The following is a 57671-nucleotide window of genomic DNA, read 5'->3' as shown; positions in this document are numbered from 1 at the left end:
CCATTATGCAAAACTTGAAGGGCAGACCATTGAAGAACGTCCAACATTGGCATCCTTGCCCCCAAGTGCCATGACCACCCCCTTTAAGGGCAACATACCCCCACCTTTGGCACCGAGTCCTTATGGGGATGACATTTTGATCCAACTTATCGATGTGCATGTCAGCTATAATGACAAGGCCATATTAAAGAACATCAATTGGAATATCGGGAGGGGTGAATTCTGGGAACTCAGTGGACCGAACGGTAGCGGAAAGACGACCATACTTTCCATGATCACCGGCGAGAATCCAAAGGGTTACGGCCAAGAACTCTATCTTTTTGGACATAAAAAAGGCAGTGGCGAAAGTATTTGGGACATAAAAAAGAATATCGGCTACTTTACACCCGCCATGACCGATAAATTTACAGGATACCACACCTTGGAACACATGATCATTTCCGGCATCTTGGATTCGATTGGATTGTATGTGCGACCAACGGAAGCCCAATTGAGATTGGCCAAAGAATGGCTGCTCCTAATAGATATGTGGCATTTGAAAGACACCCTTTTCCACGATTTGACCATGGGTCAAAAACGTCTGGTAATGACCATAAGAGCCATGATAAAACACCCCTTATTGTTGATTTTGGATGAACCTACGGCCGGACTGGATGATGAATCGGCCGAATTATTGGTTTCCTTGGTCAATAAAATCGCCAAGGAGAGTATGTCGACGATCATTTTTGTCTCCCATAGGGAGGAGCCTGTGCTAAACCCCCAATACAGGTTTGTATTAAAAAAAGGGATTACAGGCTCAACCGGGACCATAGCACCTGTATGACCGACCCTTAACGACCCCGGATGGTTTACCGATCATCCATTATTGTACAACCACTGTTATTAGGGAAATTCACCTGTAACCATGGCCACGATTCATTCACCGGCCACCAAAGATGGATAACCGAACATTTCCTTGGAAAAAGATATCCCATTAAGGCTTAGACGCTCATACATAATAGTTAATTAACCCATTTTTTTTGAACTTGGTCCTTTTCTATGCTATTTTTGTCGATTCATTTCCCTAAATCTTTAACGTACCTTAAACTTGACCTATCAAAACACCATGAATAACCTAAAGCCTCCCCCTGTAATCTTTCCTCAAGAAACAGAAATATCATACACCCTTTTTATTTAAGTACCGTATTTTCTTTTTGAATACAAACAGACAATCCCAAATTATGCCTATTTCCATACAATTAAAAGCACATAAAGACTTTGTTGAAGCCGAGTTTACCGGAACCCGGGATTCCAATAATGAATTAGAGGAAACGATCCGGGTATGGTCGGAAATACCCCCACTATGCGAAAAACATGGTTTAAATAAAATATTGACAATTACCAATTTGGACAAAAGGCTTAAATTGGATAATTCCTTTCTGCTCGCCGATAAATTAATTGCGATCGGGTTCAAACCCGATTATAAACTTTCCGCTGTGATAACCGATGATAAATTGCGCCTGGAATATGAAGTATTGGCCACGTTCATCCGTAATTTTGGTTATGAATGCGAAATTTTCGCAACAATAAAAGAGGCCAAAAAATGGTTGTTACAATCCTAAGATGATGCTCATCAAAAAAAAAGGCCGCTTTAAAGCGGCCTTTTTTTATAGCATATTATTTATCCTTTTAAGCGTCCCCATCGGTACCGGCCATCTTGTCCTTTAATGTATCGAACATTATCGGGGTTGCAATGAACACCGATGAATAGGTACCTACAATGACACCAATGATCATGGCGAACATAAACCCTCTTAAGGACTCCCCGCCGAAAATGAATATCGCCAACAATACCACCAATGTAGTCAAAGAAGTATTCAAGGTACGCCCCAAAGTACTGTTCACCGCATTGTTGATATTTACACCTCCATGCCAACCACGCTCATTCGTGATTTCACGGATACGGTCAAATACGACCACCGTATCATTCAGGGAGTAACCTATCACCGTTAATATCGCTGCGATAAAAGCTTGGTCGATTTCCATATTGAAGGGCATTATCAATCCCGTTAAGGAGAAAATCCCCAATACGATCATGACATCATGGAATACCGCTGAAACGGCTCCCAATGAAAATTGCCATTTTCTAAAACGCAATAGTATATACAAGAAAACCACGGCCAAGGATCCAATAATGGCCAAAAAGGCATTTTTCTTAATATCATCCGCAATGGTAGGACCTACCTTTACAGATTGCATGATACCTATGGCCTTGCCTTCGCTTCCAAGGGCAAAATCATCTTTCGAAAGTCCGTCTGGAAGGTATTTTTGAAGGGAAGTATATAATTTGGTCTGAATCTCATCATCAACCTCAACACCTTCAACATCCACTTTATAAGGTGTTGTTATTTTTATCTGATTGGCTTCACCGTAGGTCTTTACGTTGGTACCACTACCAAAAACAGTATTCAACTCAGAGGCTATCTCAGAAGGATTGACCTCTTTTTCAAAACGGACCTGATAGGAGCGACCACCGACAAAGTCGACGCCTTGTTGCAATCCTTGACCGAAGAACAACGAGAATACACTGACACCGATCAAAATCAAAGATATGATATAAGCGATTTTTCGCTTGGCCAAGAAATCGATACTCAAGTTTGTGAATAGATTCTTCGTTAAGCCCGTTGAGAAGTCCAACCTTCTTTCTTTACCACTCAAATACCAATCTACCAATAACCTGGTAATGAATATTGCAGTGAACAAGGAAGTTATGATACCTATCAATAAGGTAGTTGCAAATCCTTTAATAGGTCCTGAACCAAAAAGGAACAAGATCAATGCTGTTAAACCCGTAGTGATGTTGGCATCCAGAATCGATGAAAGGGCATTGCCAAAACCATCGGCAACCGCTTGGCTCTTTCCTTTTCCCCTAGCTACCTCTTCCTTGATCCGTTCAAAGATAAGTACGTTGGCATCAACCGCCATACCTATGGTTAAAACGATACCGGCTATACCAGGCAATGTAAGTACCGCGCTTAAGCTGGTCAGTACCCCAAAAATCAAAAGAATGTTCAACAACAAGGCAATATCCGCAAAGATTCCGACCCTACCGTAATAGAACACCATCCAGACCAACACAATGGCCATTGCAATTAGAAACGAGCTAAAACCACTATCAATAGCCTCTTGACCCAAAGAAGGCCCTACCACATTCGATTGGATGATTTCCGCTTTAGCAGGAAGTTTACCTGCGCGTAACACATTGGCAATATCCTTGGTTTCCTCAACGGTAAATGAACCCGTTATCTCGGTGCCACCACCGGAAATACCTCCAACGACCGAACAACCGGGAGCGGTATATACTTTATTATCCAAAACAACCGCAATACCCGTATTGTTAACATTCGCATCGCTGGTCAATTTCTGCCATTCCTTAGCACCCCTTGAGTTCATACTCATTGATACCGCAGGCTTATTGAACTCGTCATAGGTGTCACGCGCATCACTCACCACATCCCCGGTTATCCTTGGAGTACCGTTTCTATTGGACTTCAAAGCATACAAGTCGAGAATCTCAACATCATCAGACGAAGGTCTTTCCCATAAGAATTTGGTATATTGGATATCTGCCGGCAACAAACGCTGAATTTCGGGCATTCTAAGATATTCCCCGACCTTGGCCGTATCCTTGACAGCTGCGCGGAACATGGCATGCGTACCCGGATTGGCCGGAAGCAATATATCGTACAAAGGATTTACCTGACCGGCCATATCCAAAGAATCGGAAGTATCTGACAATAGGGAATCCAATTCAGATTCTTCCTTTACAGGCGCTTCGACCTTTTCGGTCTTAACAATGGCCTTTAGCCTTTCGTTCGCCGCTACGATAAAGTTTCCAAAACTAGGATTGTTCTGTTCGTAAGTTTCCCAGAACTCCAATTGTGCCGTACTTGACAAAAGCTCTTGGGCCCTAGCAATATCGCGTGCCCCAGGTAACTCTACCAAGATCCTACCGGAATTACCTTCCCTTTGGATATTGGGTTGGGTTACCCCAAAACCATCAATACGTTCCCGCAAGACTTCAAATGCAGAAACAATGGATTCATCTATTTTTCTACGGATAATGGGTTTAACCTCATCATCGGTCATTTGAAAGTTTATCTCATCACTCAATGTCTTATTGGCAAAAATATCAGGTGAGGCCAATTTAGTATCCCCTTTGATATTATCGAACGCATCGAAAAAGAGGTCAACATAGGTGTCATCACTACTTTTGGATGCCGTATCTGCATCGGCCAATGCCTTATTGAAAACAGGATCCTTAGAATTATCGGCAAGACCTTTCAAGATATCCTTTACGGATATTTGCAGGGTAACATTGATACCCCCTTTAAGGTCGAGTCCTTTATTCAATTCTTTCTTTTTGGCTTCATTATAAGTGGTATATCCAAGAATCGGATTACCCCCAATGGAGTCTAAGTAACTGATTTCAAGCTCTTCCCGCTTAGAAAGATAATTATCCTCAGCTTCGGATATTTTATTGATTGCATATTCTTCAGCATCGTTTTCAATCTTCCCGGTTATGAAGGTATAGGATAATTGATAAATACTAACTAGCCCGAATAGGAAGGCAAAAAGCTTTATAAGTCCTTTATTTTGCATTGGTTATGAATATTTTATGTGTGCTTTTCTCAACAGCCTGCAAATATATGATTTACCCTAAGAATTGACAATATATTTGTAAGTTATTGCAAAAAACAAAGGCACCCCGATTTATTTGATCGGGATGCCTTTCGTAACATTATATATAACGTTGTCTTAAACGTCTAAAAGTCCGTTGGTTTTTGATACGCCTTCCGCACTTTCCTTCATCTTGGCTTTCTCAGCTTCGGAAAGAGGCACATCAACGATTTTCTCAATACCATTTTTACCCAAAATCACAGGCACGCCGATACAAATATCGGAAAGACCATACTCCCCATCCAACATGGTAGAACATGGGAACATTTTTTTCTGGTCACAGGCGATGGCCTGTACCAGTGCCGATACTGCCGCACCTGGTGCGTACCATGCGCTTGTACCCAATAATTTGGTCAAGGTAGCCCCACCTACTTTGGTATCCTCAATGACTTGTTGAAGACGATCCGCATCGATAAACTCGGATACTTTAATACTATTTCTTGTGGCATGGGATGCCAATGGTACCATTCCGGTGTCACTGTGTCCACCGATCACCATTCCATCAATATCGGAAATAGGGGCTTCCAAAGCTTCTGCCAATCGATATTTAAAACGGGCACTATCCAAGGCACCGCCCATACCGATGATTTTGTTTTTAGGCAATCCGGTAACTTTATGGGCCAAATAGGTCATGGTATCCATAGGGTTACTTACAACGATCAAGATGACATTCGGTGAATGCTCTATAAGGTTCGTAGCAACGGTTTTTACGATTCCGGCATTAATTCCGATCAATTCCTCTCGGGTCATTCCCGGTTTTCTCGGAATACCTGAAGTAATAACGGCGATATCACTACCAGCCGTTTTGGAGTAATCATTGGTGGTTCCAGTAATCTTCGTATCAAATCCGTTCAAAGAAGCTGTTTGCATCAAGTCCATCGCTTTGCCTTCGGCATAGCCTTCCTTAATGTCCAATATCACCACTTCAGAGGCGAAATCCTTAATAGCAATATACTCGGCACAACTTGCACCTACAGCACCTGCACCTACTACGGTAACTTTCATATTATCTTGTTTTTATGTTGAAAATTATAATGTTACAAAAGTACTGAATCAACAGTAAAAAAATATGACAAAAATCAGTTAATATTTTATATCATTTACACCCCCGATACCCGCCATAAAACAAATGTTAACAAAATTTACTTTTCAACGAATTTATTCGAAAATCAGTGCCGTTCATCGATTTTCAACAATACCCGATCCGAGAAGTCCGTTCTCTAATTATTAACCCCGAATCTATAATTACCTACGAATGAAAAAGCTATTTTCTTTTATTGCAATTGTCGGCATCATATTGGCCAGCAATTGCTCTAGAATCCCCGAAAACGATGATCCAGTGATAGGAATTTGGTCAAGTGCATCCATCTCGACCGATAGTGAAACCGCTAAGGTATCGACCCAATATGAATGGATTTTCAATGATGCCTACTTAGGACGGTACCACGTCAAGGAAAATGGTAACATTACCGTTACAACCGATTTCAGTTGGTCGGAAGATGGCGGCGTATACACGATTTGTTACCCCGGATTGGACGATAAATCGGACGATGAGGTCACCATGGATGCGAGTACGGACCAAGCCAGTCTTGTTGATGCAAACGGAAATATCCTCGCCATTAGAGAATAGATACCCTGATCAAAAGTTCCCATGCAAAAAGCCCTGTCGGTCATGACAGGGCTTTTTTTATTTCAATTCATGTATTGGATCATTATCTAAAGCCAAAATTAATACCAAAGGATAAGGTATTGAATTCGGCCAAGGAATAATCGGCATGCAACCTAAAGAAGCCCAATTTCAATTTTGCCCCAATATTGGCGGTAACCCCGCTGGCATCTTTTTCAATGGAAAACGGATCTTCATATGTTTCTTGAAAAGGTCCGGACTGTACTACGTAAGTACCCAACACATCGGTAGTGGATTTACCTGTCAGATACCCTATACCTCCATAAAAATTGATAATGGGCAGTTTGGTAGCGACCACAGCTTGAAACACCCAGGTGTTTACATCAACTTCGAGCCGTTGATCCTCCCCTGCCACAATGTTGGTATTGGTGAAGTCGTAGGATCCATCGAGATGCGTATACCCGATTACCGCTGATATGGCAATGGGCAAAAGCTTATCCGCAGGAAGATGTTTGGTGAACTCATGTTGGATCCCGACCCCGTACATGCCTATTTCATAATCGTCGGTACTTACACTGGGCAAGAACCTCGCTTTTATTTCGGTACCTTTTATAAGTCCTACACTCGCCTGCACGAAACCGGAAGGCACAAAATTGATGCCTTCGGAGGCCAATCCCGTAGGAAGTTCAAATTCTTCCCTGAACAACCCGTTTTCATCCTCGACATACACCATGACATTCTCAATATCACCCAATGAGGTGGATACCGATTTTGAAATACTGCCATCAACGAATTTCAAGTTGTCATAATCGGCCGTATTCAATTCAAAGGCCTTCTTATCGTCCTTATTCTTAAAATTGGCCAGGTTACCGATTATCGAAATCTCAAACCCACCTAAGGGTTTCGCATCTGCCGTATTGTACCAACCGCTGGAAAGGCTATACATAAAACCTTCCGAGGCCGGGGCCAGGTAATCGTTCGTAAATCTTTCGGCATCATCAAGTCCTGCCGCCAATACCTCATTGATATTGGATTGGGCCATAGCTTGCAAACTACAGACCAGTGCCACTAGGGATACTATTCGTTTCATATTGCTAAATTTTCCCTAAAACTAAAAATCCTGACGTAACCGTCAGGATTTTTGTTGTGTAACTACCGTTTCCTATGCATCAATGTTGGCATAAACGGCATTTTTCTCTATAAATTCCCTTCTCGGAGGTACTTCATCCCCCATTAACATGGAGAAGACACGGTCCGATTCAGTAGCATTATCTATATTGATCTGGCGCAGGGTCCTGAATTCGGGATTCATGGTCGTATCCCACAATTGCTCCGCATTCATCTCTCCCAAACCTTTATACCTTTGTATGCCTACACTACCATTAAAACTCTTCGCAATTTCATCGCGTTCTTCATCGGACCACGCATATCGCTTTTTACTTCCTTTTTTGACCAAATACAAAGGAGGGGTCGCAATATAAACATGACCTCCTTCGATCAATTCACGCATATAACGGAAAAAGAAAGTTAAAATCAGGGTTTCAATGTGGCTACCATCAACATCGGCATCACACATGATAACGATTTTGTGGTACCTTAGTTTTTCAAGGTTCAACGCTTTACTGTCCTCCTCGGTTCCGATAGTAACCCCTAAGGCCGTATATATGTTCTTTATTTCCTCATTCTCAAAAACCTTGTGCTGCATGGCTTTCTCAACATTCAAGATTTTACCTCGCAACGGAAGGATAGCCTGGAAATTTCGATCTCTCCCCATTTTGGCCGTACCCCCTGCCGAATCACCCTCGACAAGGTATAGTTCACAGTTTTCAGGATTTTGATCTGAACAATCCGATAGTTTACCGGGCAAACCACCTCCTGACATGACATTCTTACGTTGCACCATTTCACGGGCCTTAGATGCTGCATGCCTGGCCTGTGCCGCCAAAATCACCTTTTGTACGATTATCTTGGCATCATCTGGATGTTCCTCCAAATAATCCGTCAACATTTCGGACACGGCCTGACTAACGGCTGAGGATACTTCCCGGTTCCCCAATTTGGTTTTCGTTTGACCCTCGAATTGTGGTTCGGCCACCTTTACCGATACAATGGCGGTCAAACCTTCCCGGAAGTCATCTCCCTGGATTTCGAACTTCAATTTATCCAACATCCCGGAAGCATCGGCATATTTCTTCAAGGTCGTTGTAAGTCCCCTACGGAATCCCGATAAATGTGTTCCCCCTTCATGGGTATTGATATTGTTCACATAGGAATGGAGGTTCTCGGTATAGGAAGTATTGTAGACCATGGCCACCTCGACAGGAATACCGTTTTTCTCACCTTCCATGGCGATCACGCTTTGGATCAAAGCCTCCCTATTGCCATCGAGGAACCGAACGAATTCCTTCAACCCCTGATCGGAGTAGAAGATTTCGGAAACAAACTCCCCTTTTTCGTCTTTTTGTCTTTTATCGGTAATGGTTATGGTCACCCCTTTGTTCAAATACGAAAGCTCCCGCATTCTATTCGCCAAGGTTTCATAGCTATATTCGATGGTCTGGGTAAATATGGTCGTGTCGGGATGAAAGGTGACCTCTGTACCCCTTTTGGTAGTTTCACCTATACTTTTAACGGGATATAGCGCTTTACCTCTTTCATATTCCTGTTCCCAGATTTTACCGTCCCTAAAAACCGTTGCCTTTAAATGGTCGGACAAAGCATTGACACAAGAAACCCCTACCCCGTGCAAACCACCGGATACTTTATAGGAATCTTTATCGAACTTACCGCCCGCCCCGATCTTGGTCATTACCACCTCAAGGGCCGAAACCCCTTCTTTTTTATGTAAATCCACCGGAATACCTCGACCATTATCCCGGGTTGTAATCGAATTGTCTTCATTAATGGTCACATCGATGGTATCACAATGGCCACCCATGGCCTCATCAATGGAGTTATCCACGACCTCATACACCAAATGATGCAATCCTCGAACACCAACATCGCCAATATACATTGAAGGACGCATTCGAACATGTTCCATACCCTCAAGGGCCTGGATACTGTCGGCAGAATAATTCTTTTTATTAGCTTCTTCGCTCATAAATCAAGTTGTTGTAATCATTATAATTTTTGCAATCTTACAAATATAACCAATACCCTATGAAATATAGGCCTTTGCCCTATCTTAAACCATTAAGTTATCAACAAAATTTGTGGAAAATATCGCTTTAGGGCCTTGGTTTTCCATTTGGAAAAAACAATACCGTCCGAACCGGATATTCGGTTCCCCTACAAACAAAAAAGAAGCGTCAAATAAATGACACTTCCTTTTTATCCTTTCCCATCCAAAAACCGATCCTACTTTATTCCCAAGCAGGCTCGATGGACTTGAAAACTTTGATTTTGACTATTTCTTATAGGCATCATCATGTACATTGGCCACTGCCCTTCCCGAAGGATCGTTCATGTTCTTGAACGCCTCGTCCCATTCCAAGGCTATCTTTGTACTACAGGCTACGGAAGGTTCCTGAGGCACACATAAGGCTGCGGCATCAGAGGGGAAATGTTGTTCAAAGATAGAACGGTAATAAAATTCCTCTTTCGTTGTGGGGGTCTGTAACGGAAAGCGGAATTTGGCATTCGCCAACTGCTCATCGGTCACCTCCGATGCCACCAACTCTTTCAAGGTATCGATCCAACTATACCCTACACCATCCGAGAATTGTTCCTTTTGCCTCCAGGCTACACTTTCAGGAAGCATATCCTCGAACGCTTTTCGAACCACCCATTTCTCCATACGCTCCCCATTGATCATTTTATCCTTTGGATTGATACGCATGGCCACATCCATGAATTCTTTGTCCAAAAACGGTACACGTCCTTCAATACCCCATGCCGCCAAGGATTTGTTGGCACGGAGACAATCGTACATATGCAACTTATCCAATTTACGGACGGTTTCTTCATGAAAATCCTTTGGACTGGGTGCTTTGTGGAAATACAGGTACCCTCCGAACAATTCATCCGCACCTTCTCCCGACAACACCATTTTTATACCCATTGACTTTATGACCCTTGCCATCAAGTACATTGGGGTCGATGCCCTGATCGTGGTAATATCATAGGTTTCTAGATTGTATACTACATCCTTAATGGCATCAAGGCCTTCTTGGATGGTAAAAACTATCTCGTGGTGCACCGTACCGATATGATCGGCGACTTTTTGCGCAGCGGCCAAATCCGGGGAACCTTTCAAACCAACGGAAAAGGAATGCAATTGGGGCCACCATGCCTCGTTCACATCATCGGACTCAATACGTTTTTGTGCATATTTTTTAGCTATGGCCGAAGTGACCGAAGAATCCAAACCTCCTGAAAGGAGCACCCCATAAGGTACATCGGACATCAACTGTCTGTGGACCGCAGCCTCCAAGGCTTCTTTGATTTCCTGTATGCTGGTCTCATTTTCCTTTACGGCATCGTACTCCATCCAATCACGGGTATACCATTTCTTGAGCTCCCCATCGCTACTATGCAGATAATGTCCTGGAGGGAACAACTCGATTTTTGCACAAGTACCCTCCAAAGCCTTAAGTTCAGAAGCCACATAAAAAGTCCCGTTCTGGTCCCAACCTATGTACAATGGAATAATCCCCATATGGTCACGGGCCACAAAATATTCGTCTTTTGCGGCATCATAGATGGCAAAACCGAATATACCGTTCATCTCATCTATAAAATCAACCCCTTTTTCCTGATATAGGGCAAGGATTACCTCGCAATCGGATTCTGTTTGAAAATCATATTTCCCTTCGAATTGTTTACGTAGCTCCCTATGGTTGTATATTTCGCCGTTGGCCGCCAAGACCAAATTACCGTCTTTGCTAAAAAGGGGTTGTTTCCCTGAGGCCGGGTCTACGATCGCCAACCTTTCGTGGGCCAAAATAGCTTTTTCATTCGCATAAATACCACTCCAGTCAGGTCCTCTATGTCTTATCTTCTTGGACATTTCCAATAATTGGGGCCTTAACACCTCTGTACTTTCCTTTACATCAAAGGCACAAACAATTCCACACATATCTTAATATTTATATCAATTTAAAAGCAAATATCTATTTAAACTTTCAAACAACAAACCCTTTTTTTGAAATTGATTACTATTTAAAATTATTTATGTGTTTAATACTATAAACTGATAGGCGAATCGGGAAAAAACCGAAAAAAATCATGCATTTTGTAAGTTGCGCTAATTTTAACGACTTTTTATACTCCAATAATTGGATAAACTATTTAGTTTTGGAAAAACTAAATCCTGGAGTGTTTCCAGGATCGATAACAACAACAAAGACAAAAGACAATTATGATTATGAAAAAACTAACGACTATTTCTTTTTTATTGCTTGCCTTGGTATGTACGAACCATATTTCTGCCCAGAAATTCAGTGGATTGGATAAGAGCCCTATGGACATGACGGCTTTCCCATCAAGTTATAAAATAGCGGATAAAGCCGTTCGGGTCACTTACAGCCGTCCGCAATTAAAAGGTCGTTCCGTTTCAGAACTTTCGCCTGCCGGTGAAGTTTGGAGGACCGGGGCCAACGAGGCCGTTGAAATTACGTTCTACAAAGATGCCAACGTTGGCGGTACCGATATTAAAGCAGGTACATATTCCTTGTTTACCATACCCAATAAAGAGGTATGGACGGTTATCCTAAACAAAAACCTAAACCAATGGGGAGCCTATTCTTATGATGAAAGTGCCGATGTTGCACGGGTAAAAGCCGATGTCACCATCGTTGAAGACGAATCCTTGGAGGCTTTCTCAATGGCCTTTAAAGAAGTTGAAGGTGGTACGCATTTGGTCATGGCCTGGGGAACCGTTAGGGTCTCCCTTCCAATAATGTTTTAAACGTATTTTCCCATATTCAAAAAAAACCGAAGCGATTTGCTTCGGTTTTTTTTATGTTCAATGTACCCGTTTCCCGGCTATATAAGTTTGTTCCGCTTCAATTTTAGGGACATCCTCAATGGGAACTTCCATAAGGTTGTCGCTATACAGGGTAAAATCGGCAAATTTACCCACTTCTATACTCCCTTTCTCATCTTCTTCAAAGTTGGAATAGGCCGCCCAAATGGTCATTCCCTTCAATGTTTCCTCCCTAGTCAATGCATCTTTCATTTGATAGCCCCCTTCGGGATAATCATCCAGATCCTTTCGTGCCACTGCAGCGTAGAAAGTTAGGAACGGACTTACTTTTTCTACAGGAAAATCGGTTCCTAAAGCAACAGTACCCGCTTTTTCCAACAAAGCCTTATAGGCATAAGCCCCTTTTTCACGCTCTTCCCCAATCCGGTCGCCTGCCCAATACATATCACTGGTCGCATGGGTCGGTTGTACTGAAGGAATAATCCCTTCTTTAAAATAATCGAAATCTTCCGGTGAGATTATCTGTGCATGCTCTACTTTCCATCGCCTATCATTTTTGCCTTCCAATGCCCTTTTATAAGCCTTTAAGACCACCACATTGGCAGAATCACCTATGGCATGGGTATTCATTTGATATTCGGTGGCAGCTATTTTATCGGCCAAAGCCTCAATACTGTCCACGGGGGTTACCATGGCTCCATAATGACCTGGCTTATCGGAATAAGGGGCTCGCAGGGCAGCACCTCGGGATCCCAAGGCCCCATCGCCATAAACCTTTACCGACCTAACGTTCAATCGTTCCGTTTTTATTGGTTCGCGACTTAGGTAATAATCCAAATTATCTTTCGATGCGCTTACCATGGCATATACCCGAATGGATAGGTCACCGGTTTGGTGAAGGCTGTCGATCAACTCAATGGTAGCGCGATCAAGCCCCGCATCATTCACTGTGGTGAGTCCATAATCCAAACAAATACGTTCGGCATCCTTTAAGGCCCGGATTTGAGCTTTCCGATCTGCAGGGGGTACAATGGCATTTACCCTATCCATGGGGTTATCGATCAAGATCCCCGTCAACTCCCCATCTTCCTTGACTATTTCACCCCCTTCAACCTTGGTGTCCTTGCCAATGCCTGCCATATCAAGGGCTTTTTGATTGACCAAAAGGGCATGTCCGTCAATGCGACGCAGTGCAACCGGTGTATCCGGAAACATTTCATCCAAAGCTGCCTTGGTCGGAAACTCCTTGACTTCCCAATCATTTTGATCCCCCCCCCGACCAAGGATGAAGTCCTTTGGATGGCTTTCTTGAAATTCCTTTACCTTTTGTAATATCTCATCATAGCTTTGGGTTCCCATCAAATCGACGACTTGCTGGGTCTGGCCCAACCCGTAAAAATGGCAATGGGCATCTATAAGTCCGGGGGTAATGGTCTTACCCTTGGCATCCATGATAGTTTCCGCACTGTATTTCCCTTGGATTTCATCCGATGTACCAACGGCCACGAACTTACCGTCGTTTACGGCAAAAGCCTCGGCCGTGGAAAAATCCCCATCTACGGTATAGGTGTTCGAATTGATTACGATAAGATCGACATTTTCCTTTTTTTGGCCACAGGCCATAAGCAACAACAAAAAAAGCAATAAAGGATATTTCATAAGTACAGAGGTATTGGTTAATGGTTATCAAATCACGTGATACTCAAATTTAAGGATAATTGTTAAAACGGGAACTAGCGACCATTTTCAAGGGGTTCTCATTTCCGGGATTTTGAAGCATTTTTCTCCTTGACCTTCACATAAATCAATTTATTCCGACCACGTGAATCCTCGCGACGTTCCAATTCGAAATTCTTAATGGCCCCCATCAACGGCGTCAACTTCTGGAAACCATAGTTACGGGAATCGAAATTGGGATATCTTTTTTGGAGCAGACTTCCCACATCACCGAGAAAGGCCCAACCATCTTCGTCAGCAACATCATTAATGGTAGAGGTGAACAGTCGAATATCTTTTGCAGTGATCTTATCCACATTGCTTTCGGGGACGTTCTTGCTCTTATTTGCATCCGAAATTTCCTCGGATCGATCTTTTAAGATCTCTATGTAAATGAACCGATCGCAAGCCACGATAAACGGATTGGGGGTTTTCTTTTCCCCCATCCCGATCACCTGCATCCCCGCTTCCCGGAGTCTTGTGGCCAAACGGGTAAAATCACTATCGCTACTCACTATACAAAATCCATTGACCTTGCCCGAATACAAGATATCCATGGCATCGATGATCATGGCCGAATCCGTGGCATTTTTGCCCGAGGTATACCCGTATTGTTGAATGGGCGTAATAGCGTTTTCAAGCAATACGTTTTTCCACTTGCCCAAACGGGGATTGGTCCAATCCCCATAAATTCGTTTGATCGTCGGATTACCGTATTTCGCTATTTCCTCCATCATTTCTTTGACATAGGCCGATGGGATATTATCCCCATCTATCAATACTGCTATATTTAAATCCATTGTAGTTTTATTTTATTCTTTTAGTATTAAAAATATTGGTGGGGATTTCGTCTTAAAGCGATTCCAAAGGTATGACTAAAATATCGGCATTCTAGTTCCCCCTTATTCAAACCGTACCGGAATCCATATTTCCTCTTTGGAATCGGGGTGGTCATTCTTATATTCATTGCCCAACAATTCAAAATGAGGGCGGTCATCCAACCTATATTTCGAGTTAGGCAACCAAGTTGCATAAATGTATTCGAATATACCAGTATCGGCACCTTGATGGTCGAAAACAGCATACACCCCCCCTGGCAATACAAAGGTATCCCAACCTGCCGGCACTTTGTTAAAATCGGCTACTTCCACGGTCGCCCATTTTTCGAAGTCCAGGGTTGGGTCAAAACCATCGAAATAATTTTTTGGATATACCTGAAGTGAGATTTTGTCATTCGACAAAGTCGCTCCCAAATCCTTTACGTTGGTCATGAACATATGCCATAATTCCTTTGTTCTATTTTGGGCCATGGACATTTTCATGTGTTTGCCCACCAACTTTTTTTCTTTTAATTCGATTATCCTCGGTTCCAACATCCACTACTTATCTTTAAACAACGTTATGGTATAGTCCAACAAACCCACTCCACCCGTGTCGCCATGACCGGGTATTACGGTTTGTATTTTGGGGTACTTCACTTTTAAGCTTTGCACGGTATTCGACCATTCATGCACGTTGGCATCCGCCAGGTTTCCTTTTCCAGCCCCAATGGCCTTTACCAAACATCCCCCGAACAGGACCCCTTCAGTCGTAAAGTAACCAATTATATTATCCACTGTATGTCCCTCCCCTTGAAACCCAACAAGCACTTTTTCCTTACCGACGTTCAATTCAAGATGGGACTGAAATCCGATTTGCGGAACCGCTACCTCCTTATGGGCTGCAAGACCCCTTGTTGTTTCTAAAGCATAAGAGGGAATATTCCTAAGATGGAAAACTTCGAGACCGCCCAAACAATCCTCATGAAAGTGGGTGGCCACTACCGCTTTGATCTGAGCACCGTTTTGGTTTTCGATCCAATTCATCAATTCGGTGGATGTTTCATTGGATGTCGGGGTATCAAAAACCAATGCTTCCCCTTCATCGATCACGATCATCCCGTTACACGCTACTTTCCCAAAATCCTTGGTTTCCAAATAGGAGACGTGTACAAACGTATGTGCGGTCAACTTTTCAATCCTCAGGGTCCCCGATTCATAAACCGGATCGTATTCCCGTTGGGACCAGCAACCCACGCAAAACAGAAAACATAATGAAAAATAACGGACTTTTGTTTTCATGGATAAAAATGGCTAATTCAACTTTTGGTTGATACGGCAAGTTAAATAATAAAATCCAATCAGGATTCTGCCCATCATAACTTTACAACAGGATCGGTAGTTCACTTTTTACACCGAAATCTATTGTGGATTATCGGCTTTTATGGAACCGAATACCAAGAAAAGTAAAAAGGCAAGCCCTAAATACCCCAATAACTTGTAAGCGCCGAAGGTCGAAAAACAAAGACTGAATATAGGTGGTGCCAAGGCGCTCGCCAAAACGATCAACCCCATGATCTTCCCGGTAATGGCCCCTAAATGATTGCGGCCAAAAAATCGCGGCCAAGCGATGGCGTTCAATACGGCAAAGAACCCACCCATCAATCCTATGCCGGCCACCAGCAAATAAACCCCCATAGGATAGGACAATAGTAGCAGTCCGACCGAAGCAAGTATCCCTCCCAAAATCATTAAATACAAGTACAATTTCAATGAAACGTAATCGCTTAGATAATTAAAAATGGTAGAAACAGTGATTGCCACTACCGAAGCGGGCAAAAAAATGGAAATAGCCTCTGATTTGGAGTACCCTTCACTTCCAAAAATCGAGACGACATGAAAGGTAAGTCCGGTAATGAAAAAGCTGTTGAATGCCAATATCAACCCATACATCCAAAAAGCCCTTGTGGCTTTGGCCTCTTGCAATGTATATTGTTTCTTTTCTTCGGTAACCTTTTGGGTCGAGGTGTTTCCGGAAGCATCGGTTCCATCGGGCAAAAGACCATGCTCTTCAGGTCTGTTCTTATACAATTGAAGTATGAGTACACTAAACACCAAAAGGGCCAAGGCCATAATACGCCAAGCCCCATCCCAATGATACCCCTCAATCAAATAATTGACCCATAGTGGGGATGATGAAAATCCGAAGGAGATGGCCACACTGCTAAAAGTATTTACCTTACCCCTGTTTTTATCGAACCAGATCATGATCATGTTCCTCGAAGCCATCGTCAAAACCCCTTGTCCCGAAAAGCGGATCAAAAAGAACAGCAGTGTCATTATCGTGAACGGCACCACGGCCGATTCGAAGTTCAATGTATTTTTTACCAAGTCACTTATTTGCAACGACCAAGAACTGAGGAACAAAGCAACGGCCAACAACAAGGAGGCAAAGAATGCCGTATATCTTGCCCCATACCGATCGAACCAAATTCCGGCCCGCCCGATCAACAATGAACTTATGATGGTTCCGATCATATAGGCGTTACTGAATTGATTGCGGGAAAGCCCCAATGCATTCTTAACCGGATCGGTAAAAACCGACACTCCGATCGTTTGACCGGGAATGCTGAAGTAAATCCCCAAAGTACCCACTACGAGGATAAAATAGCCATAAAAGACCGGGCTTTTGGCTGGATCGACAAGTGAAAAACGGTTGGGGTTCGCCATGGCATGGAAATAAAGAACGAATGTACTCCAAATACGATGGAAGTGGTAAAAAAAATACCCTAAATCTTTTTAAAAAAACATTAAAAAACCACAACCCTTAAAGCCTTTTTAAAATCCCTAAAAGCCCGTTACTTTTAGTCTTGAAATTGTACGGCCCCTTGGGAAGCAAACCAATGACAACGGATCATTGTCAACGCCGAAAGAGCCTAATCGGTTTTGCCCATCGATTTGGAGATGATGAACTCTACCCTTCTATTCTGTTTTCTACCTTCTTCCGATGCATTGCTGACTATGGGTTCGGTACCGCCATGGCCCTCCCAAAAAATACGTTCTTTGGAAAGTCCCAACCCCATAAGATATTCCGCAACGGCCTTCGCCCGCAATTCGGATAAAACCAGGTTGTATTCCTCAGTACCTATGGAATCGGTATGACCGTGAATTTCTATTCTCAAGGTCTTATCCTTTTCCAAAAACCTATAAATATCCTGTATTTCTTCCTTGGACCCCTGCAACACCTCGGATCGGTCAAAATTGAAAAATACATTTTTGAAAATATGGTTTTCATCCAATACGACTTTAGCTGTTTTCGTTTCAGCTGTCCAAACTTTGGGCTCCTCGACATAATCCCCAGCTTCCGCGGATTCCAGTAACACCATATCAATATAATAATACGCACCTTGTTTGGAATTGTGCTTGGTCGTGAACTTCCTGGTCCGCTGATTATCCTTGAAATTACCAAAAGTCAAAAACCGCTCATTCCCCTTAGCCGTAAACTGTGAATGCACCAAAATCCAATCCTTGGTATCATCAACAAAATCGGAATACCCGATTTCCATATAGTGGTATTCATTCCCAATGTCTTTGTACCAATGCATTTTTGAAAGCACTTTCCGGATGGGAAAGTTCAACCTGTTCTTCGAGAATAGGAGACCGAATTCCTTTATGGCAAAGTCGGATCGCTCGGCAAGACTCACGTAAAAAGAAATTTTATACTTTTTCCCTTGCTGCAAGGGGGCCAACAATTCCGCCTGGATATATTCCCGGTAATCCCCGGGTGCATATAGGTACAACCCCGCATAACCCACGCCAAAATCGGCAGGTTGCGAACCCTTGAAGTTTTCGGGGGTACCCATGGCCGTACTGCAACCGTTGAAATAATCCGTAGAACCTACGGTTGGGGTCGACCAACTTTCAACGTCCGCATTGAAATTCCCCAATGCCTTGGGGCAACCTTTATGCATCTCGAAGCTGGGATTCACGATCAAGTTCTGTGACCATCCCATGGTAATGCAAAAGAGACAAACTATCCAAGAGGTATGTTTATGAAAGGTATGCAATAGGACGTTGGGTATTCATTACTGCCCTAATGTAATGAATTCATTCTTTTATGGCCATATCCCCCGAACCCCATCGGGACATTTCCCGGTGAAGCACCTTAATGGACCTGGTTATCCTTAGAGATCAAATTTATAGGTGGCACCTCCGAGTAGCTGTATTCCCTGAACGGCAAAGTTCGCCCATTTTTGATAATCGTTATCCGTCAAATTGGCCCCTTTGATAAATAGGGACAATCGATCGTTTACCCGATAGCCCACATGGGCATTGGCATCAAAATAGCCATCCAATGTTATCAGGGCGACATTGGTTACCCCCGGGGTGGGATCTTCTACCACCGTTGCGGAATAATCATCCCGTTCCCCTACATAGAATAGGTTTACGCCCATATACCATTGTTCCCCGATCTGATAATCCATGAACAGAGATCCCTTCATATTGGGCAGGTTCCAGGCCGGGTTATCGGTTTCGGTATCATAATCATACACTTCGGCATTGACCCCCAAGGTAAAATTACGATTTACATCCACATTCAATTCCGCGAACAACCCTAGGGTTTTCATATCATCATAAAACACCTGAAAGGAGTTCCCATAATAATACCCCTTTTCATCATCCCTAAAACCATTCTGTGGATTTAAATGGAATAGGGGCCTTCGGTTTTCCGCGGTATACGACCCTTTGATATTGTAACTCAGATTAGGCAGTAACTGCCCTTTAAATCCGACATAGGCATCATACTGAGCGTCTGTGGGCTGAATGGTCAAGGTGGGCGATACATAAGGATTCTCTTCCACAAAACCGTAATAGGAATTCTGTTTCAACTCCCCTTTCACCCCACCGTAGACGATTACGTTTTCATCCAATAACCGGTAAGATGCGGCAACATCGGGGTAGATATAAAAGTTGTTACCGCTTTCTTCCATATCCATACCATAAACAATATTCAACCCCAAGTCAACGGTTAGGTCATCGCGCAACATGCGCAAGGATGGGTTTAACCCCACCTGAAAATTGCCATAATCAATACCGGCATCGTTCGTAGGGCTATTTACGTCCGCATTCGCGAAACTTCCCCCGACATAATCGAGATTCAAGGCTACATCCAAAACTTCTTCCCCTACGGGAAACTCCAATCCCGCACCAAAGACAAGGCGATTTTCACCGGATTCCACGGCATCCCCGAACCGTCTGTATTCAATATCGGCATTTTTGAAATAAGCGTCTTCAATATTCACATAGGCACCGATCTCACCCATGAAATAATTCTGTTTTGAATCTATGCCATTAATGGTTTCCGTATCATAGGTTTCTTCTGGCAAACCATACCAATTGTAATATTGGTGTTGCAGTCCAACATCGACCCCCCAATTCGTATCCCGGTCGCGTTTGGCGTAGGATGCATCGACTTCGGTATTCGCATATTTGCTATCCAATGCAACCCCATCGATATTTGCCAAAGCGGAATAATGATCAAAACCCACGTCCAGGCGCTGGTCCCTATTGATTGCCCTACTGGTATAAAATTTGGCCATAAAATTCCCAGGATTCCCCAATCCGGCAGAGGCATAGGAATCATATAGTTCAGGGGGCGGTAATTTCCGTACCGCAGAAGCCTTTCCTTTGGCAGGGGTAAAGGTCGAGGCCACGGGCACTGAAAATATAGTATACCCGATTTCCTTTTTCTGCAAAACGATGGAATCGTTCAAATCCGGAATGGATTTGATCTTAAAGGCATCGGAAATCGTCGGGGAATACGCCTTGGTTACCGTAACGGTCTCTGTTCCGATGTTATCCTTTTCTTCCTGGGCAAACACCCGTGGCGAAAGTCCTAAAACTACGATTAGTAGCGATAAATGCTTGATCATAATGTGTTCTTTATGGGGCTATTAATTTCCGTTGGGGTCTACTGATGAATTCCGCTCGGCTTCCTTGGATTTAATGATGGCCAATTCACCTTTCGCCTCTGCGACTAGCTCGGGGTATTCACTGAAATTGGCTATTACACTTTCCAAAATATACGTTGCTTGGTAGGCATCTTCCAAAGTGTAAAAGTTCTTGGCCATTAACACCAAACCTTTACCGCCCCATGCTTTATAACTGGAATAATCCTTGGCCAATTTTTGCACCGAAGTATTGGAAGCTTCGAATTGACCGGATTGGTTTTTAAAGTAGGCATCGTAATACAATGCCTCTGCAGCGGTTTCCCCACTGGCGATTTTCAATACTTCGGCATAGGCTGCTTCTGCCCTTGACATGTCATTGGTCTCAACGGCCGAGCGTGCAATCATTATATGGGCGTCACTTTTTATCCGGTCGTCAATACTTGGTGTGCCCAATACCTTTTCGGCATACGCCAAGGTTTGCGCATAGTTGCCTTTTTGATAATATCCTTTCATTAGGTTCGATTGGGCGAAGGTCCGGTTTTGCTGAATATCGGCCTGTTCTTCCAACCGTTGCAAATAGGGTAAGGCGGTCGAATACTCCTTTTTCCCAATGTAGATTTCACAAACCCTTGTCAGCGCCTGTTCCGAGAACTCACTACCTCCCAAATCGGCAACCCGTTTAAAATACGGCAATGCTTTTTCCTTTTCATCCTTGGCGAAATACAACTGGGCCAATGTAAAGTTCGCGGATACACCGTGCAATCCGCTCGGGAATTGTTTTAAATAACTTTCGTACCCCCTGATGGCCGCATTGCTATTGCCTTCCCGATACTGTTTTTCCGCCGATTCAAAAGTAGCATTGTCCAATTCGGTATCGGTGACCTCAACAAAATCCAAGTTTCGTACCCATGCCGCATATTCATCCACACGACCCAAATCAACATAGACCAATTTAGCGGTTGCCACGGCCTGAACGGATTCCTGGGTGTCGGGAAAATCACGAACCACCTGCTTGAACTTTTCCAAGGCCTTTTCATTCCTATTGGCGTTATAGTGCACCAAACCTTGACGCATTATGGCCTGTGGTACCAAAGAACTACCCTTATACCCTTGGATTAGACGATCATAAGCCACCAATCCCTTATTTTCCTGCCCTGAAGCGATATAGGAATTCCCTAGTTCAAAAAGGGCATCATCTTTTAAGGTGGAGTTTGGATATTTGGAAACAAAGGTGTCCAGCGCCTCTATCTTGGAGTCACTTTTACCCACGAAACCATAGCTCAATGCCTTTTGAAAGGCAGCATAATCTTTTTCAGGACCTGTTAGGGCCAAGGACTTGTTATAGGTTTCAATGGCAGGCCAATATTTACTGGTTACGAAATAACTGTCTCCCAATCGCAAGTAACTATCATTCAGTTTATCCTGGTCCGTTACACCAGATTTGGAAAAAGCATCAAAATAAGTTATCGCATGGGTATAGTCCCTTAATTTAAAATAGGTATACCCTAAATTGTAATCCACATCCTTAGCCTCTTGGGTCAACCGTGCACTCGCATTTTGTTTAAATTCGATATAATTCGACAGGGCTTCATCAAAACGGTTCAAGGCATATAAAGCCTCTGCATTCCAATAATTCGCCCTGGCCTTAAAAAGGGCATCTTCAGCACTGGACAAGGATTTTGAAAAATTATCGTGTGCCCCGGTATAATCCCCATCGATGAACAATTCGACCCCTCGATAAAAAGCAACTTTTTGATAGGTGGCCTTGCTTGCATAGTTCCGGTTTTTTTCAAGAAGGTCCAATGCCCCTTCAAAGTTTTTTGAAGTAATATAGGAATCTACCAACAAACCTTGCATTTCCCCAGCACGGGCATCATTGGGATATTTCTTTAAAAAACCCAATATCACTTGGGGAACGGGCTCATAGGCATTCCCGATTTCATAACTCAAACGGGCATAGTTCACATAGGCATCCTTTTGGATTTCCTGTGAGAAGTCCATTTGGGATGCATTCCTAAAGGCATTCAAGGCCTCTTGTTTTTTATCCAATTTCAAATAGCATTCCGCCAAATGGTAATAGGCATTTTGGGAAACACTGTTCGTACCCCCTATGATCTTATTGAACTGCTGAATGGCATGAACATAATCCCCCTGTTTATAAAAACAATATCCCAAGAGGTAATAATCGGTATTGTTCCATTTTCCCCTTTTCCCTTTATACGCCTCCAAATAGGGGATTGCGTTGGCATATTGACCCAGGTTGAAATAACTCTCCCCGATTATCTTATTGAGTTCGGAAACCTCATTCCTGTCCGATTGGGGCAATTGCTTTTTGGCCAAGGCTATGGCCTCTTCGAATTTCCCCAATTTAAAATTCATATCTGCCTGATAGTACGATAATCGTTCATCCAACAGTTCAGGATCGGTAATCTGGTCAAAACGTTCATTGGCCCCTTCGTAATCATCTTGCTGGTAGGCAATGTATCCCAGGTAATATTTTGCCTGGGAACCATAAACCTGGGAATCGACCACCTTGTTCAAATATCGTTCTGCCTGTTCCCCCTTTCCTGAGGAGAACAGGGAGTAGCCATAATTGAAGTTGAATTTATCCATTTCCTTGCGCGACATGGCACTTTGATCAACCTTGTTGTACCATTTTAGGGCGTACGGATATTTTCCCGTTTCAAAATAATAGTCCGCTACATCCACAAAGGCAGAATTCCGCTTGGTCGAAGTCGGATAGGTTGCCACGAAATCCTCCATAAGGCGATCTGCCCCCAATTGGTTCAAACGAACTGCGGCATTTGCGGCATAATAGGCACTGTTCGCTTCGGTCTCATCATCCTTGGTCGACAACTGTACCTTTTCGAAAATGGTCTGTGCAGCTTGGTATTGTCCATTGTTGTACAATGCCAATGCATCTTGATAGTCTTTCTGTTCGTGGGTGTAAATTTTTGTTTCCTGGGCGGTCCCAAGAAAAAACATCCCTAATAAAACAGGAATGGAAACGGTGATTTTTTTCAACATAGTGTTCTAACTATTTTAAAATTTCCGTAGTAGAATCCAGAACTCCGCAAACGCATCCCGCCCTGGCGGCAATTACTTTTCCGATCTACCCAAATAAAAAAATTCCTTACAATGAAATTCAGCCTCCTTATCAACTAAAAACAATAACGGCAAATATCATACCTAAGTATAACCTTAACATAATTGTAACAAAGTAAAATATTTTAAAGGGGCCCTCTTTGTTTTCATGCAGAACTTATTACTTTTATATCAACAAAGTTACTATGTCGGAATCAATTTTAGCATTACAAAACGTCTCGGTTTTCCAAAAAGAAAATTTGGTATTGAAAGAGATCAGTCTGGACATTAAAAAAGGCGAATTCGTCTACCTTATCGGCAAGACCGGGAGCGGCAAAAGTAGCTTTATGAAAACCTTGTACGGGGATTTGCCCCTACGGCAGGGTGAAGGGCGTATCGTCGGCTTCGACCTAAAGAAGCTTAAGGAAAAGGACATTCCTTATTTACGGAGAAAATTGGGCATCGTATTCCAGGATTTCAAATTGCTGCCCGATAGAAACATCAACAACAATCTTTTGTTTGTTTTAAAGGCCACGGGTTGGAAAGACCAAGCCAAGATGAACGCCCAGATCGAAGAGGTCTTGGACAAGGTGGGTATGAAAACCAAGGGTTTCAAATTCCCACACGAACTTTCAGGTGGCGAGCAGCAGCGTATTGCCATTGCACGGGCCCTATTGAACGACCCCGAACTCATTTTGGCCGACGAGCCGACAGGAAATCTCGATCCCCAGACCAGTGTGGAGGTAATGAAAGTGCTACAGGAAATCAACAAATCCGGACGCACCATTTTAATGGCCACCCATGATTACGCCCTGATCTTGAAATATCCTTCAAAAACCCTGAAATGCGATGGCAGTAAGGTGTTCGAAGTGGTTCAGAAAGCAGTTTAAAAAAAGCATTCCACAAAAAGGACAAGACATCCTATTTTATTTCCTTGGACTCTGCCGCATTGACAAAAAGTACATTCCCAATATCCTGATACCCCTCAAAGGCCTTCATACCCAAATGCTCAACGGCTTTTTCAATAAAGCCGACTATCGTTAAATCGGCGTCTTTCGATTTTTCATTGATGATTTGCTTGATACTCTTATCCGATTTTTGGGCTATAAACTCAATATTCTTGGGGGAAATGGGTAGTTGTCCCGTTTGGATCAGAAGGAAAAGCCGTTCCCGCTCCTCATTAATGGACTCCTCGGGGAAAATTGCATGGATATTGATGGTGGCCGCTTTCCAATCGGGATGCCCCAATAAAATATACGCCAGTAAGATCATCAGGTTGGCATTTTCAAAATCATAAGGGCAAATCCAGAGATGGATCTGTTTCTTTAGTCCAAATCCCCTTTCCGAACTGGCCAGAATAATAAGGTCGAAATTTACCGATTTGATAAGCCCCAAATTATCCACGATATCGAGAAGGTTGTCGGGGTGGTTCTTGTGATATTCGAACAATAGCAGATTATTTTCCTTTCCCGCAATGCCGGGCAATTGAATGATCTGGGCAACAGTCGAGGTAAATGAGGGGGAAACCAACGTATCGACAAAGACATTACTCCCACTTTCATCGGCCATGGCGATCAATTGATCCTTACACCGAATAGCCTCTTGGTTGGTTTCCTTTGATAAATAGCCCTTGATGTAGTGAATGTAGGTGCCAAAACCGTAGCGGTGGGCAATCCACCGCAGTAATTGGAAGGCCGAAAATCGTTTAAAACTATCCTCCGAGATGGCCACGGTCGAAGGTCGCCAGCTTTGCGATTGTTCTTTATCGGTTTTTTGAAGAAATACCTGCATTTGACGGCTTAATTGAAAGATGACCCCTTGGAATATGACCGCGAGGTTTCTTTTATCCTGATTGAAATAGGCCACAAAGGCAAACAAGACCAAAATCAAGACAACGGCCAATAGTGCATAGGCCGTATTCATAAAGAACATAAGGGCAAAGCAGCTCAAGGCCCCGAATAAGGAGACATACCAGCGGCTTTTGAACTTAGGGCGATAAGACGGATCGGCGGCAAAATGGTTAAGAAATGAAATGAGGCAAAGCGAACCATAGGTCACCATAAAGAACATGGAAATTATTTGGGCCACACTGTCCAAGGCCCCCATGAGGATGAACAAGCCCGCAATGATGATGGTAATCACCGAGGCGTTATAGGGCTCATCCTTATTTCCTTTTCCCTTTGACAGCCAATTGTTGATCTTAGGGGCCGGGAATATCCCGTCCCGGGCAATGGCCTGTAAGGTGCGTGGAGCGACCATGATACTGCCCAAAGCCGAGGAGATCGTAGCCGCGGCCAAGCCGATCGGAATGATCCACCATCCTTGCCAAGCGATATCGGCCATTATCAACCGGGAGGTATCGGCCAATGCCTCTGGAGGCGCGGATACGGCCAGTTTCCAAGCAATCAAAAAATACATCAACATACCACAAAGGGTAGCCGCCAAAGTTCCCAAGGGAATTGATTTACCGGGGTTCTTCAGGTCTCCTGACAACCCCACCCCTGCCGTCATGCCGGTAAATGCCGGAAAGATGATCGAAAAAACGATGAAAAAACCAATGGCTTCAGGGAGACCGGAATCATCCTTGGTTTCATTTTCCCGGGCTTGGCCCATATCGGGCCGCTTGTCGTTTATGGTTATTTCCCCCGATGTTAGACTGTCTTGCCGATAATCGGCATTGTTTTCCAAGGCAGGAAAGTGTGCGGTTGGATCTTCGGGCCGTTCCATGACATCGGCTATGGTCCCAATGGGATCAAAATCGCGTGTCTTACTATACTCCGTGGTTCCCATAAAAAAGGCAAATAAGGAAAGGGCGAGAACGGCCACAACGGTATAAAGGAGTTTTACCCCCAAATTAGCACCCTTCGTCAACATGATATACGTAAGTACCAATAGACCAGGGATACCTACAGTCTGCTTTTGCCTTAATATCCATTGGAGCCAATCTGGCATCGATATGACGGAAATCAACCAATCGAAAAACGAGGTTAGCGCTTCGGAAAAGGCCATGACATAAAAAGCAACGCTAATGGCTTGGGACATATATAAGGCAATACCGATAGTAGAACCTATGACCAATCCAAAAGAACGGGAAATGATATAGTACTCCCCTCCCCCTTCCACTTTCTGGTTGGTCGCAATTTCCGCAATGGCCATAGCTGTGGGAATGGTCACCGCATGACCGATCAAGATGATGGCAATTGCACCCAAAAAACCCACTTGCCCTACGGCAAAACCAAAACGCAGAAACATTATAGCCCCCAAAATCGTTGCTATGGCTGTAAAAAAAACGGGGGCCGTACCGAAGGTTTGGACTTTATTTACAAAATTCTGTTGCATTCCATTGTCACTATTGAATTATCGTTGGATAACATCACCCCATTTTGATTTTGTCTTGAAAAAGTTTCCGACCTAAAAATGCCCTATGCTTCATCCTATTCAAAAAGCTTGTCGTGCATCGACCTTTACCGAACTTCCTCTGCGTTTATAAAAAGTAACCCAATCCATTTATGCCATCCTTAGCCCGTATTAAGATACAAAAAGCACACGGGTTTTCGCTATCATGGTGCCCCATTCCTTAATTATCCAACGTAAATCAAGGATTGCCCCCAATACAAAACAGCGGATGTCCCTGCCCAACCAGTAATCGGACCACTCAAGTCCATTTTAGGCAACCGACAAGCATAAATCGAAAAAAAAGCAATAACGGACATGATAACAACGTTCGTTAATTATTATGATCCAAGAAAAGAAAGCCTCTGCCCCCAATCAAAAAGCAAGTCCGTTCATTGGGCTATTGTTGTTCCTTATCTCCATTGTCCTGGTGGTACTCACCACTCCCTTCGGCCTGGTCTACGGTATTTTCAACAGGCTGTTCACCAAAGGGTTCCCAGGTATAGGGGAATACTTGTTGCAAATCGCGATTTCGATCGATCAATTGGGCAATGTGGTGATGCAACACCTCTTGAATGTACTTTGGATCAAGAAAGGGGGTTACCGATTTGGGAATCGGGATGAAACCATATCAAGTGTTATCGGCAAAAACAAACGCCTGAACACCTTATCGCGGTTCGGCAAAATCATGGACAAGATCCTCGATTTTATAGAAACCGATCATTCCCTTGATTCCATTGATTATTACATAGAGCCGAATGACCGATTTCCGAACCTATCACCGACGAAGGTCGGCACCAGGGATTGACACCTACCTATTCGGAATATCCCAATCCGTAGGTTTCCAAAGGATATAAGACACCCTTTTCAAGTCGAAACATAGCTTTATAGGGGTCTTCCTCCAACTCTAGATGACCATCAAGGTCGGCATATTTGATATTGGGCCTCGACAACGCAAAATGCAACCCCGCCGCAATACCCATACCACATTCATCGATACAACCGACCATGGCTTCCAGATTTGCTGCTTTGGCGACCGAATTAATATGCATCCCCACCATGATACCCCCAACTTTCTGAAGCTTGATATTCACCATATCAACCCTTTCGTTCTGTGCCAACCGAAAAGCGTCGGTCAAAGTTTTTAGGCTTTCATCGGCCATTATAGGGATATCGACCTGGTTCGTGACCAACCCCAAGCGTTCTTCATCCTCAAGTTTGGTCGGTTGTTCGAATATCTCTATACCTATATGGCTTGTGGCATTTACAAAAGCAATGGACTCTTTAACCGAATAGCCTTGATTCCCATCAAAACGCAAAGTGACCTTGGGAAAATTCTCATAAAGCCTGATCATTTTTTCCACATCACTTTGAAGATCATCGCCCCCTTTGACCTTGATTATGGAAAACCCCTGTTGAATGTACTCCCGGGCTTGTTTCAAGGTATCTTCAAGGCTCAAAATGCCTATGGTGATACTGGTGGGGATACTCTTTCTGAATCCGCCCAAAAATTTATACAATGGTACTTCCGCCTTTTTGGAAACCAGATCGAACAATGCCATATCGACCATCGCCAATGCCGAAGACCGCTTACCCAAAAGTTTTTTCAACTCCGTTAAAACCAAGGCATACTCAAAAGGATCCTTGCCGATCAAATAGGGTGAAATAATGGTGTTGATCGCACGTTCAACATCCTTGGGATATTCCCCAGTCACCACCTTATCGGGAGCTGCACAGCCATAGCCCACCCATTTACCATCGGTCTCCAATGCCAGTATAAAATTGGTCGTCTTGGTGATGGTCTCGTAGGCAATGGTATAGGGTATGGATAACTTACTATCCAGACGTTCGTAAGAAACTGCCGTAATGCGCATCAATATCTTTTTTGATAGAGTTCGTCCAAGGGAGTATTCTTTATGGATTCGACAAAACGCACCATGTTTTTTATCATTACCTCCCACATTTTCTCCCCTTTTTCCTTGGTCGCTTTAGTCGCATCGCCCATAACCCCGCTTTCAGAGATCTTATCGGTTTGGACATACCAACTGATACTGCGATCATCATCAAAATCGAGGTATTTACTCCCAAACTTGAGGGTTGCCTCCTGTGCCTTATCCATTTGCACCATATCGGGACGTATTGCCAAGGTAGTACTGGTCTCGATTTCTCCCGCATGGGCATCATTGGGCGTAACGATCATACCGGCCAGGTCAATATCGCTGGTCTCACCCGTATCTACCCCTACGAAGATTTTCGCATCCCGATTGATCATTTGGGCCGCATAACTCAATGTAGGGGCATTATCCCCATGGCCATTCAGTATAATGATCTTCTTTACCCCGTTTTTTGCCAAGCTCATTCCGATATCATAGATGAATTTGGACAAGGCATCATTGGTCACGCTCAAAGTACCCTTAAACCCATCATGGTGGTACGAAACCCCAAAGGGAATCGTAGGCAATACCAGGGGTTTGGGGTCACTGCAGGCTTCGGCCACTTTAAAGGCCATGTATTTGGCATCAAAATAATCAACATCCAAAGGCAAATGCGGTCCATGTTGTTCAATGGCCCCACAGGGTAAAATAACCGTATCAACGGTTTTTAAATAAGCTTCAATTTCTGGCCAGGTAAATTCTTCCCAGAGAAAACCAGACCTTTTATTATTTGATTCCATCGTTATTATTTAAAAAATAAGGGATTTCATAATCCTCATTCCGTAGGGTGAAGGTATGCCATTTTCGGTCATGTAACCGTACGGTGCCTTCTGAATATTTTGATAAAATTTTAAAAAGTGGTTTACGGATTTGCATAGGCAAATCGTTCATCATACTTCGTTCATTATCAAACCGTAGCTTCACGATTTCCGGATGCTCCTTTGCCAATTTCAGGGTATGGCCGGTTTTATCGATCAACCCTTTTTCTACCAACAGGTAATACAGATGGGCGGCATCGCTACCGATTTGTTTTACACTGCGGGCCGACAATGCCTTCAACCCTTTTTCTATCTGTTCTTGGGTATACCCACATCGTTTGGGGTCTTCGTCCAATGCCTTCAACATTCCCACGATTCGCCGACACTTTTCACAATTTCCACAAGGCAACATCCTGCCGTTTTTTTCATGGGCGGCATGACAGGACACCTGATGGGCCTGTAAGTCGGGATAGCGTTTTACCAACACTTTCAATATCAGCAGTTCGGATAGGCTTCTTAAGATCGAATATTGATAAAGGTCCCAACCCTTCTTCTTATAATAGCGTGTAAGGGCATTGTCAAAATATTTACTTTGGTCATACAAGGAATTGTAATGTGATATTCCCCCATGGTTCCCCTTTACCGTGGTATCATACTCGTTCCCGATAAGTACGTTCCCGATATGGCGTTTACGTACGATTGGAAGGGTCCCAAAAAGAAAAACTGCCACGGTCCATAAACGAATGGGATAAATATCGGCCCTGATATTCTGAAAGTTTTCTTTGATAAAAGGCATCTGTTTCACCATCCAATTAAAGATGCGATCACTATTGCACCAAGGTTTTGCCGTATTGGGCTCGATTTCCTTATAATATTTATGCGAATTGACCGCGGTGAACCAATGCCTACCCGATTCATTGATAAATACCGGATGGGCATCCCCGATTTCCTTTATGATCCCATAGGTCAACAGACTGTCTTTTCCCCCACTACTTAAAATCGCATAACGGTTTTTATCCGTTTCAATGGGTTTCCTTTCAACCTTTAATGGGGCATATCGGGTATTTATGAATTCGATTTGTGCTGCGGTATATCGCTTGAGCTTTTCCGTTTGAAGGGTATCGAAAGGAGGTTTTAAAAATTCATTCTTATGCAGGAATTTATTGACCAGTATTTCCCTTGAGGTATTCTCCATCATATCCCTAAGGAAGCTTTTATCCACCTCTTCATACAGGCCATCAAACTGAATGGTTTCAAAAAAGAGTCCGTAATTCAGGGCCACCTGTGCCAACATCATGGATGCCAAATTAACATCTTCGGCATTTTTCCCATCGAAATACACCTTGTCATAGGAATAGATCAACTCATTTGAAACATGGGATCCATCCTGCTTTACGATCGTATAAGTGGCTTTTACCCTCTTGGGTTCCACAGTGATGTCGTGTACCGAGAGTTTGGGAAAAACCACAAGTGCGCTAGCGGATATCATTTCAAGTGTTCCTTTAAGATCGCTATAAGGGGTTCTGCCCCGAATCGCAAAACATCAAAAGCGGGCAGTTTGGTCTCCAGGGTAATATTCTTGCAGGCCTCCTTAATTTCTTCATCACTGCCCATCAACTCATGGTTTACCGTTACAGCAATGACCTTTTTCCCCGATATCACCTCAACGGCATTGATCTGTTCTTTGAGCGAATGAAGTCTATAGCCTGGAAAACCGTCGTACTCAACCCTTTTCGGGGCATGTTGCATGATCACAAAATCGGGACGACCGGCGGCCAATATTTCGAATCCCCCCGGATACGCCGGGTTCATAAGGCTCCCCTGCCCTTCAATAACGATGACATCCGGATTTTCATTTTCATAGGCACTAACAACAGCGTGTTCTATTTCACCAGACACAAAATCATTGATACAACTGTCCATGACCATACTGTACTTGGCCCCTTGCATCCAAGCCGTTTGCCCGGTACCCACCATTTCGGCCTTTAGACCCGCATTGCGAAAGGCGTGGACTAAAATCCAAGCAGTGGTGCGTTTCCCTAAGGCGGAATCGGTTCCTAAAATGGCCAGTTTAAGGCAATCTACCTTTTCGATATCCCCCGTAAAAAAATGAAGTTCATCCCGATCCGGGGTCTTACGTACATCGCGGATCCTACCTCCATGCTCCTTTGCCAAACGGACCATATCGGGATCATTGGTCAAAAAGTCGTGCAATCCGCTATCGACGTTCCATCCCTTCCGAAGCGCAGTTTTTATGGTTCCCATCGCCTCGACGGGCAAACGCCCCCCATCGGGGGCCAAACCGATAACAAGGGTTTTTGGGCCATTGCCATCGGAAAGTTGTTCAACAGCTTCCTCAATGTTCGAAAAGATGGGAATGCCGTTGGCTTTACCATCTAAAACGGTACCGGCATCCTGGCCGGCATATTTTGCATCCAAGACCCCTACGACCTCATAGCGTTCGGTAAAACGGACCAACCCATGGGCTGTCTTTCCATTAGGTGTGTTAAAAGCACCTTCACAATAAACAAGGGCCTTACCATCAATTGTTTTATTCATTTTCCTTTAATATTTAGCCGTTAAAACCGCCACGAAACGGCCTGGTTCAAAATTCAATTTTTCATCCAATTCAAGAAGCGCTATCAGTCCGACCGTTGCCGCTGGCAGTATTTTAAATCCTTCCTTTTTTCCCAACAGGGAAGTCATTTCCTTCATTTTCCTGTCACTGATATTATAGGCTTCCCCATTCGACTCCCTCAATGCATATAGGGCCTCTTCCCCATCAAAACTATGCCAATTGATCAATGGCTCGTTATACTTGGTCTCCCTTATGGCATTTGGGTTCAAATCCCTGCAATGATCCAACCCCAAAATAAAGGATTGCACTATGGGGTTCTTTCGACTTGAGGAAGCGGCAATCATTTTTGGGATTTGGGATGTTTTCCCTCTTTTGTATAAACTTACGAATCCCCTATAAATACCGGCGATCAATGTACCGTTCGAAACCGGAACCGCACAGTATTTTGGGGCATCGCCCAGATCTTCATAGATTTCATTGGCAATCTGTGAATAGGCCGAGATTTGCAGGGGGGTGTTAGAGCCCCCAGGGTTGGCATCATACCAATTGTTTTCCATGGCCATCACACTGCTTTTTACAACAACATCCTCATAACTTCCGGGAAGCCTTATGATTTCGGAACCAAGGTCTTCCATTTCCGCAATACGGTCGGTATGGTAACTTTCCGGAATAAAAATCTTGCAGGCGAGACCCGCCAAATTTGCCGCTAAGGCCATGGCTACCCCATAATTACCACAAGTGGCCAAGGACACTACATCGTATTCCCTTCGTAAGGCGTCATAGATCTGGGCAAAGGCAATACGGTCTTTTTGGGTACCTGTTGGGTTATCCCCTTCGTATTTGATATACAACTGTCGTATCCCGAATTCGCGTTCCAAGGTCCTGGCCCGATTCAACCCGGTGTCCCCTATTTCCAAATTGATGATATCCTCGTAGCTTTCGAGCCTATCAACCAGCGATTTTCCCTTATCCCTGACGAAGGTACTTAATTCGTCGGCCTCGGAAGAAACCTTGTTCTCAGCAGTTTTTACCCCGTCTTTTAGATTCATTTGGCAGAATTGGTTTACCCATTTAAGATATGTATTTTTTTTAAGTCCACTCTTTTTAATCCAATGAAAAATCCATTGGCAAACAAGGTACATAGGTAGTACATTTCCACAAGGATCGATTAAAATTTAACATACCATTTTTACAAAACCATTGGAAATAAGCTATTTTGTTCGGATTGCAAATATTTGGCATCAACAAAATTTTAACACACTACGGACCAGTCGTTTGTATACTTTTGAGTACATTTTCAAAACATGGTAAAAACAATGAAAAAAACGCTATTCTTTATATTATCCTTTACTGTAGTCTCCATGGGCCTCAATGCCCAAAACCAGTTGCCCATTAGTAGTGATGATGCGAAAATAAAGCCCCTATATAGTCTATTGGAAGGATCCTTGCAGCACGATTTGGAAAAGGAATTAATGGCCCATCCCAAATGGAACCAACTGATTGCCCAAAAGAAAATGGCCGTTGGTATCGTAGACCTACGCGATCCGGATGAGGTAAGGTTCGCCCGGGTAAATGGTAACCACATGATGTATGCCGCCAGTTTACCGAAAATCGCCATTCTCCTATCGGCCATGGACGCCATTGATAAAGGCGAACTGAAAGAAACATCCGAAGTAAGGAAAGACATGCGCCTGATGATCAGCAAATCGAACAATGCGGCATCGACCCGAATGATAGACCGTGTAGGCTATGAAAAAATAGAAGCCGTAATGACCGATCCAAAATATGGGTTTTATGATGAAAACAAAGGCGGGGGACTTTGGGTTGGCAAACGCTATGGCGGGGGCGGAGACACCCATAGAGAACCCTTGAAAAACCTGAGTCATGCAGCCACGGTAACACAGGTTTGCAGATACTATTACTTATTGGCCTTTGGGAAATTGGTCAATGAAAGGCGCTCAAAGCAGATCCTTGCTATCATGGAAGACCCGGAATTGCATCACAAATTCGTCAACACCTTGGATCAAATTGCCCCCAATGCCCGATTGTTCCGAAAATCGGGTTCTTGGAAAACCTTTCATTCCGATTCCATTTTGGTTTGGGGCGAAAATCCCAACAGGCGTTATATCCTCGTAGCGCTTATCGATGACCCCAATGGGGAGCAGATTATCCGGGATTTGGTAAAACCCGTTGAAAAAGTTCTCTTAAATGGGAAATCTTTGGCAAAAAACTAGCCCAAGGATAATGGGAACGCCATCCTTGAATCCTTATTACCCATGTGCTTGCTAATCCATCCGTATCAATTTGTCGATATTCCCGGCCAGATACATATGGTCCGAAGCGGAATTTTTCCGTAGCACATTGGTCATCAGCACTACCATATAATTGCAATTATCAGGGTGTTCGATGATTGCGACGGAGTTCATGAAATTGGAGACGTTCCCCATATATTTTCCACATTCCTCCCCTTTGCTCCTATCGCATTTATATAGACTTCCCGATTTAAAATAAACAGCTGCTTCCTTTAAGGCAGGTGCTTGGGCATATCGTATCCTTCGATCTGTCATATACATGAGACGCTTCATTTCGAGACTACTCGCTTCATCAACGACATTTCCCTGCTCCAACTGGATCAAAAATTTCATTATACCATAAGGAGTACCGATACTCCCTCCTTTATCACCCACATAGGTATTGGCCCCACGGGTAAAAAAACTACCCAATCGCCATTCATCGGCAGTAATCCCCAAATCGCGTAAAGGGAGGTTCACGACGTCATTTCCCAGGTCGGTCAATTCTTTCCGTGGGGTCTCTTTAAAATAAGCATCACTTTCCTCTTGGGTCAAATCGGGATACTTTTCGCCAAAAGCAGCCATCAACATAACCTCTCTCCACACGATACTCGCCGCCCCATTGTTACTGACCGACAACATGTGATCGGTCCATTCGTACAGGGTAAAAACATCACTGGCAATAACCTGTCGTTTAACCAGTGTATTCTTTTCGATATTGTAAATGGGGATGGTATGCTCATCGGTAAGTCCCCAAACCCCAGCCTTAACCGATTTGTTCCGCAATAATTCGGTACGTTTTTCCCAAGAATCAGGGAATATTTTGGCCAGCTGTACGAACAATCCGTTGAGAACCGCCACTTTACCCACACTCCCCGGTTGGTAACCTGCCGTTTCATTACGTTCTGCATACCTGATATGACCGACATCGGAAATATCGAGAACGGTCAGGGAATAACTTTTATCAAGACCGCGGAAAAGTTGGTTTATTTCTTTTTGGAAATCGGTATCGATCGTCATCAAAGCCGGTGCACTATCCTGTTTTCTGGAAATCAGGTTCAATTGAATTTCACTATACGATTTGAACGCCCCTGCAGGTAGTGGTGTCGTATTTTTGATTTCCCCACTTTTTATCAACTCCAAACGCTTCAATCGCTTAATACCCGTATGTTCATAACCATCAATGGGATAATAGGGTAACGTGGTAAACGCGGAACAGAAAAAAAACAGCAGTGGAAAGTGTATGATTTTGTTCATTGGAGTTTTTTTGAAAGTGGGATTTCTTTATTCATATTCATTTTAGGCGTTATGGATTCCAGGTATTCGGAACTCAAAGCCTTTTTGTTCTCTACGAATGGACGGATTTGGAAAAGCCACAGTTTATCATCCTGGAACCCCAATTCCACATCGTAGGCCCCAATATAATCGGACTCCGTTTCCTCGGGCAGGGTGGTACGAATAACCTGTGCCAATTCTTTTATGTCATTCATATTCCGCGCATTGATTATCGGTTTTTCAAAAGTGGCCGATTTTTTACCAATGCCCCCGGTATTTGGCAGTCGGTTATAATAGGTTTCCCTTGCCGGGGCCAAAAGACGGTAACCACCATCATGAAATACCGTATAGGTTTCTGCCGATTGGCCATCAACGGCCCCACCAGCCCCTCTACTGAATGCAATGGTCAGGTCTTTTTCCGCGCCCGAATTGATTCCCTTTGTGATCAATACGCCGGAATAATCAACATCTACCGATGGAATGACCAGTATGGACGGGAATACGTTCTCTGGATTCAATAAATATTTTTGGCGCCATTTAAAACTTCGCTCAGTATAGGGAGATGCCCAAACATCCTTTATCCCATTCAATATCCTTTCCCTATCCAGAACATTGAACAAGGTAAGGTTAAGGCCTGCACCCGTAAATTCCTTAAGATCTTCCATATTGGTATCGCTTCTAAGAAATACGGGGATTTCACCCAAAGGTTGTCCTAATACGGTTTTGAAATCCGTATTTAATTGGGCGAGGAAGTCTGTCTTCAATGGCATTTTCTTTATCGCCTCCCTTAGGGTCGCCAATTGATCCAATTGGTATTTCTCGATCTCGGCCTCTGGAATTCGGTTGGCAACCATTTTCTCTGCCTGGTCGAACATATCATTCAAAAATTGCCAATAGGAAATGGATCGACCCGGCATTTCCTGATCCATATGCTCGCGAAAAATCCCAAAAGGGATAACCAGTCCTTCTACGACCTTATCCGGAAACATCTTCTTTAACTGCCCCAAATTGGCTGCTTTTGGCCCACATAGCTTGCCCGAATCATGGGCATCGACATTTCGAAGGTTCAATATTTGCCTTTGGTCCAAACGAATTTGCCCCACGGGTACCTCGATCTTTTCACTACTTCGCTCCTTTTTCACAAAAAGTCCCTGTTCTTGGGAGGTCATTTGAGCCTCCGGTTTTATGATCACATTTCCTTTACCGGAAACCGCATAGAAAACCTTTTGTCCGTTATACCGTTTAAGACTTTGTAGGTTTTCATCGGAAAGGGCCGCATTGGGTATTCCCAAATTGCGTGCGAGCAATTGTACATGCGAGACCATATTCCCCTCCGCGACGGTGGCAATTCCGGCCACTGGTTTCAAATCGGACGGCGATCTTTGAAAGACATAGATCTTATCCGAAGAAACCTCAACCGCTTCCGGGGACCCGGACACAACAACCAACTCCCCAAAAGCATACCCTGGATTGAGTCCACGTAGGGTACTTTGGCCAGGAATATCCATCACCGCATTGGAAATGGCAGACTCTATGGCCATGAAATCGCCCAATTCCCCAACACTCTTGCCTAAATGCAAAGCGATGGAGCCCCGTATGCGATCATCAATAAAGCCGTAGGCCAGAGGTTCGAATTGGGCGTACATGTTCACCACTTCCTGATAATTGGCCTTGACCATGGCTGCACTCCATTCTACCGCACCACGTGCCGTTTCCATAAAAGTGGTCAATTCCGCAAGCGACATCGATTCTTTTTCAGATTGACTTAAGACTTCTTCCAACTGTTCCCATTCCCATAGTTCCAAATATCCTGCACCGGTAGATGCCGTTCCCAAGTAACATATTTTTTCCAATTGCTCTTTTAGGCTCTTTGGCTCCCATTGCTGGGCATTTTTAAAAATGATCTCTTCCAACTTCAATGAAACGTCCAATAACTGCAACCTGGCCAATGGCCGTTTCTCACTTAAAATCCCATCACGGATCTTATACAGCAACTGGGAAGCATCGGAAATCAAAATTGACGGGAGGGTCCCTGAACCATTATCGGCCATGAACCTTTCAATGGAATTCCCCAAGGGCGTACCTTTTAACAAAGGCGCATTTTGTTCTAGTTTGGCAATATCAACCGGTTTAAAAAAAATGGTCATGGTCGCTATGAGGTCATCGATTTTTTTATTGGTACCGGAACTAAGTTCAGCCCTGTATTTCTGTTGGAAATTTTTCACTTTTGCGATATCGGCAACCTCCGGCTGCCCATGGATCTTTACCCTTAGATCCATGAAAGGCAAAAATTCATCGGAAATCACTTTGGACTGGCTACGCATTTTCTGGGCAACGTCATCGTCCCCACTATGCGGGATATCCTTCAAGGATTGGCGTATTAAGAAATAATTCCGTTTCAAGGCATCGTCCTTCGCCAAAAGCCATTTATAAAATGCAATTCCCCAAGCTTCCTCATCTTCCACCTGTACAGATCCCCGGTAAAATTGACCTTTTTGCAGTATCCATCCATTGTCGACGGACTTTAAGTACTTTTCAAGCTGATACTGTTTTAATCGGGAATGGTTGAAATCGGCATCCCAAAAGGCATCAACATCGGTATATGCCAAGATTTGCCCCAAATAAATATGGTGCTCGTTTCCCAAGGTCACTACTTCATCCTTATATCGTGCATGCTGAACCCCCGGACCGATATTATCCGGACATGGATCCTTTGGTGCACGGATACTCCCATCGGCACAAAACCAGCGAATATCCTTATATGGCCCCCGTACATCACCTTTATAGCGAGCTACCTGTTCGACTAACTTGGTTACCGGAATTTCTTTTTGTGACCACACGGAATTCACCAAACCGAGAACAAAAATTACAACGCAAAAATTCTTAATGCACATACAGTTCATATTAAAGATGCCTAAAGATAGTGCCTATTTCAACACATAAGCCACCAACAAGGCCCCACACCCAAAAAAAAGACAATAACCCACTATATTACAATTATTTACAACACTATATCAATGTATAAAAAAAAGCTAAAAAACTATTGAAAATCAAAAAAAAGTATTTCATTTGTTGTGCAAAAGCATCACTAATTTTGCTTTTGATACCGTATGGAACCAATAGGATCCTACCTATCATCAGGTAGTCTATTACGCACTTCGATACCGCCCTGTTTTATTGAAAAAAACCGGGTGTTGGGAGTTGCCTTTTTAGCCCATAAGCCTATTCGTATCCCCTTCCTTTTTAATTACACGGTGAGGTAGATTCCTCTAACAAAGTTAGACTACCGGTTGGGAGCCTGACTTTATACAGACCTAAAGTTACATTCAGTTCAATTATAAATCAATACCTATTATCATGAAAACAATTTTTATAACCTTGCTTTTGATCGTTACCGGCCTCGGAGGGGCCACCGTACAGGAATCTGAAAAAATAACCGCTACTTATGATGGCTATGAAGATGGTCTATACCATTTTATCGATTCCGACGGATTTTCCATTGAATTTCAACATGTTTCCGAAGAAGCGCTTGAAAGTCATGACTTGACCGACGATACGTATAAAGGGAAATTATTCAGTGTAGAATATATTTCCGAGACCGAGACCGATGAACTAGATGAGGAATTTGCCGTAAATACCATTATCGGACTAAAAATGATCCAATAACAGAAAAAAGGGGCTTAGAGCCCTTTTTTTTGTTTGTAGTTCTATCATTTGGCCCACATTACATGAAAGCTCTTTTTCTATAGCCGATTCTTTTTATTAATTTGCGAACGAAACACAAATTGCACACATGGTAGTTCTTGGTATAGATATTGGAGGTTCCGGAATGAAAGGGGCCTTGGTAGATTCAGTAACAGGTGAAATGTTGTCCAAACGACATCGGATCCCGACCCCTCCTTCAAGAAAACCCAAGGAAATGGCCAAAGTGGTGAAAGAAATCGTGGACCATTTCAACCACAAAGGACCTATTGGAATAGGATTCCCAACGGTAATAAAAAAAGGAATCTGCAAATCTACGGGTAACTTGCACAAAAAATGGTTAGGGGTCAATGCACAAGAATTGTTCAGCAACGCCACGGGGCTTCCGGTAACCGTGATCAATGATGCCGATGCTGCAGGATATGCCACCATGAACTATGGTTCCGGTAAAGGTAAAATGGGATTGGTCATGATGATTACCATCGGCACCGGCCTCGGTAGTGGGGCGTTCTATGATGGGGAACTTATCCCCAATATTGAACTGGGCCATATCCCGTACAAGAAATTCATGAAAATAGAATCCTGGGCCTCCGCTGCCGCCAAGGAACGTGAAGACCTCAGTTATGATAAATGGGGTAAGCGCTTTAATGTATTTTTAGGACTGGTAGAACTTCTAACCGCCCCGGACCTCATCATACTGGGTGGTGGCACCTCTAAAAAATACGATCAATTCAAACACCGAATAACCATTGAAACGCCTGTCATCCCAGCCGAATTACGCAATGAGGCCGGAATTATCGGTGCTGCAGCAGCCGCCATGCACAAGGCCCCCAAGGATTTTGTCGTGGAATATCCCATCACGGAAACCAAAGTAAAATAAAAGGGCTTGGGGAAAGCCCTTATTCAATAAGGGTTGCATTTTCAGGGACCGCAAAGAAATCCTCCCCAATATCTTTTACAAAATGCATATCGGTAATATCGATTTGTGTAATATATTCACCTTGCGTTCCTTCTTTGGTCGTCCAATGGGTTTTCAGTTCTTTTGGCAATAGAACCCCGCTTACATCAACCAGCTCCCCCACTTCCATGAATTTTTCGGGATTGTGCCCCCCATCCTTGAAATATTCCGGATAAGAAACTATATATCGAGTTGCCGTCAATTCATGCGTCTCTTTGTCAAACTGTAAAATATAATAGTCATCCGGAGCATCACCCGTTCCTGCCTCGAAAGTTACTTTTACCACATCATTGGCCTTGTTTTTATAGGTCGTTTCTGGCAACAATTCCAAAATAACCCCTTCCCCATCCAAAACAAAAGGATGGCCCATTAGATATAGAGGTGTCAATGCCCAAAATTTGGTATCGTAAGCAAAGGCAGTGGAATCCTTGGCCTGTACCCAAGCTGTTTCCCCATCCCAACCATATTTAGCACTAGGGTCCGTAGCGCTGGTATGAACGGCCCTATTGCGCCACACATCCAATACTTGATAACTGTCCCGTTGTGTACTTCCGGACAGGGGCTGGTAATTGAATCGAAAAGCCAATGCCCCATTGCCATACCAATTTTTCAATCCGCCATGTGCTTCCATGGCTGCCCAAACGATTTTGCCTGCCTCTGTTTTTTCAAGTTTCGCCTTCGCTTTGGAAACACGGTTATCGACCCATGATTCGGGTACCCTAAAATCCTTAACCATTTCCTTGTTCGTTTCTTGGGTCACCTGCTTTTGGGCTTTGGGTTGCTCCTTACATGAATTCAAAACGATTACCGTTGTGAGCAAGCCTGCTATCAATACTTTCATCCGTTATATTTTAGATTGAAAAAGTACAGTCGTTCCAAGACGAAGAACCTTTCAAATTTTGACAAAAAAAAACCCGAACATGATGTTCGGGTTTTTTCGTTAAGCTATTTTATACCGTTTTCTATCTACCTCTTTAAGGTAGATTTTTCGAAGTCGTAAATAGTTCGGGGTCACCTCAACATATTCATCTTTCTGAATATATTCCAAGGCTTCTTCCAAAGAGAATTTGATGGCAGGTACGATTTTTGCCTTATCATCAGCTCCTGACGAACGTACGTTTGAAAGTTTTTTGGTTTTCGTAATGTTGATGGTCATATCATCGCCACGTGAATTTTCACCGATGACCTGTCCTTCATAAATATCTTCTCCCGGATCGACGAAAAACTTGCCCCTATCCTGTAATTTATCGATGGAATAAGGAATCGCCTTACCAGTTTCCATAGAAACCAAAGAACCATTCTGTCTTTGGGGTACATCCCCTTTCATGGGTTGATATTCAAAAAATCGATGTGCCATGATGGCTTCACCTGCCGTAGCGGTCAATAATTGGTTTCGCAGACCGATAATTCCTCTTGAAGGAATAATGAACTCACAATGCATACGGCTACCTCTTGCTTCCATACTGGTCATTTCCCCTTTTCGAATGGATACCATTTCAACGGCTTTACCGGAAACATCCTCGGGTAAATCGATGGTCAATTGTTCAACCGGTTCACATTTTACACCGTCGATTTCCCTTATGATCACTTGGGGCTGACCTATCTGCAATTCATAACCTTCCCTTCTCATGGTCTCGATCAATACGGAAAGATGCAATACCCCCCGGCCGAACACCATGAATTTATCGGCGCTATCGGTCTCTTCGACCCGTAAGGCCAAATTCTTTTCCAACTCTTTTTGTAGACGTTCCTTAATATGTCTCGATGTGACGAATTTACCATCCTTCCCGAAAAACGGACTATCGTTAATGGTGAACAACATACTCATGGTAGGCTCATCAATGGCAATGGTCTTTAGACCCTCAGGGTTTTCGTAATCGGCAATGGTATCCCCGATCTCGAAACCTTCAAGTCCGACTATGGCACAGATATCCCCTGTAGCCACTTCCTTCACCTTGATCCTTCCCAAACCTTCAAAAGTAAACAACTCTTTGATCTTCGATTTTACTATACTCCCATCGCGTTTTACCAAGGAAATTTGCTGTCCTTCCTTAAGACTTCCACGTTGCAATCTTCCGATGGCAATCCTCCCCGTAAAGGAAGAGAAGTCCAACGAGGTAATCAACATTTGGGTGTTCCCCTCTTTAGTCTCAAAGGTTGGCACATGTTCAATGACCATATCCAATAAAGGCTCAATGGAATCGGTTTCGTTTTTCCAATCCTCGCTCATCCAATTGTTCTTTGCGGAACCATAAACGGTTGGGAAATCCAATTGCCATTCCTCTGCGCCCAATTCGAACATCAGATCAAATACTTTTTCATGTACTTCCTCAGGGGTACAATTTTCCTTATCCACCTTGTTGATCACCACACAGGGTTTCAAGCCAAGGTCTATCGCTTTTTGCAATACGAATCGTGTTTGCGGCATGGGCCCTTCAAAAGCATCGACCAACAGGAGTACGCCATCGGCCATATTCAAAACACGTTCTACCTCACCCCCGAAATCGGCGTGACCGGGAGTATCGATGATATTGATTTTCGTACCCTTATAGGTTACGGAAACGTTCTTTGATACAATGGTTATTCCACGTTCACGTTCCAAATCATTATTATCCAGGATCAGTTCCCCAGTGTCCTGATTGTCCCTGAACAATTGACAATGGTGCATAATTTTATCTACCAAGGTCGTCTTACCGTGGTCTACGTGTGCGATTATCGCGATATTCTTTGTTGTCGACATAACTTATATTTAAATGCGCGGCCATTTGCAGCGCGCAAAGATACTGCTATTTTCCATAGTTCGTCATAAAACGACATTAATTCTTAATGAATTGATTTTGAGAACATTCTAGAAATATTTTCGAGTAACAAAAACACGTATCTTTGCCCCATAATATTTAAGGCATGAAATTAGGATCGATTCCCCAATTGAAATATACAACCAACGACAATTTCTTCCTGCTTGCGGGACCCTGCGCCATAGAAGGTGAGGATATGGCCTTGCGCATAGCCGAAAAGGTCGTAGCGATTACCCATAAACTCGAAATCCCTTATATTTTCAAGGGCAGTTTTAAAAAGGCGAACCGTAGCCGGGTGGACTCCTTTACCGGTATAGGTGATGAAAAGGCATTGAGGATATTACGCAAAGTATCCGAGACTTTCGAGGTGCCAACGGTTACCGATATCCACGAAATATCAGATGCACATATGGCTGCGGAATATGTTGATGTACTCCAGATACCGGCATTCTTGGTACGCCAGACCGATTTGGTCGTTGCTGCCGCAAAAACAGGAAAAGTCGTAAACCTTAAAAAGGGACAGTTCATGAGTCCGGAAAGTATGCAACATGCCGTTAAAAAGGTAACGGATTCCGGAAACGAACAGGTGATGCTTACCGATCGGGGAACGATGTTCGGATACCAGGATATGATCGTCGATTTTAGGGGAATACCGACGATGAAGCAATATGCACCGGTCGTCTTGGACGTAACCCACTCCCTACAACAACCCAACCAATCTTCCGGTGTAACCGGTGGACGGCCCGACATGATCGAAACCATAGCCCGGGCAGGAATTGCCACTGGAGTCGATGGACTCTTTTTGGAAACCCATTTTGACCCGGCAAATGCCAAGAGCGATGGTGCCAATATGCTTCATTTAGATCATTTGGAAAAACTATTGACCAATTTAGTTCTACTTAGAAAGACGGTGAATACCTTGAAATAGGGAAGGCCCATTACTGGTAAAACGTATTCTTAAGGTGCCGATCGATCAATGCCTTGGTTTCTGTATGATTCCTGCATTACTCCTTCCCATCCACGAAATCCTGCAAATAGGCATAGCGTGGCGTCAATTTCCCATTTGCGGTCATTCGGGCGCGCTCTAGTATCCCATCTTTGTCATCATTAAAGAAAGCCGGTATGACGTGGGCCACAAAAGCCTCCCCAAACCCTCCACTGGCATCGCGGGGCAATTCGGCCGGAAGGTTATCCACGGCCATAACCGCAATGGCCTTGTCCCCTTTATAATCGGTCTCGGATTCGGATTGGGGGTCGTACCCATAAATAGGATCGGCTATGGTCGATGCCTTTAAGGTACACGCTACGGGACCATCGATATCACAACTGATATCGGCCACGGTATTTATCCTGAATTTTGGATGCTTGGCATCTTCACGAGTAAACAAAAATGGGGCACCATCACCAAAAAAATGGCCAGCGATAAAAAAATCGGTCACTTTGGCAAATCGAAAAAAGTTGGATTTGTATTCTTGCGGATTTTTAAAAAAGTCGGTCTCAATGCCCGAGGTGCCGTCTTTTCGTTGGTTATAATCCAATACATCGATTTGACAGAATACGGGTTCTTCAAAGTCCCCATCGAGATACTCCTCCACGGCAACCTCTCGCATGTTCATGCCCAACAACATTTCACGGGCACCATTGCCAACCCTACCCTTTCCGGTCAACAGAATTTTGATATTGGGCAAAGGTATTTTTTGCAATTCCGCTATCAGGGATTGCCGGTCGGCCAATTCCGCTGCTTTGGGCATGGTATACAATCCATGTTTTAGTCCGTATGCACGAAAACCATTGTAAGCGCCCACAATACCAGCATACCTACCAAAGGCCACCAAGCGCATTCCCTTTTCATTGGTAATGACTTCATGATCGTACATTTCGATATTCTTTTCAAGAATGGCCTGAAGCAACTTTCTATTGTAGGGTTGCTTTTTGATCGTATGGGAAAAGAAAAAATACTTCTTGTTCGGGATCAAGTTCGCAATGGGCACTTCCTTTACCCCCAACAGCACATCGCAGTCTTCCATTTTTGAAGCAACTTGGATACCGGCTTCTTGATATTCCTTATCGGCGAACACCCTTATGGGGGAAGGTTCGACGATTATTTCCGCTTTGGGATAGGTCGCAAGGACTTTTTGGCAGGCCTCTGGAGCGAGGACAACACGCCTATCTGGTGGGTTTTTACGTTCTTGAATGATTCCGAATCGCATAAATTTGAATTTGGTATAAAATTTGTTCTAAAATAAGCCGAATAGAATGGGTACGCAAACTTTTATGGGCATTGACATATAAATGTTACCTTTGCTGCCTTGCCTGCCAAAATGCAAATGACGGTAGGCTGCGTTAGGGATTGAGGTGGGTACCGTGTACCCCCGAAAGCCCGACCCCGATAAAGCGACAGCTTTCAAGGGGTAACGCCCAACTTCTCAAAGCACTTGAAAGCTAGGTTCTTTTCGAGGTTGGTTTGGAATAGTTCTTTGAAAAAAATCATTGAGTTCAAAATATTCTCGCCATGGTGGGATAAATTTGATCAAGGCCCGCAAAGCGAGCCTATCTCATTGAAGGGGCCGACCGGTTTTGACAGCGAGACCAATGGCAATGTAAGCATGTCGAGCGCTGGGATACAGCTCGTTAATCTCATTTTCCACACTTTTAATTGGCGAAAATAATTACGCTCTTGCCGCTTAATCTGAATTACAGTAGGATTTAGCCTCGTTCCCGCAAGGCGGGAAAGCGAGATGTTCCTGAATAGCCTCTGTCGACGGCGATTCAATAAGGAGCACCATAAATGTCGATATAAGGCCACTAAGGCTTCGCTAGTGGCACAAAAATCTTAAGAAGCTAAGTATGTATTAGGCTGTTTCCGGTCAGGTACATATCGAAAACCAATTGGAAACTAAACATGTAGAAAGCTTTGTAATTGCTTGTTTGGACGAGGGTTCGACTCCCTCCGGCTCCACTAGAATAGTACCAAAACTATTTAAAAACCCTGTAATCGTATGATTAACAGGGTTTTTCATTTTATACGGTTTCATTTAAATCGTTTTGAAACCGTATTTTATGTGACCTATTCGGTGAGTACTTTTTAATTAAAAAAACACTCACCGATTTCCTTGTAATTAACTGATATAATGTTAATTATGAAACTTGTATTTTCCTTTTTTGTACCTTTATTTCTGTTAAAAAGATATTTAAAATGAGCCATTCTTTCTCACAGTTATTTTACCTCAAAGGAAAACATTTTGAAAAAGACGTGAAAGTACCAATATACCTGCGTTTGACAGTTAATGGGCAACGTAGCGAATTGAGTATTTCCCGTAAAGTTGATCCTGAAAAATGGAATGCCAGAACGGGAAAAACCCGCGGAACGAACCTCGAAGCAAACGAATTGAATTCATATTTAGATGCTGTCAGAAACAAAATAAATAAGATTCATGCTCGACTTGTTGACGAAGGCAGACCCTTTAACTCTTCGGACATAAAAAACCTTTACGTAGGCAAAGGAGAAAAAATTAAAATGCTGGTACAGCTCTTTGAAGAACATAACCTGCAGATGGAAAAATTGGTCGGGGTTGAATTTGCCCTTGGTACTTGGAAGAGATATCACACCACCGAAAAACATGTGAAAGAGTTCTTAAGGACCGAATACCGGAAGGACGATGTTCCAGTTCGTGATGTCAATTTAAGGTTTATTAAAGGGTTCGAGTACTTTTTAAAAATAACCAAAGCCTGCAATCATAATTCGGCTTTGAAATATGTCAACAATTTTAAAAAAATCATCCGAATGGCAGTCGCCAATGACTGGATATCCAAAGATCCATTCTATAACTACAAGGTTCAATTTAAAACTGTGGAGCGTGATTTTCTTTCCAAAGAGGAACTACAAGACTTAAAAGAAAAAGAAATAGAAGGCGATCGTCTAAATGTAGTACGTGACATGTTCGTATTCTGTTGCTACACCGGACTTTCCTATATTGATGTGCAAAAGTTGAATCAGGATAATATCGTTCGCCATATTGATGGTAGTTTATGGATTCAGGCCGAGCGTACCAAAACAAAATCGAAATTGGGTATTCCAATTTTACCCACTGCAGAAGCTATTTTAGAAAAGTATAAAAACCATCCTAAAGTTGTCAATGGAGAATGTGTACTTCCCGTTTTGAGCAACCAGAAATCCAATGCTTACCTAAAGGAAATAGCGAACCTTTGTGGCATAGAAAAGAATCTAACGACACACCTCGCTCGGCATACATTTGCTACTACGGTTACTCTTTCTAATGGGGTGCCAATAGAGACTGTGGGTAAAATGTTAGGTCATAAAAATTTGCGGACCACGCAACATTACGCTAAAATCATAAGCAAAAAAGTAGAGTATGATATGGCGATTTTAAAAGAAAAGTTGGCAGATATGGATAATAAGCACATCAAAAAAACAAGTGAATCGTAAAATTCATTTTCAACTAGAGGTATATCAAGTAACCATTTAAACCCAAATCTTACCATAACTTTTCTGCGCCTGGATCCTGTGGAATTTTTGTAGTGTTCCGGCAGATAAGCGTAAAGCAAAAATTCCATAGGGCGCACCCTACTTTCGGTTTGGAACACTATCTTTTTTCGTTAACCATTTCCGGTACGATTCGTAATGCCCGGGATTCTGGTCAAAATACCCTCTCAGGTCAGAGATTACTTCTTTCCCTCCCTCGGTAAAGGCCCTTTCCTGGACTTCCTCGATTCGGGATACCTGCAGGGCCAGGTATCCTATGATGACCAAGGAAATGAACCAAATCGAGTATTGAATCCATTGTTGTATTTTCGGAACCAATCTTGCTTTTGAAATCTGCACCGTAATAACCTGAAGGGATTCCTGAAGCCTTTCGGTATTTACCTTCTCGGAATTCAAATGCTCTTGGAGCAATCGTTCGATTTCGGTAGTGTCGGGTATCACTTTGATGTTGTCCGTATTTTGGGTCAACCTTTCCAATCTAACGATGGACTTGTTGAACCCATCCAACTCGTCTGTGAGCAGTTCCATTACTTCGTCCAGTTTTTTATATCCCATAGCTTCTTGTTTTTTTAAAATCCTATTCCAGTATCGATGGCCCTTTTGATGGTTTTTTTGATGATGTTCTTGGCGATGCTCGTTACAAGATTGGTGCTCATTTCCACGGTTTTCCCCATAAGCTGGACCAATTTTCCGACTTCCTTTGGTTTTACAATCCCTTTGTTCTGGGAAAGTTGTGCCATGATTCTTCCCCCGGACATAGAGCGGTGTACCTCACTGGCCTTGAAGTTATGGCCCTCATATTGGAACCGGAATCCCTGTAACATGTTCGCTTTATTAATGGTCGGGATGACCTCCACGTTCCTTTCCTGCATGGCCTTGATGTAGGAGTCCAATGTTTTTGGCCTGTCGCTCTCCATTACTTTATGATGTATGGCCTTTATTTCAAGACGGATTTTTATGGAATCCAGTTCCTTTTCCAATTGTACTTCCTTGACCGTGGTCAGCCCCATTTCCTTGGCCACGTTCTCGGCGGCCAATTGGCTACGCTTCCCTATAAAACTGTCATTGTAGGCCTTGCCATCGAAACCGATACGGTTTACGTACAAATGAACATGGGTATGTGCCTTGTCCCTATGGACAAAGGCGATGGCCTGCCGCTCCTTTAACCCCATTTCCTTGATGAACTTTTGGGTCAGTTCCCCTAACTGTTCCTTGGAAAGGTTCCTACCATCCTCTTGTGTCGGACTGAGGATAAAGCTCAAGGTGTTCTTTTGGCAACGGGTGTTCTCTTCCTGTATCAACCTGAACTCCTCGGTGATCTCTTGGGGACTGTTACCGGCCAAATGTTGGCTGAAAACGATTTCCACATCCTTCTCCTGGTTCCAACCGTAATCGATACTTGTGCCCGTATGTGCTATGGACGTTCCCTTTCCTATCATTGCTTTGTTCTTCTGAAATTATAAAGGTGCTTGCGTATTTCCTCCGCCAGTTGCTCCACCTCGCTAGCCAGTTTAGGATTGTGTTTCCTGAACATATTCCCGATCCGGTTAAAGTTCCCCTTATACTTCACTAGCATTTTATAATGGTCCGATTGTTCCTCGGTCAATCTTTCGATAACGGCATTTCCGAAAGCGGAGCTACGGCAATATTCGGAGAGGGAAAGTCCCGCCCGTTCCGCTCTTTTCCTGAGCAGTTTTTTCTCGTAGATGGAGCACCGGAACTTGATATAGGTCCTTTTCATTTTTCTTTTTCTTTGCGACCATCGGGAGTAAAGCGAGTTTGCCTTTGTGGCAACAAAGACACATCTCGCGCTTCCTGACCAAGTCCCTTTTTAGCATAATTTACCAGCCATTCGTTCATATCCTTGAACCCTTCGTAAAGCATTGATATGTCAAGGCAGTTTGTGGAACGGGCCATTAATTGTTGGGTCGTCCTTCTTCCATTCGGATCGTTATCCAAGTAAAGGTCGATTTGCAAATAACCTTTCATTATTTCCATTGCTTTTGAAACGAAAGCAGTTGAGTTCAGGACCAAAAAATCATACTCTGCTTCAAAAATTTCATTATAGCTAAGAAGGGATAGTAAGTCGAACACGCCTTCGGTAACGATGAGTTTTCCGTTTCCTTTTTTGATGTGGGTGATGTCCTTAGGCGAACTACAGTTCTTATAATATTTGTTACGAAGTTCCCATCCCCCGGAATCGTTTTTAAAACCGATGGCGAAGTAGTTCTTATTCTTAAAACTATAATGGACCTCACTAATGTATTTCTTCGCGGTTGCGGTTGAAATAGATCTGGAACTTAAATAACGCCGCAAAGCATAATGGGTAAGTTCCTTGACTTCTTTTACGGATATCTTATCCTGTTGTTCCACCTTAAAATTGGGCCGCTGTTGAAATAAAAAAGAGTTCTTATCCTCTCCGATTATTCGTAAAGCTTCTTTTACGGTGCATTGTCTCATTCTACATACCAGGTCGATAACATTTCCACCGGTTCCTTCCCCATGGTCGTACCATCTATTAAGTCTCTTGGACACCTTGAAAGAGGCTTGGGTCTCTGAGCGGAAAGGGCTCAGATACCAAGCTTCCTTTTCGTTCTCCTTGGTCGGAAAGTGCCCGAGTTTTGCCAGCTCTTTTTCGATGGGAAAAGCTCGGGCTCTTTCACACGATAGTCTATTTGTTCTTTTTTCTTTCATCAGCCTCTTTTTATCTGATTTAGGTTACCTTACTACCTACATCCGTATTTATTGGCGTTCAGGGCTTAGGTGGGTATAAATTTGACCTTACCCATCTTACCGAATAAGGTAGGTTTGGTAATACCTAGGTAACTAGTTGTTTATATATCTTACCTTAAGGTAGCTCCCGCTAGTGTGGAGATACAGGTCCTTGAGGTAAATAGGTAGCTCGTTTTTCGCCTTTTCTAAAGTTCAACCTCCCAAGGTGTCTTTCCAAAAATGGGTTTGGCCAGATATCCGTACACCTGTCGTTTGGGGTGCTTTATCCTTTGAAAATTGAATCCGGATAATGCCCGTCCCAAGTTTATCTGGTTCAGGCGAAGGTTTAGGCAGCTGAGTTTGACCAGTACATCTGAGGCGGTAACAAAATCATCGATGTTGTCGGACTTTTCAAAATATTTGGAAACTAGTTCCTCTTCCGTGGTGAGCTTAGTGTACTTCTTGTTCCGCTCCTCGTTCTCTTGGATATCCTTAATGGAAAGTTCAGGATTAAAGTTTGGGTCTGTGTAAGCGAGATAATACGCCTGTGACCAAACCCTATTAATATCAACTTCCTTCGAATACCCAAAATCGATTTTCCCTTTTAATTCAAAACAGAGCCAGCGAACGGAGCCGGTCTCATCATTTAAAAATGAGGCCATATTAGTAGAGCCTACAAAGGAACATATTCTAGGTAGCGTAGTATTCTTTCTGTCATAGGGCAATCGTTCATTGATAAAGGTCTTTGAGAAAAAGGACTTTAGCGCATTCACATCCTTTTTCGAAAGTACGGCCAGCTCGTCCAGATTGTAAAGAAAGTTCCGGCAAAGCTGTATCCTGGCATCCTTGTCGTTACTAATGTCCTCGGCCATATATTCTGCTAGCTCAGGGGGACATAGGAACCGGCACCAGGTCGATTTACCGGAGTTCTGCCCCTGATGGGACAGTACGAAGGCCTGTTTGTTGAAATAGTGTACCTCCAACGCACATTTTATCGTCCGTACCAGCCATTTCTTGAAATGATATTCAAAGGCTTCCTTCTCATAGGTCGGTACATAGGAGGCTAATTTTAGTATATAATCCTGACCATCCCATTTAGGGAGGTTTTCAAAATATTCCCGGATGGGATTGCATTTTGGGATCCATTCCGACCGGATCAGGGTTTCCAATTTCCCATTGGGGATATCGATGCCCGCTTTCGCCAGTTCGATGATCAGGGAATTCAGGTTCAGATATTTCCATTCCTTGGAAGCTTTGAACCCGATCTGGAAGTCGTGCGATATCTCGTTAAATGTAATGTCATACTTACTCTCCAAATATTCCATGGTATAGTCGTAGACCGTCTTTTTCTTGGCGTCCTTTACATGGTAAAGTTGTTCGCCATTACCTAGCGAGTCCATCACCTTCTATTTTTGAAAGTGTACTTAAGTGTATCGTCGGTAATTTCGGCATGCGACTTTCTGCTGTTCTGGAGAAGCCAATCGTTGAGTTTGCATTTCTCGAAGAAGATCATCTTACCGTTGGGCTTTGAATGCGGAATATTTCCCGAGGCCGTTAGTTTGTAAAGATAGCTCCTTGATATTCCGGTATAGTCACAGGTCTCCTCGAAGGTGAGTACCTCTTTATTAGCCGTTAATAGCCTTTCCAAACGATCAAGTCGTTCAAAGATTAAAATAGTGTCCATTTGTTTCTTTTTAAAATTAATAAATGAACAAAAGCGCTTTTGTTTTCCTTTGTAGAATTCTATGGATAAAGGTAATTGCAGGGAGGTGCTAAAACTCGATTATATATGGATTTTTATTCACAAAATATTGATTATCATTTACTTATGTTAAATCAGTACAAATCGAACCAAATAAAATTTGGATAATTTCATTTGGTTCCAAAACGATTCAAATGATACAATTTGAAATATGTTTAAAACAGAAGGATTTTGAGTTATTAACAATTAAAAATTGAATTATAAAGAAAATGAAAGCAGTTCAAAGCCAAAAAGCTAGTCATCTGAAAATAGTTTCATTGTAATGTCCTAAAAAAGGTTCAATTCTTAAGACCATCTTTCAAAAAATGAATCCGGCAATAAATGAACGTTTGTATATAGCTGTTTATTAAAGGTCAACCGTTAAGTTAGTTATAATCGGTTATCCTACTATTTGCTTTCCAGTAACAAAAGGTTGCTCATAATGCCGTTGGCCCGTTGCTTTGTACAATGCATTGGCCACCGCTCCAAAAACAGGGGGAAATGGCGGTTCTCCCATACCCGTTGGGTCGATTTCATTCTGCACAAAATGTACGTCGATTTCTTTCGGTGCCTCTTTCATACGGATCATTTGGTATTGGTGGAAATTGTTTTTCTGTGGTACCCCATCCTGAAAGGTCAATTCCCCATAAAAGGCGTTACCAATACCATCGGTAATGGCTCCCTCGGCCATGTTTGTTGCCGCATCAGGATTTATCACAACCCCACAATCAATGGCACAAACTACTTTTTCAACAACAGGTTTACCATTCTCCATCTTTAAATCTAGTACATGCGCCGCATAGGAGTTATGGCAAAAATAGGCCGATACTCCTCGATGTTTTGTTGCATCATTTTCTTTCCAAGCCGATTTTTCACGAACCAATTCCAGGACTCCGGCGTACCTATCAGCATCATAATCATTCCGTTCGCCTACAGGATTTTCCTTGGCGCGTTTTAGCAGGTCCAAGCGAAATTGAATGGCGTCCTTGCCCATGGTTTCAGCAACTTCATCCAAGAACGCTTGTTCGGCACCGGCCATAAAATTAGATCGTGGAGCTCTAAAGGCACCTATGGTAATGTTGGAATCAATGGTCCACTCTTCTGCCATATAATTATCAATGGCCCCTGCCGGAAAACGATTGGCGAACAATGGACTCTCCGGCACCCCGCCTGCTTTAACATGTAATGCCGTTAAATTATTGTTTTCATCAAAAGCCGCGCGATAGGTTGCGTGATAGGTTGGGCGATAAATTCCATTGGTCATATCGTCTTCACGGCTATATACTAACTTGATAGGTGCATTGACTTTTTGTGAAATCAGGGCCGCTTCCACTACAAAGTGGGCATAGGCCTTGCGGCCAAAACCACCGCCCATTCTTGGAAGGTCCATCTCAATATTCTCTTTCGGTATTCCCAGACTACTAGCAATGGTAGGGATGATCAAAGACGGAATCTGTATTGGCGCTGCAATTTTCGCCTTATCACCCGCTACATGGGCAAAAGCATTCAAGGGCTCCATGTTATTATGAGCAAGAAAAGGCGCCGAGTAACTTCTTTCCAAAACCGTTGTTGCATTTTTAAAGGCTACTTCTGGATTTCCATCTTTTCGGACAACTTTTCCCGGTTTTGCAGCAAGTGCTTCCATTTGTGATTTATGGGTCGTGGTAGATTCCAGTCCTGCGGGAATGTTAATCGTTTGTTTTCCACCAAACCCAGCGATTGTTTCCGAATAGGCGGTAATGGGTTGCCATTCAACTTTTAATTTCTTTTTAGCTTGCATCACCTCCCAAGTAGAGTTGCCCACTATCGCAACCAATTCAGGAAAAGCGTTGGTGTCGAAACCGCCTTTTTCATATCCGTCCTTAAAACTCTTGATCGTAACCACATCCTTGATTCCAGGTAGGGCTTTAGCCGCTTCACCATCCACTGATTTTAAGGTCAAACCAAAAGCTGGTGGATGTTCGATCATGGCGATCAACATTCCTTCCTCTTGAATATCCATGCCAAATAGAGGCCTACCGGTTACAATGCTTTTTGCATCTACATTTTTTTGCGAACGGCTGACCAGTTTAAAATCCTTTACCTCTTTTAGTTGTACTTCTTCGGGTACGGTAAGTGTTGCTGCAACTGAAGCCATTTCTCCGTAACCGGCCGATTTTTTGGTGGCTGCATGTTGTAATACTCCTGCTTCTGCGGTAATCTCTTCCTTGGGTACCTGCCAGGTTTCTGCCGCCGCCGCTATCAACATCTGCCTTGCGGTTGCTCCGGCCATTCTAAGCGGCTCCCATCGGGCACTTATTCCCCTACTGCCCCCCGTAAATTGAAATCCATATTTGTCTGCATGATAGGGTGCTTGTTCCACTAGCACGTCTTTCCAATCCACATCCAACTCTTCTGCCACCAACATGGGCATGGATGTCCTGATATTCTGACCGAATTCCGGATTGGGCGTATAAATGGTTACAACCCCATTATCACCGATTTTCAAATACGAATTCATCTCGAACCATTCCTTGGGCATTTCCCTGACCGCTATCTCTTTTGCCTGCTCAGACTTGCAGGAGTTTAAAATACTAAAGCCAAGTACCAAACCGCCACTTGCCAAACTTGTATTCTTGATAAAGGCCCTACGTCCCATATGCGTCTTTAGCTTTGTCATCTCCTAAATTTTTTAATTAAACGTTTTCCGAACTAGCGGCTGTTTTTATTGCTTTTTTGATTCGCGTATACGTTCCACACCTACAGATATTCCCGTTCATAGCGCTTTCAATTTCTTCGTCCGACGGATTGGGATTCCTTTTCAACAAGGCCGAGGCCGACATTATCTGCCCTGCCTGGCAATATCCGCATTGGGGTACATCGATTTCCAGCCAAGCTTTTTGTACAGGATGATCACCATGTTCCGACAGTCCTTCAATGGTCGTGATTTTTTGCTCCCCAACAGCAGAAACAGGTAATTGGCAAGAACGTACCGCATTGTCACCTAAATGCACCGTACAGGCACCACATTGAGCGATACCGCAACCATATTTAGTACCTACCAATTTAATATGGTCTCTTAGCACCCATAGCATTGGAGTATTTGAATCAACATCTACACTGTGTTCCGATCCGTTAATATTTAAGTTGAATATTGCCATTTTTAAAAAATTTACTTAAAAATAAAGATTATATATTGGGTGTTGCCTACGAAATTCAAACAGTTTTAACCTACTTTGTCAAAATCCTAATTGTTTTTAGTTTTTGATAGTCAGGGGTTTAATCTTTTCAAGCCATTCCACAAGTAATTCTTTCACTTCTACTTTACGGTTCCCTTTTATGGCCAAGTAAATTCCATCCCTCTCAATACCCCCGGTTACCGAAAACCCTTCTAAAATGTTGCAATCGGAGCAAAGGCTTTCCACCGTTCTAAAGCTACTTCCAATACCGTACCCAGCATTAGTGTTAAAAGGAATGACCGTTTTATCCTTAAGGTCGTGCCGGGTCAAAAAGCTTTTAATTGGTGGAGGCAGTTGCATTCCCCATGTGGGGAAGCCTAAAAAAACGGTATCATACTTGTCCATATTTATCTGTGTTTTTAGGGGCGGAAGAAACCCGGTGCGATTTTCTTCTGCCACTTGTGCCACAATCGACTTGTAGTTTTGCGGATAAGGATTTTTTAATTCCAGTGCCACCACATCGCCGCCCACATTTTCATGGATCATTTCGGCCACAACCTTAGTGTTTTTCGTTCTTGATAGATATACGATAAGAATGTTGTCAGCTTCATTCAGGGACCCTTGGGCACTGCACCATCCGGATACCAAGAAAACAATAAATATCCAACGGCTCACTATCATTTTTTGATCTTTAATTTCCTGTAATCTGTTGGCGTATATCCTACATGTTTTTTGAAAAAGGCGCTAAAATGATTTACTTCCATAAAGCCTAGGACCGTGGCTATGGTAGTAATTGACCAGTCATTTCTTTTGAGCAATCCCCTCGCTTCCTTAATGAAACGTTCATTAATATTTTGGGTAGTCGTTTTACCAGTATATAATTTTACAACTCTGTTCAAAGAGTTTACATGAATATTTAATATTTCCGCAAAATCTGAAGCTTTACGCAACTTTATGCGTTGTGTGTCCTCTGATATGGGGAATTGTTCCCTCAGTTGCATCAAAAAATTTTCGGCTATATGAGTATAGGTTTTTTGATTTGTTGAGAGGGAAGAATCCATATTTTTAAAATCGATAACTACAGTTTTTTTTGGCGTGTCCTTCTATTGGTCTATCAAGGCAGTTTCCGGGCCACGGACACCTACCAGTTGTATCTTCTCCAAAGCATTCCTGAATTCCTTTAATTCCGTATCGGAGAAAGTAACGTTCAGTGCACCTTGGTTTTGTTTTACATGATGCAGTTTCGTAGTTCCTGGAATAGGAACAATAAAAGGTTTTTGTGCCATGACCCAAGCCAAAGCTATTTGGGCCGGAGTGGCATCTTTTTTTCGTCCCCATTCGCGTACCAACGTGAGCACCTCCATGTGCGCTTCAATAGCTTCCGGTGTAAAATAGGGCACTTGAGATAAGCGGGAATCACTTGAAAAACGGCTATGCTCGTTGAACTTATCGCCCAAAAATCCGCGACAGACCGGTCCCCAAGGAACAAAACCAATTCCTAATTCTCCACAGATATCAATAACTTCATTTTCAAGAGCACGTTGTATCAAAGAATATTCACTTTGCAAAGCAGCAACAGGCTGTATGGAGTGGGCCTTTCGTATGGTTGTGGGGGAAACTTCTGAAAGTCCGAAATGGAGCGCCTTCCCTTCCTTTATCAAATCCTTGACCATTCCGGCAACGTCCTCAATCGGAACGTTTGGGTCCAAACGATGTAGGTACAACAAATCGATACGATCGGTACGAAGGCGTTTCAGCATACCTTCAACCGCTTTTCTTATATTTTCTGGCCTGCTATTTCTTGCCCCACGACTTCCGGTCGAAAGCTCAAACCCGAATTTACTGGCAATGACCACTTTGTCCCTAATGGGCTGCAGTGCCTCACCAACCAATTCCTCATCTGTAAACGGGCCGTACACTTCGGCCGTATCAAAAAAAGTAACGCCCAAATCATAAGCCCCACGGATTACGGGAATCATATCCTTGGTATCCCTTGGTGGATTGTAGCTGCCACTTTTCATGCTC

General features: G+C 43.3%; 46 protein-coding genes and 1 other RNA gene (2 of these 47 only partly in view). 12 read left to right on the top strand and 35 right to left on the bottom strand.

Translation table 11 applies throughout. The features are described 5' to 3' along the window. Nucleotides 1-823, top strand: the 3' portion of a protein-coding gene (locus PHU20_RS07720; RefSeq protein WP_274824779.1) for an ATP-binding cassette domain-containing protein. 422 nt of this gene lie to the left of the window's left edge; the window shows 823 of its 1245 coding nt (coding positions 423-1245); its start codon lies beyond the left edge, outside the window; its stop codon occupies nucleotides 821-823. Nucleotides 824-1220: 397 nt separating this feature from the next. After that, nucleotides 1221-1601 carry a hypothetical protein gene (locus tag PHU20_RS07715; RefSeq protein WP_274824778.1) on the top strand — a complete coding sequence of 127 codons (381 nt, stop codon included), beginning with the start codon at nucleotides 1221-1223 and terminating at the stop codon, nucleotides 1599-1601. A gap of 67 nt (nucleotides 1602-1668) precedes the next feature. On the opposite strand, the gene secDF is transcribed toward PHU20_RS07715, so the two are convergent. Both secDF and mdh read right to left on the bottom strand, forming a co-directional pair. Further along, nucleotides 1669-4641 (bottom strand): protein translocase subunit SecDF, encoded by a 2973-nt coding sequence (gene secDF, locus PHU20_RS07710; RefSeq protein ID WP_274824777.1) that lies wholly within the window; start codon nucleotides 4639-4641, stop codon nucleotides 1669-1671. Between the two features lie 156 nt (nucleotides 4642-4797). Next, on the bottom strand, nucleotides 4798-5724 hold the full coding sequence (gene mdh / locus PHU20_RS07705; protein WP_274824776.1) for a malate dehydrogenase: 927 nt from the start codon (nucleotides 5722-5724) through the stop codon (nucleotides 4798-4800). Nucleotides 5725-5974: 250 nt separating this feature from the next. On the opposite strand from mdh, the gene PHU20_RS07700 reads away from it, so the two are divergent. Continuing rightward, entirely contained in the window at nucleotides 5975-6349 is a 375-nt protein-coding gene (locus PHU20_RS07700; RefSeq protein ID WP_274824775.1) for a hypothetical protein, read from the top strand. Nucleotides 6350-6431: 82 nt separating this feature from the next. Here the strand turns inward: PHU20_RS07700 and PHU20_RS07695 are convergent, their stop codons facing one another. From PHU20_RS07695 to asnB, 3 genes are all read right to left on the bottom strand, one after another. Then, entirely contained in the window at nucleotides 6432-7436 is a 1005-nt protein-coding gene (locus PHU20_RS07695; RefSeq protein WP_274824774.1) for a DUF6588 family protein, read from the bottom strand. Nucleotides 7437-7508: 72 nt separating this feature from the next. Continuing rightward, nucleotides 7509-9449 carry a DNA topoisomerase (ATP-hydrolyzing) subunit B gene (gene gyrB, locus PHU20_RS07690; protein ID WP_274824773.1) on the bottom strand — a complete coding sequence of 647 codons (1941 nt, stop codon included), beginning with the start codon at nucleotides 9447-9449 and terminating at the stop codon, nucleotides 7509-7511. A 306-nt stretch (nucleotides 9450-9755) separates the two neighbouring features. Continuing rightward, complete coding sequence (gene asnB, locus PHU20_RS07685; protein ID WP_274824772.1) at nucleotides 9756-11426, bottom strand: asparagine synthase B; 1671 nt, start codon at nucleotides 11424-11426, stop codon at nucleotides 9756-9758. Between the two features lie 288 nt (nucleotides 11427-11714). Here asnB and PHU20_RS07680 point away from each other — a divergent pair, with 288 nt between their 5' ends. After that, nucleotides 11715-12257, top strand: coding sequence for a DUF2911 domain-containing protein (locus PHU20_RS07680; RefSeq protein WP_274824771.1), 543 nt, complete (start codon nucleotides 11715-11717; stop codon nucleotides 12255-12257). 57 nt (nucleotides 12258-12314) lie between these two features. Here the strand turns inward: PHU20_RS07680 and PHU20_RS07675 are convergent, their stop codons facing one another. The 8 genes from PHU20_RS07675 to PHU20_RS07640 all read right to left on the bottom strand — a co-directional run bounded on the left by PHU20_RS07675 (nucleotide 12315) and on the right by PHU20_RS07640 (nucleotide 23787). Then, the gene (locus PHU20_RS07675) at nucleotides 12315-13934 is read right to left on the bottom strand and encodes an amidohydrolase (RefSeq protein ID WP_274824770.1); all 1620 of its coding nucleotides are present in this window, start codon (nucleotides 13932-13934) and stop codon (nucleotides 12315-12317) included. 98 nt (nucleotides 13935-14032) lie between these two features. Beyond that, nucleotides 14033-14791 carry an NYN domain-containing protein gene (locus PHU20_RS07670; RefSeq protein WP_274824769.1) on the bottom strand — a complete coding sequence of 253 codons (759 nt, stop codon included), beginning with the start codon at nucleotides 14789-14791 and terminating at the stop codon, nucleotides 14033-14035. Between the two features lie 102 nt (nucleotides 14792-14893). Then, nucleotides 14894-15367: a GyrI-like domain-containing protein gene (locus tag PHU20_RS07665; RefSeq protein ID WP_274824768.1), complete on the bottom strand. Its 474-nt coding sequence runs from the start codon at nucleotides 15365-15367 to the stop codon at nucleotides 14894-14896. A 3-nt stretch (nucleotides 15368-15370) separates the two neighbouring features. Then, on the bottom strand, nucleotides 15371-16111 hold the full coding sequence (bla, locus tag PHU20_RS07660; RefSeq protein ID WP_274824767.1) for a subclass B1 metallo-beta-lactamase: 741 nt from the start codon (nucleotides 16109-16111) through the stop codon (nucleotides 15371-15373). A gap of 120 nt (nucleotides 16112-16231) precedes the next feature. Next, on the bottom strand, nucleotides 16232-17539 hold the full coding sequence (locus PHU20_RS07655; protein WP_274824766.1) for an MFS transporter: 1308 nt from the start codon (nucleotides 17537-17539) through the stop codon (nucleotides 16232-16234). 206 nt (nucleotides 17540-17745) lie between these two features. Beyond that, the gene (locus tag PHU20_RS07650; RefSeq protein ID WP_274824765.1) at nucleotides 17746-18822 is read right to left on the bottom strand and encodes an OmpA family protein; all 1077 of its coding nucleotides are present in this window, start codon (nucleotides 18820-18822) and stop codon (nucleotides 17746-17748) included. A gap of 171 nt (nucleotides 18823-18993) precedes the next feature. Next, on the bottom strand, nucleotides 18994-20742 hold the full coding sequence (locus tag PHU20_RS07645; RefSeq protein ID WP_274824764.1) for a porin family protein: 1749 nt from the start codon (nucleotides 20740-20742) through the stop codon (nucleotides 18994-18996). 21 nt (nucleotides 20743-20763) lie between these two features. Then, entirely contained in the window at nucleotides 20764-23787 is a 3024-nt protein-coding gene (locus PHU20_RS07640) for a tetratricopeptide repeat protein (RefSeq protein ID WP_274824763.1), read from the bottom strand. A gap of 263 nt (nucleotides 23788-24050) precedes the next feature. On the opposite strand from PHU20_RS07640, the gene PHU20_RS07635 reads away from it, so the two are divergent. Continuing rightward, complete coding sequence (locus PHU20_RS07635) at nucleotides 24051-24734, top strand: cell division ATP-binding protein FtsE (RefSeq protein WP_274824762.1); 684 nt, start codon at nucleotides 24051-24053, stop codon at nucleotides 24732-24734. Between the two features lie 31 nt (nucleotides 24735-24765). Here PHU20_RS07635 and PHU20_RS07630 read toward each other — a convergent pair whose 3' ends face one another. After that, nucleotides 24766-27183: an amino acid permease gene (locus tag PHU20_RS07630; RefSeq protein WP_274824761.1), complete on the bottom strand. Its 2418-nt coding sequence runs from the start codon at nucleotides 27181-27183 to the stop codon at nucleotides 24766-24768. 397 nt (nucleotides 27184-27580) lie between these two features. Here PHU20_RS07630 and PHU20_RS07625 point away from each other — a divergent pair, with 397 nt between their 5' ends. Further along, nucleotides 27581-28045, top strand: coding sequence for a hypothetical protein (locus tag PHU20_RS07625; RefSeq protein WP_274824760.1), 465 nt, complete (start codon nucleotides 27581-27583; stop codon nucleotides 28043-28045). A gap of 7 nt (nucleotides 28046-28052) precedes the next feature. Here the strand turns inward: PHU20_RS07625 and PHU20_RS07620 are convergent, their stop codons facing one another. Genes PHU20_RS07620 through PHU20_RS07600 form a run of 5 tightly spaced genes read right to left on the bottom strand, consistent with a single transcriptional unit; the run spans nucleotide 28053 to nucleotide 33556 of the window. Beyond that, entirely contained in the window at nucleotides 28053-29111 is a 1059-nt protein-coding gene (locus PHU20_RS07620; protein WP_274824759.1) for a mandelate racemase/muconate lactonizing enzyme family protein, read from the bottom strand. Beyond that, the gene (locus tag PHU20_RS07615) at nucleotides 29111-29911 is read right to left on the bottom strand and encodes a creatininase family protein (protein WP_274824758.1); all 801 of its coding nucleotides are present in this window, start codon (nucleotides 29909-29911) and stop codon (nucleotides 29111-29113) included. The genes PHU20_RS07620 and PHU20_RS07615 overlap by 1 nt, the downstream gene beginning before the upstream one ends. Next, nucleotides 29898-31418 (bottom strand): hypothetical protein, encoded by a 1521-nt coding sequence (locus tag PHU20_RS07610; protein WP_274824757.1) that lies wholly within the window; start codon nucleotides 31416-31418, stop codon nucleotides 29898-29900. Before PHU20_RS07610 ends, PHU20_RS07615 begins: the two co-directional genes overlap by 14 nt. After that, on the bottom strand, nucleotides 31415-32488 hold the full coding sequence (locus PHU20_RS07605) for an N-acetyltransferase DgcN family protein (protein WP_274824756.1): 1074 nt from the start codon (nucleotides 32486-32488) through the stop codon (nucleotides 31415-31417). The genes PHU20_RS07610 and PHU20_RS07605 overlap by 4 nt, the downstream gene beginning before the upstream one ends. A gap of 6 nt (nucleotides 32489-32494) precedes the next feature. Next, on the bottom strand, nucleotides 32495-33556 hold the full coding sequence (locus PHU20_RS07600; protein WP_274824755.1) for a pyridoxal-phosphate dependent enzyme: 1062 nt from the start codon (nucleotides 33554-33556) through the stop codon (nucleotides 32495-32497). A 267-nt stretch (nucleotides 33557-33823) separates the two neighbouring features. Here PHU20_RS07600 and PHU20_RS07595 point away from each other — a divergent pair, with 267 nt between their 5' ends. Further along, nucleotides 33824-34741, top strand: coding sequence for a serine hydrolase (locus tag PHU20_RS07595; RefSeq protein WP_274824754.1), 918 nt, complete (start codon nucleotides 33824-33826; stop codon nucleotides 34739-34741). A 51-nt stretch (nucleotides 34742-34792) separates the two neighbouring features. On the opposite strand, the gene PHU20_RS07590 is transcribed toward PHU20_RS07595, so the two are convergent. Together PHU20_RS07590 and PHU20_RS07585 are read right to left on the bottom strand one after the other, a co-directional pair. Then, nucleotides 34793-36055, bottom strand: a complete 1263-nt coding sequence (locus tag PHU20_RS07590) for a serine hydrolase (protein WP_274824753.1) — start codon at nucleotides 36053-36055, stop codon at nucleotides 34793-34795. After that, nucleotides 36052-38967: a PEP/pyruvate-binding domain-containing protein gene (locus PHU20_RS07585; RefSeq protein ID WP_274824752.1), complete on the bottom strand. Its 2916-nt coding sequence runs from the start codon at nucleotides 38965-38967 to the stop codon at nucleotides 36052-36054. The genes PHU20_RS07590 and PHU20_RS07585 overlap by 4 nt, the downstream gene beginning before the upstream one ends. Nucleotides 38968-39430: 463 nt before the next feature. Between PHU20_RS07585 and PHU20_RS07580 the strand changes: the two genes are divergently transcribed. Beyond that, entirely contained in the window at nucleotides 39431-39739 is a 309-nt protein-coding gene (locus tag PHU20_RS07580; protein WP_274824751.1) for a hypothetical protein, read from the top strand. Nucleotides 39740-39866: 127 nt separating this feature from the next. After that, nucleotides 39867-40655 (top strand): polyphosphate--glucose phosphotransferase, encoded by a 789-nt coding sequence (ppgK, locus tag PHU20_RS07575; protein WP_274824750.1) that lies wholly within the window; start codon nucleotides 39867-39869, stop codon nucleotides 40653-40655. 19 nt (nucleotides 40656-40674) lie between these two features. Here ppgK and PHU20_RS07570 read toward each other — a convergent pair whose 3' ends face one another. Together PHU20_RS07570 and typA are read right to left on the bottom strand one after the other, a co-directional pair. After that, nucleotides 40675-41574, bottom strand: a complete 900-nt coding sequence (locus tag PHU20_RS07570) for a DUF6503 family protein (RefSeq protein WP_274824749.1) — start codon at nucleotides 41572-41574, stop codon at nucleotides 40675-40677. A 99-nt stretch (nucleotides 41575-41673) separates the two neighbouring features. Further along, the gene (typA, locus tag PHU20_RS07565; protein WP_274824748.1) at nucleotides 41674-43473 is read right to left on the bottom strand and encodes a translational GTPase TypA; all 1800 of its coding nucleotides are present in this window, start codon (nucleotides 43471-43473) and stop codon (nucleotides 41674-41676) included. 164 nt (nucleotides 43474-43637) lie between these two features. Between typA and kdsA the strand changes: the two genes are divergently transcribed. Further along, on the top strand, nucleotides 43638-44459 hold the full coding sequence (gene kdsA, locus PHU20_RS07560; RefSeq protein ID WP_274824747.1) for a 3-deoxy-8-phosphooctulonate synthase: 822 nt from the start codon (nucleotides 43638-43640) through the stop codon (nucleotides 44457-44459). A 76-nt stretch (nucleotides 44460-44535) separates the two neighbouring features. On the opposite strand, the gene PHU20_RS07555 is transcribed toward kdsA, so the two are convergent. Then, on the bottom strand, nucleotides 44536-45741 hold the full coding sequence (locus PHU20_RS07555; protein WP_274824746.1) for an NAD(P)-dependent oxidoreductase: 1206 nt from the start codon (nucleotides 45739-45741) through the stop codon (nucleotides 44536-44538). A gap of 353 nt (nucleotides 45742-46094) precedes the next feature. Between PHU20_RS07555 and ssrA the strand changes: the two genes are divergently transcribed. Both ssrA and PHU20_RS07545 read left to right on the top strand, forming a co-directional pair. Beyond that, nucleotides 46095-46493: a transfer-messenger RNA gene (gene ssrA / locus PHU20_RS07550) on the top strand. A gap of 234 nt (nucleotides 46494-46727) precedes the next feature. Then, entirely contained in the window at nucleotides 46728-47978 is a 1251-nt protein-coding gene (locus tag PHU20_RS07545) for a site-specific integrase (protein ID WP_274824745.1), read from the top strand. Between the two features lie 138 nt (nucleotides 47979-48116). On the opposite strand, the gene PHU20_RS07540 is transcribed toward PHU20_RS07545, so the two are convergent. From PHU20_RS07540 to PHU20_RS07490, 11 genes are all read right to left on the bottom strand, one after another. Further along, nucleotides 48117-48590 carry a DUF6730 family protein gene (locus PHU20_RS07540; RefSeq protein ID WP_274824744.1) on the bottom strand — a complete coding sequence of 158 codons (474 nt, stop codon included), beginning with the start codon at nucleotides 48588-48590 and terminating at the stop codon, nucleotides 48117-48119. A gap of 14 nt (nucleotides 48591-48604) precedes the next feature. After that, nucleotides 48605-49474 (bottom strand): relaxase/mobilization nuclease domain-containing protein, encoded by an 870-nt coding sequence (locus tag PHU20_RS07535; RefSeq protein ID WP_274824743.1) that lies wholly within the window; start codon nucleotides 49472-49474, stop codon nucleotides 48605-48607. Beyond that, nucleotides 49471-49776 (bottom strand): mobilization protein MbpA, encoded by a 306-nt coding sequence (mbpA, locus tag PHU20_RS07530; RefSeq protein WP_274824742.1) that lies wholly within the window; start codon nucleotides 49774-49776, stop codon nucleotides 49471-49473. Before mbpA ends, PHU20_RS07535 begins: the two co-directional genes overlap by 4 nt. Then, on the bottom strand, nucleotides 49773-50729 hold the full coding sequence (locus PHU20_RS07525) for a toprim domain-containing protein (protein ID WP_274824741.1): 957 nt from the start codon (nucleotides 50727-50729) through the stop codon (nucleotides 49773-49775). The genes mbpA and PHU20_RS07525 overlap by 4 nt, the downstream gene beginning before the upstream one ends. 224 nt (nucleotides 50730-50953) lie before the next feature. After that, nucleotides 50954-52147: a virulence-associated E family protein gene (locus PHU20_RS07520; protein WP_274824740.1), complete on the bottom strand. Its 1194-nt coding sequence runs from the start codon at nucleotides 52145-52147 to the stop codon at nucleotides 50954-50956. Then, the gene (locus PHU20_RS07515) at nucleotides 52147-52431 is read right to left on the bottom strand and encodes a helix-turn-helix transcriptional regulator (protein ID WP_274824739.1); all 285 of its coding nucleotides are present in this window, start codon (nucleotides 52429-52431) and stop codon (nucleotides 52147-52149) included. The genes PHU20_RS07520 and PHU20_RS07515 overlap by 1 nt, the downstream gene beginning before the upstream one ends. A 457-nt stretch (nucleotides 52432-52888) precedes the next feature. Continuing rightward, nucleotides 52889-55147 carry a xanthine dehydrogenase family protein molybdopterin-binding subunit gene (locus tag PHU20_RS07510; RefSeq protein WP_274824738.1) on the bottom strand — a complete coding sequence of 753 codons (2259 nt, stop codon included), beginning with the start codon at nucleotides 55145-55147 and terminating at the stop codon, nucleotides 52889-52891. Between the two features lie 16 nt (nucleotides 55148-55163). Next, nucleotides 55164-55628 carry a (2Fe-2S)-binding protein gene (locus tag PHU20_RS07505; protein WP_274824737.1) on the bottom strand — a complete coding sequence of 155 codons (465 nt, stop codon included), beginning with the start codon at nucleotides 55626-55628 and terminating at the stop codon, nucleotides 55164-55166. 96 nt (nucleotides 55629-55724) lie between these two features. Then, a complete protein-coding gene (locus tag PHU20_RS07500; RefSeq protein WP_274824736.1) occupies nucleotides 55725-56327 on the bottom strand; it encodes a flavodoxin family protein in 603 nt (200 codons plus the stop codon). Continuing rightward, nucleotides 56324-56647, bottom strand: coding sequence for a helix-turn-helix domain-containing protein (locus PHU20_RS07495; protein ID WP_274824735.1), 324 nt, complete (start codon nucleotides 56645-56647; stop codon nucleotides 56324-56326). The genes PHU20_RS07500 and PHU20_RS07495 overlap by 4 nt, the downstream gene beginning before the upstream one ends. A gap of 102 nt (nucleotides 56648-56749) precedes the next feature. Next, a protein-coding gene (locus tag PHU20_RS07490; protein ID WP_274824734.1) for an aldo/keto reductase crosses the window boundary here: on the bottom strand, nucleotides 56750-57671 show its 3' portion. 203 nt of this gene lie beyond the right edge of the window; only the last 922 of its 1125 coding nucleotides appear in the window; its start codon lies beyond the right edge, outside the window — the gene reads right to left on this strand; it ends in the stop codon at nucleotides 56750-56752.

The sequence above is a fragment of the Maribacter polysaccharolyticus genome (assembly GCF_028882255.1).
GTDB lineage: Bacteria > Bacteroidota > Bacteroidia > Flavobacteriales > Flavobacteriaceae > Maribacter_A > Maribacter_A polysaccharolyticus.
Note: the sequence above shows the minus strand (reverse complement) of the source record. Positions and strands in the feature narration are given on the sequence as shown.

Coding starts and splice junctions, on each gene's coding strand:
- PHU20_RS07715 (WP_274824778.1), top strand. CDS start 1,221: ATGCCTATTTCCATACAATTAAAAGCACATAAAGACTTTGTTGAAGCC.
- secDF (WP_274824777.1), bottom strand. CDS start 4,641: ATGCAAAATAAAGGACTTATAAAGCTTTTTGCCTTCCTATTCGGGCTA.
- mdh (WP_274824776.1), bottom strand. CDS start 5,724: ATGAAAGTTACCGTAGTAGGTGCAGGTGCTGTAGGTGCAAGTTGTGCC.
- PHU20_RS07700 (WP_274824775.1), top strand. CDS start 5,975: ATGAAAAAGCTATTTTCTTTTATTGCAATTGTCGGCATCATATTGGCC.
- PHU20_RS07695 (WP_274824774.1), bottom strand. CDS start 7,436: ATGAAACGAATAGTATCCCTAGTGGCACTGGTCTGTAGTTTGCAAGCT.
- gyrB (WP_274824773.1), bottom strand. CDS start 9,449: ATGAGCGAAGAAGCTAATAAAAAGAATTATTCTGCCGACAGTATCCAG.
- asnB (WP_274824772.1), bottom strand. CDS start 11,426: ATGTGTGGAATTGTTTGTGCCTTTGATGTAAAGGAAAGTACAGAGGTG.
- PHU20_RS07680 (WP_274824771.1), top strand. CDS start 11,715: ATGAAAAAACTAACGACTATTTCTTTTTTATTGCTTGCCTTGGTATGT.
- PHU20_RS07675 (WP_274824770.1), bottom strand. CDS start 13,934: ATGAAATATCCTTTATTGCTTTTTTTGTTGTTGCTTATGGCCTGTGGC.
- PHU20_RS07670 (WP_274824769.1), bottom strand. CDS start 14,791: ATGGATTTAAATATAGCAGTATTGATAGATGGGGATAATATCCCATCG.
- PHU20_RS07665 (WP_274824768.1), bottom strand. CDS start 15,367: ATGTTGGAACCGAGGATAATCGAATTAAAAGAAAAAAAGTTGGTGGGC.
- bla (WP_274824767.1), bottom strand. CDS start 16,111: ATGAAAACAAAAGTCCGTTATTTTTCATTATGTTTTCTGTTTTGCGTG.
- PHU20_RS07655 (WP_274824766.1), bottom strand. CDS start 17,539: ATGGCGAACCCCAACCGTTTTTCACTTGTCGATCCAGCCAAAAGCCCG.
- PHU20_RS07650 (WP_274824765.1), bottom strand. CDS start 18,822: ATGGGATGGTCACAGAACTTGATCGTGAATCCCAGCTTCGAGATGCAT.
- PHU20_RS07645 (WP_274824764.1), bottom strand. CDS start 20,742: ATGATCAAGCATTTATCGCTACTAATCGTAGTTTTAGGACTTTCGCCA.
- PHU20_RS07640 (WP_274824763.1), bottom strand. CDS start 23,787: ATGTTGAAAAAAATCACCGTTTCCATTCCTGTTTTATTAGGGATGTTT.
- PHU20_RS07635 (WP_274824762.1), top strand. CDS start 24,051: ATGTCGGAATCAATTTTAGCATTACAAAACGTCTCGGTTTTCCAAAAA.
- PHU20_RS07630 (WP_274824761.1), bottom strand. CDS start 27,183: ATGCAACAGAATTTTGTAAATAAAGTCCAAACCTTCGGTACGGCCCCC.
- PHU20_RS07625 (WP_274824760.1), top strand. CDS start 27,581: ATGATCCAAGAAAAGAAAGCCTCTGCCCCCAATCAAAAAGCAAGTCCG.
- PHU20_RS07620 (WP_274824759.1), bottom strand. CDS start 29,111: ATGCGCATTACGGCAGTTTCTTACGAACGTCTGGATAGTAAGTTATCC.
- PHU20_RS07615 (WP_274824758.1), bottom strand. CDS start 29,911: ATGGAATCAAATAATAAAAGGTCTGGTTTTCTCTGGGAAGAATTTACC.
- PHU20_RS07610 (WP_274824757.1), bottom strand. CDS start 31,418: ATGATATCCGCTAGCGCACTTGTGGTTTTTCCCAAACTCTCGGTACAC.
- PHU20_RS07605 (WP_274824756.1), bottom strand. CDS start 32,488: ATGAATAAAACAATTGATGGTAAGGCCCTTGTTTATTGTGAAGGTGCT.
- PHU20_RS07600 (WP_274824755.1), bottom strand. CDS start 33,556: ATGAATCTAAAAGACGGGGTAAAAACTGCTGAGAACAAGGTTTCTTCC.
- PHU20_RS07595 (WP_274824754.1), top strand. CDS start 33,824: ATGAAAAAAACGCTATTCTTTATATTATCCTTTACTGTAGTCTCCATG.
- PHU20_RS07590 (WP_274824753.1), bottom strand. CDS start 36,055: ATGAACAAAATCATACACTTTCCACTGCTGTTTTTTTTCTGTTCCGCG.
- PHU20_RS07585 (WP_274824752.1), bottom strand. CDS start 38,967: ATGTGCATTAAGAATTTTTGCGTTGTAATTTTTGTTCTCGGTTTGGTG.
- PHU20_RS07580 (WP_274824751.1), top strand. CDS start 39,431: ATGAAAACAATTTTTATAACCTTGCTTTTGATCGTTACCGGCCTCGGA.
- ppgK (WP_274824750.1), top strand. CDS start 39,867: ATGGTAGTTCTTGGTATAGATATTGGAGGTTCCGGAATGAAAGGGGCC.
- PHU20_RS07570 (WP_274824749.1), bottom strand. CDS start 41,574: ATGAAAGTATTGATAGCAGGCTTGCTCACAACGGTAATCGTTTTGAAT.
- typA (WP_274824748.1), bottom strand. CDS start 43,473: ATGTCGACAACAAAGAATATCGCGATAATCGCACACGTAGACCACGGT.
- kdsA (WP_274824747.1), top strand. CDS start 43,638: ATGAAATTAGGATCGATTCCCCAATTGAAATATACAACCAACGACAAT.
- PHU20_RS07555 (WP_274824746.1), bottom strand. CDS start 45,741: ATGCGATTCGGAATCATTCAAGAACGTAAAAACCCACCAGATAGGCGT.
- PHU20_RS07545 (WP_274824745.1), top strand. CDS start 46,728: ATGAGCCATTCTTTCTCACAGTTATTTTACCTCAAAGGAAAACATTTT.
- PHU20_RS07540 (WP_274824744.1), bottom strand. CDS start 48,590: ATGGGATATAAAAAACTGGACGAAGTAATGGAACTGCTCACAGACGAG.
- PHU20_RS07535 (WP_274824743.1), bottom strand. CDS start 49,474: ATGATAGGAAAGGGAACGTCCATAGCACATACGGGCACAAGTATCGAT.
- mbpA (WP_274824742.1), bottom strand. CDS start 49,776: ATGAAAAGGACCTATATCAAGTTCCGGTGCTCCATCTACGAGAAAAAA.
- PHU20_RS07525 (WP_274824741.1), bottom strand. CDS start 50,729: ATGAAAGAAAAAAGAACAAATAGACTATCGTGTGAAAGAGCCCGAGCT.
- PHU20_RS07520 (WP_274824740.1), bottom strand. CDS start 52,147: ATGGACTCGCTAGGTAATGGCGAACAACTTTACCATGTAAAGGACGCC.
- PHU20_RS07515 (WP_274824739.1), bottom strand. CDS start 52,431: ATGGACACTATTTTAATCTTTGAACGACTTGATCGTTTGGAAAGGCTA.
- PHU20_RS07510 (WP_274824738.1), bottom strand. CDS start 55,147: ATGACAAAGCTAAAGACGCATATGGGACGTAGGGCCTTTATCAAGAAT.
- PHU20_RS07505 (WP_274824737.1), bottom strand. CDS start 55,628: ATGGCAATATTCAACTTAAATATTAACGGATCGGAACACAGTGTAGAT.
- PHU20_RS07500 (WP_274824736.1), bottom strand. CDS start 56,327: ATGATAGTGAGCCGTTGGATATTTATTGTTTTCTTGGTATCCGGATGG.
- PHU20_RS07495 (WP_274824735.1), bottom strand. CDS start 56,647: ATGCAACTGAGGGAACAATTCCCCATATCAGAGGACACACAACGCATA.